The organism is Marinimicrobium sp. (assembly GCF_002695945.1).
GTDB lineage: Bacteria > Pseudomonadota > Gammaproteobacteria > Pseudomonadales > Cellvibrionaceae > Marinimicrobium > Marinimicrobium koreense.
Map to the genome: position 1 here is coordinate 1 of NZ_NZQP01000047.1, position 57,671 is coordinate 57,671.

47 protein-coding genes and 3 pseudogenes (1 of these 50 running past the window's edge) are annotated in these 57,671 nt (G+C 59.6%); 4 read left to right on the top strand and 46 right to left on the bottom strand.

Features of this window, described 5'->3' with window-relative positions; all coding sequences use genetic code 11:
- Positions 1 to 214 precede the first annotated feature (214 nt).
- From CMG77_RS10520 to gyrA, 13 genes are all read right to left on the bottom strand, one after another.
- On the bottom strand, positions 215 to 2,209 hold the full coding sequence (locus CMG77_RS10520) for a hypothetical protein (RefSeq protein WP_286875063.1): 1,995 nt from the start codon (positions 2,207 to 2,209) through the stop codon (positions 215 to 217).
- Positions 2,210 to 3,797: 1,588 nt separating this feature from the next.
- On the bottom strand, positions 3,798 to 5,477 hold the full coding sequence (rpsA, locus tag CMG77_RS10530; RefSeq protein WP_286904391.1) for a 30S ribosomal protein S1: 1,680 nt from the start codon (positions 5,475 to 5,477) through the stop codon (positions 3,798 to 3,800).
- Positions 5,478 to 6,254: 777 nt separating this feature from the next.
- Positions 6,255 to 7,661: a mannose-1-phosphate guanylyltransferase/mannose-6-phosphate isomerase gene (locus CMG77_RS10535; RefSeq protein ID WP_286804680.1), complete on the bottom strand. Its 1,407-nt coding sequence runs from the start codon at positions 7,659 to 7,661 to the stop codon at positions 6,255 to 6,257.
- 3 nt (positions 7,662 to 7,664) lie between these two features.
- Positions 7,665 to 8,555 carry a UTP--glucose-1-phosphate uridylyltransferase GalU gene (galU, locus tag CMG77_RS10540; protein ID WP_024460009.1) on the bottom strand — a complete coding sequence of 297 codons (891 nt, stop codon included), beginning with the start codon at positions 8,553 to 8,555 and terminating at the stop codon, positions 7,665 to 7,667.
- Positions 8,556 to 8,778: 223 nt separating this feature from the next.
- Complete coding sequence (locus CMG77_RS10545) at positions 8,779 to 10,134, bottom strand: phosphohexomutase domain-containing protein (RefSeq protein WP_286804682.1); 1,356 nt, start codon at positions 10,132 to 10,134, stop codon at positions 8,779 to 8,781.
- Positions 10,135 to 10,204: 70 nt separating this feature from the next.
- Positions 10,205 to 10,876, bottom strand: coding sequence for a (d)CMP kinase (cmk, locus tag CMG77_RS10550; protein WP_286804683.1), 672 nt, complete (start codon positions 10,874 to 10,876; stop codon positions 10,205 to 10,207).
- A 90-nt stretch (positions 10,877 to 10,966) separates the two neighbouring features.
- Positions 10,967 to 11,674, bottom strand: coding sequence for an orotidine-5'-phosphate decarboxylase (pyrF, locus tag CMG77_RS10555; protein WP_123637238.1), 708 nt, complete (start codon positions 11,672 to 11,674; stop codon positions 10,967 to 10,969).
- A 135-nt stretch (positions 11,675 to 11,809) separates the two neighbouring features.
- Complete coding sequence (locus CMG77_RS10560; protein ID WP_123637237.1) at positions 11,810 to 12,076, bottom strand: ComEA family DNA-binding protein; 267 nt, start codon at positions 12,074 to 12,076, stop codon at positions 11,810 to 11,812.
- A 686-nt stretch (positions 12,077 to 12,762) separates the two neighbouring features.
- Positions 12,763 to 14,175: a sulfate adenylyltransferase subunit CysN gene (gene cysN, locus CMG77_RS10565; RefSeq protein ID WP_123637236.1), complete on the bottom strand. Its 1,413-nt coding sequence runs from the start codon at positions 14,173 to 14,175 to the stop codon at positions 12,763 to 12,765.
- 219 nt (positions 14,176 to 14,394) lie between these two features.
- Entirely contained in the window at positions 14,395 to 15,306 is a 912-nt protein-coding gene (gene cysD, locus CMG77_RS10570; RefSeq protein ID WP_024460003.1) for a sulfate adenylyltransferase subunit CysD, read from the bottom strand.
- 103 nt (positions 15,307 to 15,409) lie between these two features.
- A complete protein-coding gene (locus CMG77_RS10575) occupies positions 15,410 to 17,668 on the bottom strand; it encodes a bifunctional prephenate dehydrogenase/3-phosphoshikimate 1-carboxyvinyltransferase (RefSeq protein WP_286904393.1) in 2,259 nt (752 codons plus the stop codon).
- Between the two features lie 8 nt (positions 17,669 to 17,676).
- Positions 17,677 to 18,774 (bottom strand): prephenate dehydratase, encoded by a 1,098-nt coding sequence (pheA, locus tag CMG77_RS10580; protein ID WP_286904395.1) that lies wholly within the window; start codon positions 18,772 to 18,774, stop codon positions 17,677 to 17,679.
- A 135-nt stretch (positions 18,775 to 18,909) separates the two neighbouring features.
- A complete protein-coding gene (gene gyrA, locus CMG77_RS10585) occupies positions 18,910 to 21,480 on the bottom strand; it encodes a DNA gyrase subunit A (protein ID WP_286904396.1) in 2,571 nt (856 codons plus the stop codon).
- 266 nt (positions 21,481 to 21,746) lie between these two features.
- Here gyrA and CMG77_RS10590 point away from each other — a divergent pair, with 266 nt between their 5' ends.
- The 4 genes from CMG77_RS10590 to CMG77_RS10605 all read left to right on the top strand — a co-directional run bounded on the left by CMG77_RS10590 (position 21,747) and on the right by CMG77_RS10605 (position 25,311).
- On the top strand, positions 21,747 to 23,075 hold the full coding sequence (locus CMG77_RS10590) for a TRZ/ATZ family hydrolase (protein ID WP_286904398.1): 1,329 nt from the start codon (positions 21,747 to 21,749) through the stop codon (positions 23,073 to 23,075).
- A 13-nt stretch (positions 23,076 to 23,088) separates the two neighbouring features.
- Positions 23,089 to 23,790, top strand: a complete 702-nt coding sequence (gene ubiG / locus CMG77_RS10595; protein WP_286904400.1) for a bifunctional 2-polyprenyl-6-hydroxyphenol methylase/3-demethylubiquinol 3-O-methyltransferase UbiG — start codon at positions 23,089 to 23,091, stop codon at positions 23,788 to 23,790.
- 60 nt (positions 23,791 to 23,850) lie between these two features.
- A complete protein-coding gene (locus tag CMG77_RS10600; protein WP_502691858.1) occupies positions 23,851 to 24,498 on the top strand; it encodes an HAD-IA family hydrolase in 648 nt (215 codons plus the stop codon).
- A gap of 66 nt (positions 24,499 to 24,564) precedes the next feature.
- Positions 24,565 to 25,311 (top strand): YciK family oxidoreductase, encoded by a 747-nt coding sequence (locus CMG77_RS10605; RefSeq protein ID WP_286904404.1) that lies wholly within the window; start codon positions 24,565 to 24,567, stop codon positions 25,309 to 25,311.
- A gap of 105 nt (positions 25,312 to 25,416) precedes the next feature.
- Here the strand turns inward: CMG77_RS10605 and CMG77_RS10610 are convergent, their stop codons facing one another.
- The 33 genes and pseudogenes from CMG77_RS10610 to CMG77_RS10765 all read right to left on the bottom strand — a co-directional run.
- Positions 25,417 to 25,782: a DUF2802 domain-containing protein gene (locus tag CMG77_RS10610; RefSeq protein ID WP_286904406.1), complete on the bottom strand. Its 366-nt coding sequence runs from the start codon at positions 25,780 to 25,782 to the stop codon at positions 25,417 to 25,419.
- 3 nt (positions 25,783 to 25,785) lie between these two features.
- The gene (locus tag CMG77_RS10615; protein ID WP_286904408.1) at positions 25,786 to 26,283 is read right to left on the bottom strand and encodes a chemotaxis protein CheW; all 498 of its coding nucleotides are present in this window, start codon (positions 26,281 to 26,283) and stop codon (positions 25,786 to 25,788) included.
- Between the two features lie 108 nt (positions 26,284 to 26,391).
- The gene (locus CMG77_RS15910) at positions 26,392 to 27,303 is read right to left on the bottom strand and encodes a chemotaxis protein CheW (RefSeq protein ID WP_353743478.1); all 912 of its coding nucleotides are present in this window, start codon (positions 27,301 to 27,303) and stop codon (positions 26,392 to 26,394) included.
- Positions 27,300 to 28,109, bottom strand: coding sequence for a ParA family protein (locus tag CMG77_RS10620; RefSeq protein WP_286904410.1), 810 nt, complete (start codon positions 28,107 to 28,109; stop codon positions 27,300 to 27,302). Before CMG77_RS10620 ends, CMG77_RS15910 begins: the two co-directional genes overlap by 4 nt.
- Before the next feature lie 146 nt (positions 28,110 to 28,255).
- The gene (gene motD / locus CMG77_RS10625; RefSeq protein WP_286904411.1) at positions 28,256 to 29,239 is read right to left on the bottom strand and encodes a flagellar motor protein MotD; all 984 of its coding nucleotides are present in this window, start codon (positions 29,237 to 29,239) and stop codon (positions 28,256 to 28,258) included.
- Positions 29,240 to 29,248: 9 nt separating this feature from the next.
- On the bottom strand, positions 29,249 to 29,992 hold the full coding sequence (locus CMG77_RS10630; protein WP_286904413.1) for a flagellar motor protein: 744 nt from the start codon (positions 29,990 to 29,992) through the stop codon (positions 29,249 to 29,251).
- A gap of 1 nt (position 29,993) precedes the next feature.
- Entirely contained in the window at positions 29,994 to 31,067 is a 1,074-nt protein-coding gene (locus tag CMG77_RS10635) for a protein-glutamate methylesterase/protein-glutamine glutaminase (protein ID WP_286904415.1), read from the bottom strand.
- 68 nt (positions 31,068 to 31,135) lie between these two features.
- Positions 31,136 to 33,439, bottom strand: a complete 2,304-nt coding sequence (locus CMG77_RS10640; RefSeq protein ID WP_286904417.1) for a chemotaxis protein CheA — start codon at positions 33,437 to 33,439, stop codon at positions 31,136 to 31,138.
- A gap of 111 nt (positions 33,440 to 33,550) precedes the next feature.
- A pseudogene (locus CMG77_RS10645) lies at positions 33,551 to 34,351 on the bottom strand (protein phosphatase CheZ).
- Between the two features lie 56 nt (positions 34,352 to 34,407).
- Positions 34,408 to 34,791 carry a chemotaxis response regulator CheY gene (cheY, locus tag CMG77_RS10650; RefSeq protein WP_286904419.1) on the bottom strand — a complete coding sequence of 128 codons (384 nt, stop codon included), beginning with the start codon at positions 34,789 to 34,791 and terminating at the stop codon, positions 34,408 to 34,410.
- A gap of 134 nt (positions 34,792 to 34,925) precedes the next feature.
- Positions 34,926 to 35,648 carry an RNA polymerase sigma factor FliA gene (locus CMG77_RS10655; RefSeq protein ID WP_286876047.1) on the bottom strand — a complete coding sequence of 241 codons (723 nt, stop codon included), beginning with the start codon at positions 35,646 to 35,648 and terminating at the stop codon, positions 34,926 to 34,928.
- Positions 35,649 to 35,692: 44 nt separating this feature from the next.
- Complete coding sequence (locus CMG77_RS10660; RefSeq protein ID WP_024459984.1) at positions 35,693 to 36,517, bottom strand: MinD/ParA family protein; 825 nt, start codon at positions 36,515 to 36,517, stop codon at positions 35,693 to 35,695.
- Positions 36,518 to 36,564: 47 nt separating this feature from the next.
- On the bottom strand, positions 36,565 to 38,013 hold the full coding sequence (gene flhF / locus CMG77_RS10665) for a flagellar biosynthesis GTPase FlhF (RefSeq protein ID WP_286804707.1): 1,449 nt from the start codon (positions 38,011 to 38,013) through the stop codon (positions 36,565 to 36,567).
- Positions 38,014 to 38,094: 81 nt separating this feature from the next.
- Positions 38,095 to 40,317, bottom strand: coding sequence for a flagellar biosynthesis protein FlhA (gene flhA / locus CMG77_RS10670; protein ID WP_286904421.1), 2,223 nt, complete (start codon positions 40,315 to 40,317; stop codon positions 38,095 to 38,097).
- A 406-nt stretch (positions 40,318 to 40,723) separates the two neighbouring features.
- Entirely contained in the window at positions 40,724 to 41,860 is a 1,137-nt protein-coding gene (gene flhB / locus CMG77_RS10675; RefSeq protein WP_286904423.1) for a flagellar biosynthesis protein FlhB, read from the bottom strand.
- Positions 41,860 to 42,732 (bottom strand): flagellar biosynthetic protein FliR, encoded by an 873-nt coding sequence (fliR, locus tag CMG77_RS10680; protein ID WP_502691855.1) that lies wholly within the window; start codon positions 42,730 to 42,732, stop codon positions 41,860 to 41,862. Before fliR ends, flhB begins: the two co-directional genes overlap by 1 nt.
- A 104-nt stretch (positions 42,733 to 42,836) precedes the next feature.
- Positions 42,837 to 43,106 carry a flagellar biosynthetic protein FliQ gene (locus tag CMG77_RS10685; RefSeq protein ID WP_286904427.1) on the bottom strand — a complete coding sequence of 90 codons (270 nt, stop codon included), beginning with the start codon at positions 43,104 to 43,106 and terminating at the stop codon, positions 42,837 to 42,839.
- Between the two features lie 9 nt (positions 43,107 to 43,115).
- Positions 43,116 to 43,886 (bottom strand): flagellar type III secretion system pore protein FliP, encoded by a 771-nt coding sequence (gene fliP, locus CMG77_RS10690; protein WP_502691859.1) that lies wholly within the window; start codon positions 43,884 to 43,886, stop codon positions 43,116 to 43,118.
- Positions 43,887 to 43,946: 60 nt separating this feature from the next.
- Positions 43,947 to 44,285, bottom strand: a complete 339-nt coding sequence (gene fliO / locus CMG77_RS10695) for a flagellar biosynthetic protein FliO (protein ID WP_286904429.1) — start codon at positions 44,283 to 44,285, stop codon at positions 43,947 to 43,949.
- On the bottom strand, positions 44,285 to 44,707 hold the full coding sequence (fliN, locus tag CMG77_RS10700) for a flagellar motor switch protein FliN (protein ID WP_286904446.1): 423 nt from the start codon (positions 44,705 to 44,707) through the stop codon (positions 44,285 to 44,287). Before fliN ends, fliO begins: the two co-directional genes overlap by 1 nt.
- Positions 44,708 to 44,738: 31 nt before the next feature.
- Positions 44,739 to 45,752, bottom strand: a complete 1,014-nt coding sequence (gene fliM, locus CMG77_RS10705; RefSeq protein ID WP_286904431.1) for a flagellar motor switch protein FliM — start codon at positions 45,750 to 45,752, stop codon at positions 44,739 to 44,741.
- A 20-nt stretch (positions 45,753 to 45,772) separates the two neighbouring features.
- On the bottom strand, positions 45,773 to 46,318 hold the full coding sequence (locus CMG77_RS10710; protein WP_286904433.1) for a flagellar basal body-associated FliL family protein: 546 nt from the start codon (positions 46,316 to 46,318) through the stop codon (positions 45,773 to 45,775).
- Between the two features lie 214 nt (positions 46,319 to 46,532).
- A complete protein-coding gene (locus CMG77_RS15915; RefSeq protein WP_353743479.1) occupies positions 46,533 to 47,957 on the bottom strand; it encodes a flagellar hook-length control protein FliK in 1,425 nt (474 codons plus the stop codon).
- Between the two features lie 107 nt (positions 47,958 to 48,064).
- Positions 48,065 to 48,409, bottom strand: coding sequence for an Hpt domain-containing protein (locus CMG77_RS10720; RefSeq protein WP_286904435.1), 345 nt, complete (start codon positions 48,407 to 48,409; stop codon positions 48,065 to 48,067).
- Between the two features lie 48 nt (positions 48,410 to 48,457).
- Positions 48,458 to 50,203 (bottom strand): annotated as a pseudogene (locus CMG77_RS10725) (PP2C family protein-serine/threonine phosphatase).
- Between the two features lie 77 nt (positions 50,204 to 50,280).
- Positions 50,281 to 50,586, bottom strand: coding sequence for an STAS domain-containing protein (locus CMG77_RS10730; protein ID WP_286904437.1), 306 nt, complete (start codon positions 50,584 to 50,586; stop codon positions 50,281 to 50,283).
- Between the two features lie 106 nt (positions 50,587 to 50,692).
- A complete protein-coding gene (fliJ, locus tag CMG77_RS10735) occupies positions 50,693 to 51,151 on the bottom strand; it encodes a flagellar export protein FliJ (protein ID WP_286904439.1) in 459 nt (152 codons plus the stop codon).
- Between the two features lie 3 nt (positions 51,152 to 51,154).
- Positions 51,155 to 52,573 (bottom strand): FliI/YscN family ATPase, encoded by a 1,419-nt coding sequence (locus CMG77_RS10740; RefSeq protein WP_502691856.1) that lies wholly within the window; start codon positions 52,571 to 52,573, stop codon positions 51,155 to 51,157.
- A gap of 47 nt (positions 52,574 to 52,620) precedes the next feature.
- Positions 52,621 to 53,475: pseudogene (locus CMG77_RS10745) on the bottom strand (FliH/SctL family protein).
- A 57-nt stretch (positions 53,476 to 53,532) separates the two neighbouring features.
- Positions 53,533 to 54,486, bottom strand: coding sequence for a flagellar motor switch protein FliG (gene fliG / locus CMG77_RS10750; RefSeq protein WP_502691857.1), 954 nt, complete (start codon positions 54,484 to 54,486; stop codon positions 53,533 to 53,535).
- A gap of 141 nt (positions 54,487 to 54,627) precedes the next feature.
- A complete protein-coding gene (gene fliF / locus CMG77_RS10755; RefSeq protein ID WP_286805514.1) occupies positions 54,628 to 56,313 on the bottom strand; it encodes a flagellar basal-body MS-ring/collar protein FliF in 1,686 nt (561 codons plus the stop codon).
- A 70-nt stretch (positions 56,314 to 56,383) separates the two neighbouring features.
- Positions 56,384 to 56,749, bottom strand: a complete 366-nt coding sequence (gene fliE, locus CMG77_RS10760; RefSeq protein ID WP_123637210.1) for a flagellar hook-basal body complex protein FliE — start codon at positions 56,747 to 56,749, stop codon at positions 56,384 to 56,386.
- Positions 56,750 to 56,899: 150 nt separating this feature from the next.
- A protein-coding gene (locus CMG77_RS10765) for an EAL domain-containing protein (protein WP_286805511.1) crosses the window boundary here: on the bottom strand, positions 56,900 to 57,671 show its 3' portion. The gene runs 857 nt beyond the window's last position; only the last 772 of its 1,629 coding nucleotides appear in the window; its start codon lies beyond the right edge, outside the window; it ends in the stop codon at positions 56,900 to 56,902.

A 57,671-nucleotide genomic window follows, 5' to 3' on the forward strand; every position in this document is an offset into this window, starting at 1 on the left:
ACTCAACCCGGATATAACATGGGCCTACCTTTCGTAACAGGCCAAGCCTGTCACTCATGACCACGTCCTAAGGACGTGGGTTTTCACGTCAAACTAAAGCTCCGATGCGTCGGGCCGATCTGTCATACGATTACCACGGGTGGGGAACGGCGGATGCGCGCCAGAGGCGCTTATCCGCCCTACACAAACTGCTGTGGCCCGGGCAATGTGAACTTTATGAAGGCCGTCGGTCGGCGCCCCAACTGCGGTGGATGCGGTCTTTGACGCGGCTGAGCTCTTCGTCGGTAATATTGGCGAGTTCGCCCCGTTCGAGCGGGTCGTAATGAAAAATGTACAGGCGCGACGCGAACTGCTCAAACGGCAATGAGGACTCGCCAAAGCGCTCGCCATTGCCCGCGGTGCTGACCAATACATCATCTCCCCAATGCTGACCACTGTCATTGTTGGGGTTGAAGAAGTACACCCGCATCACCTCTTTCGGGTCGAGCGCTACCCGCAAAATGGTGATCGCATGCCACCCCACAAACCGTGCAGCGCTGTCAGTGACGGCAATGCCCGCCGGCTGCGGATGGATCAGCGGTTGATTGCCGTTGTAGTATGGATGGTAGCTCGCGTAGAAGTGACGCAGAAAATCATCCAGCTCCCAGAGGTTTCCTGTAGCGACATCCACGTTGATGCGGAACCCTCGACCGGACCACCAGCCGTGAAACTCGGGGTTCACCCAACGGTGTGGATCACCTTCACGCCCGATACAACGGCGCCCCATTTCGGCGTAGATACGGTCCAGGTGTGGCACCACCAGAAGTGAGACCGGATCAAGATCCATGGGGATATCGGCGGCAACCCCGGCTTCACTTTCTCTTGAGGAAATCGGTTGGCCCTCAAAATGAATGATGATTTCATCATCACGCGCCGCCCAGACCACCATCTGCAACAGATAATCCGGATCGTTATAAGCCCACATGGACAGCGCCCGGGCCGACTGACAGGTGGGGTTATTGCCCTGCCCCACGCCCAGCGGTTGCCCCAGCATGCACAACACGCCCTGCATCAGCCAGGCGGTGGCCGACGGCTGTGCGCCGAAAATCATTTCCAGCCGTTGGGTACAATAGGGCGAGACGGGCAGCGCCAGCTGCCGCCAGAGTGCCGGTGCGACCGCCGGTTGGTAGAGAATGCCCCGTTCGAGCATCAAAGCCAGGCCATAGACGCCCTGAGCGGTTTCAGGATGGATGGCTTGGGCGATGATCGCCCGAGCCAGCTCACCGTAACACAGCAAACAATCCCGACCGGTACTGGAGAGCCCCAAAGCTTCGGAAAGCAAGTGGTCCCCGTGCTCCAACAGATGACGTAACAACACCGGGTGATAGGGAGAAACCAGACCGGTATCGTGCATGGCTCGGGCAAAACCCGTCGCCTCGTATTGCAATGCGCCGGCGTCCATCGCCTGAAGGCGCTCCTGATACACCTCCAGGCCCGGATCCTCGCGGCAGGCCTGGGTGGGACCAAACAGGCTGCTGATCAATCGGTCGGCGCCCTGCCCGCTGATACCCAACTCGATGGTCGGATTGACCTGACAGACCGCAATCTGGGTGATCATGCGCTTGACGCTGTCCACCTGAATGGGCCGCTGTTGCAAAATCCGCCAGATTTCCTCAATCAGCTTGTCGATGACGTGTTCGTAGCCAATCCGCTCCGCCAGGTGTCGGTACAGAGATCGGGTAATCAGCGCGAGACGCCCTTGCTGCTCTCTCTCCGCCTCGCTGGGCGTCCCAAAGAGCAGCTCCAGGTTAATGGCCAACACCTGGGTCAGATAATGATGGGCCTGCTCAGAGGACATACCCGGGTGCTGATAATCGCCCAGGGCAATGGCGAGCAGACGCAGCTCGCTGATAGCTTCAATCACCACCGTCGAGGCATCCGGACTTTTCAGCGAGTACGTAGTCAGTGACGGAATCAGGATCTGCGGCTGCGCCCAATCCGACCCCTCAAAGACCCCCGCCTCTTCCAGCCGCTGAGCGCGGGCTTCCAGAAAGGCACAACCACCGTCAAGCAATAGCACTCGCCGGGCAATATCCAGCAGGCGCTGGAGCTTGGTGATCTTGGCAAACTCACGGCTGTCGGCCAGTTGTTCAATCGCTTCGTCCAGCTGGTTTCCCAGGCGGACCAATTTGTCCGCCTCGGCACTGTGGTTCGTTTCCGTTAGGCTCAAGCCGGCCTCCTCAACTCATGCAATGGAGTTGATTATACATAGAAATCCAGCTCTTCCTGGTGTTTGAGCAAATCCCGCATGGTGTAGGGGTCTTCACCAAAAAAGTAAACCAGGCCCCAATGGGTGCCAAAGGCGGTACGTTTGGTGACCGTCTCCTCAACCGGCGGGGTAAGCTCATGGAAATCAAAGTAAGGGTGATCTTCCGTCTCCGCGGGAATTTCCAGTTTGCTGACGACCCGACGGCGCGGGTACACACCGAAACAGCCAGCATGCCCCTTTGCATCAACCACTTCTTTGGGAAAGAATGCCTTGATCTCCTCGTCAGTGGTTTTGGGATCGAACGAAAGAATCAGACCCTGGTAAGCATTGAACCCGTAAGCACGCTCCAACAACTCGAACACTTTGAAACCGGGCGGACGATAGGCCACCTCACCAAAGTACATTTCACCATCGCTGGTGACGAAATATTCAGGATGCACAAATCCGAAATCAATATCAAAGGTTTTGATCAGTTTTTCGATTTGTTGAGTAATCTGGGGCCGGTATTTCTCGAGCTCGGGCGTCGCCGGCACGAACACGGAGTAGCCGAGCGTGACATACTCGGAAATGTTCAGAAAGCAAATCTTTCCGTTGTGAATCCAGGCCTCGACGGCGAATTCCCAGCCATCAAGATGGGACTCCATCAACACGGGAAATTCCTCGTCGGGAATGGTGTCCACTTCATCCGGCGTTCGGATGACCCGATGCCCCAGACAACCGGCTTTATCAAAAGCCTTCAGGTGAATGGGGTCATTGGGGTCCCCGTCCAGTTTCAACAAGGTCTGATTGACCCGTTTCAAAAAGCGCACGACGTCTTCCTTGTCGTGTGCTTCTTCGAAAATTCCCACGCGNATGCCGCCNAGCTGGGCACGACGCTTCATCANCGCCTTGTCCCGCAACAGCATGGCCTGACCAAACAGGCGNGGGTTATCCAGNAGGACCGAGTTGATTGCACCGGCCCACTCCACGGTTTCTTCAAACAGNGGAATCGCCACATCCACGCCCATNTCCTTCAGNGTCTGGGCAATTTCCATGGAACGATCGTTCAGCCGCTCAAAGTTCCAGGGCACGTAGGGGATATCNTGCTCTTTNCAGTANNCTTCGGCCCACTCNGGAGCCACCACCACGTAGCGNCGATCGAATTTGTCGGCCGCNTCAATGGCACCCAGGGCCCAGCCCAACAATGCGACGTAACCTTTTTCAGGANTGAAAGTGTGCTTGGAACTCATGGTGGGACTCTCCAGACGTGGCANTGGTACAACCCCGAGCGCNATCGCACGGGCCCATCTATAAACATAGACAAGAGGCNTGCACTGTACCAGCCATAAGGTCCGGGACACGTATGGTATCGATAGACTTTATAGTTATATGGAGGGAGGGCTGATTTCCGAGTTTGGTGANGGCGGATGCGCNCNNGNNGCGNTTATGGCGGANGCNCTNCGCTNANCNGNNNTACGTATCNGTNACCCGNGATGCCGATGCCNGACGCACCAGCCNATAAAAAAGGCCGGCAAATGCCGGCCTTTTTCAGAACAACCTGACTGACGAATCAGTCCTGGTTCTTCATCTGCGCCTTGATCAGGTCACCNAGAGTGGTGGGNGAAGCCTGCTCGGCGGTTTTGGCGCTGTGCTCTTTNACAGCGGCCTTCTCGTCNGCGACGTCTTTGGACTTCACAGACAAGTTGATGGTGCGNTTTTTNCGGTCAACGCTGATGATCTTGGCTTCAACTTCTTCGCCTTCTTTCAGCACGTTGCGCGCATCTTCCACTTTCTCGCGNCTCAGTTCAGAGGCCTTCAGGTAGGCTTCAACGTCTTCCGCCAGAGTCACGGTCGCACCCTTGGCTTCAACTTCCTTCACAGTACCCTTGATGACGGAACCTTTGTCGTTCTCGGCCAGGTACTCAGAGAAGGGGTCGGTCTCCAGCTGCTTGATGCCCAGAGAAATACGCTCGCGCTCCGGGTCNATGGCCAGAACCACAGTTTCCAGCTCGTCGCCCTTCTTGTACTTGCGNACCGCTTCTTCGCCGGCTTCGTGCCAGGAGATGTCGGACAGGTGAACCAGACCGTCGATACCACCGTCCAGACCGATGAAGATACCGAAATCGGTGATGGACTTGATCTTGCCGCTGATCTTGTCGCCCTTGGCGTAAGTACGAGCGAAGACGTCCCAGGGGTTTTCCTGGCACTGCTTCATGCCCAGGGAGATACGACGACGCTCTTCGTCGATGTCCAGGATCATGACTTCCACTTCGTCGCCCACATTCACGACTTTAGACGGGTGGATGTTCTTGTTGGTCCAATCCATTTCGGAGACGTGAACCAGACCTTCCACACCNTCTTCCAGCTCGGCAAAGCAGCCGTANTCGGTCAGGTTGGTAACCACAGCCTTGACCTTGACGCCTTCCGGGTAGCGACCGGTGATGTTGACCCAGGGATCTTCACCCAGTTGCTTCAGACCCAGAGANACGCGGTTGCGCTCGCGGTCGAATTTCAGNACTTTNACTTCAATATCGTCGCCGACATTGACGATTTCGCTCGGATGCTTGATGCGCTTCCAGGCCATATCGGTAATGTGCAGCAGGCCGTCAACACCGCCCAGATCTACGAAAGCACCGTAGTCGGTCAGGTTCTTGACGATACCTTTGATGGTCATACCCTCTTGCAGGGTAGCCAGCAGCTCTTCGCGCTCTTCGGAGTTGGCTTGCTCCAGAACGGCACGACGAGACACCACAACGTTGTTGCGACGCTGGTCCAGCTTGATGACCTTGAATTCCAGCTCTTTACCTTCGAGGTGGGTGGTGTCGCGCACGGGGCGAACGTCTACCAGAGAGCCCGGCAGGAAGGCACGGATGCTGGATACATCCACGGTGAAGCCACCTTTGACCTTACCGTTNATAACGCCTTTGACCACTTCGTCAGCAGAGTGAGCGGCTTCCAGCACTTTCCAGGCTTCAGCGCGCTTGGCTTTTTCGCGAGACAGGCGGGTTTCACCGAAACCGTCTTCTACGGTTTCCAGTGCGACCTGTACTTCGTCGCCGATTTGCAGTTCCAGCTCGCCGTCTTCGTTCAGGAATTGGCTGGCCGGGATTACGCCTTCAGACTTGAGGCCGGCGTGTACCGTTACCCAGTCTTTGTCGACGTCGATGACAACACCGGTCACGATGGTACCCGGCTGCATATCGACGGATTTCAGGCTCTCTTCAAACAGTTCAGCAAAACTTTCGCTCATGGACATTCATGCTACCTTTTAGTACCCGATCGATCCGCTTGTCTGTGGTGCGGTGTCACGGGTTTACCGTACTGCCAGTGGTACGGGTCAGTTTATGAAAGAGACAGGATCCGGCTTTCAAAGCTGGCGCCAGCCGGGCTGCCCATGCCAGGGTCTGTACACATTGGTCTGGATACACGCTCTAGCAAGCGCGGCAGGCTAGCAGATTGAAAGGCAATTGGCAAGGATAGGGACTCATTCGAGCCTTTTTACCTTAATACTCGAATTCGATGGAGGGGCGAGTCCGGGCCAAGAAGGGGAACACCCTCCCAAGACACGCCGTGAACCCATCCCTGGGGGCTCGCCTCGCGGAGTCCCTCCGCTTACGGTCTTGGGAGGGTGTTCCCCTTCTCAGCCCTCAGTGCCATATTCAACCTATCAGTAACGGCGGATGCGGGCGTTGCCCTTATCCGCCCTACGCACAGCACGGAGGTGGCGTAGGGCGGATAAGCGAAGCGCATCCGCCGTTTCCCGGGGTAAAAAAAGAAAAGGTGCTAGTTCCCGGAACGTTACGCTGGCAGCGCGGAGGTTGGGTATACCGTTGCGAGACCGTCACCCGCCTTGGACGCCCCACAGGGATGTGGGAAGTGTCCCGAAGCGCCGGGAGCGCGAAGGGGGCCGGCGGGTGCAGAGCCTACAGGGATGTATTCATGGCGTGTCTCGCAACGGTATACCCAACCGGAGCACTACACGACAAAGCACCCGAATGTTCTACGAGATGCTTCTACACCCCTTCTATTAAGTCCGCCCGTAATTGTCGTCGAAGCGCTGGATGTCATCTTCGCCCAGATAGGGGCCGGACTGGACTTCGATGATTTCAAGGGGGATTTTGCCCGGGTTGCTCAAGCGGTGGCGGGTGCCGACCGGTATATAGGTCGACTCATTCTCGGACAGCAGCAGCGTCTGGTCGTCCAATTCCACCTGAGCGGTGCCCTTGACTACCACCCAGTGCTCGGCGCGGTGATAATGCATCTGTAAGGACAGGCTGGCGCCGGGTTTTACCCGAATGCGCTTTACCTGGTAGCGGGTGCCCTGATCTACCGAATCGTAGCAACCCCAGGGACGATAGACCTCCCGGTGCTGGAGATGCTCGGTGCGGTTACCCTGCTCGATCCGGGCAATCACCTTCTTCACCTGCTGAGCCTGACTCTTGTCTGCCACCAGAACCGCGTCCGGGGTATTGATGATCATCAGGTTATTGACGCCGATGGTCGCCACCAGCTTGTCTTGAGTGAAGACCAGCGTGTCGTGTGAATCCACATCAATGGCATCGCCCACAAAGCTGTTGCCATTGGCGTCTTTCTCGGACAGCTCCCAAAAGGACTGCCAGCAACCCACATCGCTCCAGCCCGCATCCAGCGGGACGCAAACCACCGCCTGGCTTTTCTCCATGACCGCATAATCAATGGAGATATCCGGCGCCTCGGCAAAGGCGTCCCGGTCGATGCGAACAAAATCCAGGTCTGTGCTGGCTCTGTCGTAGGCCCGTTGGGCGGCACTGAGTACCTCCGGGGAGCAGCGCTCCAGCTCGGACAAGAATGCACTGGCACGGAACACGAACATGCCGCTGTTCCAGTAATAATCGCCCTCAGCGAGATACTGCTCAGCGGTGGCCAGGTCCGGCTTTTCCACGAACCGCTCGACGGGATGGCTACCCTGCCCTTCCCGGCGGGTTTTGATATAACCGTAGCCGGTTTCGGGGCGGGTTGGCTGGATGCCAAAGGTCACCAGTTTGTCACTGTCTGCCGCGTCGGCCGCCTGGGCGATAGCCTTCTGAAAGGCCTCAATCCCCTGGATCATATGGTCAGCGGCAAGCACGAGCAACGTCGGATCATCCTCCTGGGTCAGCGCTTTAACCGCCGCCAACGCCAAGGCTGGCGCGGTATTACGCGCCAGCGGCTCAAGCAGGATCGACGCGCGGCTCTGACCGATTTCCTGGAGCTGCTCGGCCACCATGAAGCGGTGCTCTTCATTGCACACCACAATCGGGTCACCCAAGTCGGGCACCCCGTCCAGACGCAGCAGAGTCTGCTGTAACATGGTGGTTTCACCAAACAGCTTGAGCAGCTGTTTCGGGTAGTGTTTGCGCGACAGCGGCCACAAGCGTGACCCGGAGCCGCCCGCCAGGATAACGGGAACAATCATCGATCAGCCCTGCCGGCTTTTGAGAAATTCATCGAACTGTGCGCCAATTTCGTGGTGACGCACGCCGTATTCGATGTTCGCCATCATGTAGCCCAGCTTGGAGCCGCAGTCGTGACTCTTGCCGGCCAGGCGATAGGCTTCGACGGTCTCGTCAGTCACCAGGGCGTCCAGCGAGTCGGTCAGCTGGATTTCACCACCGGCGCCCGGTTGGGTTTTGGCCAGCAGATCCCAGGTGGACTTGGACAGGACGTAGCGCCCGACAATAGCCATGTTGGACGGAGCCGCGTCGCGCTCGGGTTTTTCCACCATGCCTTTAACGGCGGCGCACTCGCCCTCTTCCACTTGGGCACCGTCGCAGTCGACCACGCCGTATTTGTGCACCTGCTCCCAGGGCACCTCTTCCACCAGAATCTGGCTGCTGCCGGTTTCGTCAAAGCGGCGAGTCATGGCCGCCAGATTGTCTTTGCGTAGGTTGCAGTGGTGCTTGTCGATCAGCACGTCGGGCAGCATTACCGCAAAAGGCTCTTCTCCCACCACCGGGCGGGCGCACAAAATGGCGTGGCCCAGGCCTTTGGCTTCGGCCTGACGCACGGAGATGACCGTCAGTCCCGGCGGCGTGATGGACCGGACTTCTTCCAGCAGTGAGCGCTTGAGACGCGCTTCGAGCTGGGCTTCCAGCTCGAAGCTGGTATCGAAGTGGTTTTCGATGGAGTTTTTACTGGCGTGAGTGACCAGGACGATTTCCTTGATGCCGGCCGCTGCCGCTTCCTCAATTACGTATTGGATGAGGGGCCGGTCGACCACGGGCAGCATCTCTTTGGGGATGGCTTTGGTGGCGGGCAGCATACGGGTGCCCAGACCGGCGACGGGGATGACGGCTTTTTTGATCTGCATGTGTGGTCTCCTTGAGTGTTGGGGGTCGTTCCCAGAGTGTTGTGTCCGGTTGATTTTTAGAGTGGAGGGTTAGAGTTGTCCGGTCGCGGCATCGGGTGAACCCTTTTCAAAACGCGATAAATACATCCCTGTAGCTCCCTCTCTTCTTCCCTGAAGAGAGGGTTTGAAAAGAGTTCACCCGACACCGCGCCCTCAGAGGGAACCCCACCCTTTCACTCGTAACTTACTGATTCAGCAGCGCCAACACTTCGTCGGTTTTTTCCTGTACCAGTTTCTTGTCGCCGCGGCTCTCGGCGTTCAGGCGTACCACCGGCTCGGTGTTGGACATGCGCAGGTTGAAGCGCCAGTCGTCAAATTCCATGGTGATACCGTCGGCACGGTCGATGGCTTTGGCCTGGTCCTTGTAGTGCTCGAATACCCGGTCAATGGCTGCGGCGGCATCGTCCACTTTGCTGTTGATTTCGCCCGGGGACGGGAAGCGATCGATGCAATCCTGTAGCAACTCGGACAGGGGCTGGCCCTTGCGACCGATCAGCTCCGCTACCAGCAGCCAGGGGATCATTCCGCTGTCACAGTAGGCGAAGTCACGGAAGTAGTGGTGGGCGCTCATTTCACCGCCGTAGATGGCATCTTCGCTGCGCATCCGCTCCTTGATGAAGGAGTGGCCGGTTTTGGATTGAATGGCGGTGCCGCCGTGCTTTTCGCAGATGTCGATGGTGTTCCAGGTCAGGCGTGGGTCATGAATGATCTTACTGCCCGGCACCTTGAGCAGGAAGGCTTCGGCCAACAGGCCGACGATGTAGTAACCCTCGGTGAACTCGCCCTTCTCATCGAACAGGAAGCAGCGATCGAAGTCGCCGTCCCAGGCAATGCCCATGTCCGCGCCGTGCTTGATCACCGCCTCGCTGGTGGAGGCCCGATTTTCACGCAGCAGCGGGTTAGGAATACCGTTTGGGAAGGTCGGGTCCGGCTCGTGGTGGACCTTGATAAATTCGATCATGGGCAGGTGCGGTTCGATCGCATCGATGACGTGGCCTGCGGCCCCGTTACCGGCGTTGACCACAAGCTTCATGGGCTTGAGTTTGTCCTTATCGACGTAGCTCAGCAGGTGCTGGATGTAGTCCTCCAGCACTGAACCCTTTCGGTAGGCACCTCTCTTAGATTCGTCCACGGCCGGGAAATCATTGGCTTCGGCCATGGCCTGAATATCGTTCAGCCCGGTATCACCACTGATGGGACGAGAACCCTCACGCACCATCTTCATGCCGTTATAGTCAATCGGGTTGTGACTGGCGGTGATCACGATGCCGCCATCGGTTTTCAGATGGCTGGTAGCGAAGTAGATCTCTTCAGTGCCGCACAGACCGATATCGATCACGTCCGCACCGCCGTCCTGCAGGCCGCGGGCGCAGGCAAGCTTCAAGGACTCACTGGTCTCTCGCACGTCGCCACCCACCACGACGGTTTTGGGCTTGAGGTATTCCGCAAAGGCGCGGCCGATGCGGTAGACGATGTCTTCATTGAGTTCTTCACCCAACTTGCCGCGAATATCGTAGGCTTTAAAACAGGTCAGTTTCATCTTCGTTCCGTCCGGTTTGTGTTATTTGTCATCGTTGCTCCGGCACCCCATGGGTGCCAGCCCCACCCGGCTAGCGGGTATAGCTTAAAATTCTCTCGAGCACCTGCTCGATGGTCAGCTCGGTACTGTCCACCAGGTGGGCGTCATCGGCGGGCTTAAGGGGTGACACGGCGCGTTCGCTGTCCCGCTTGTCCCGCTCGCGGATATCCGCCACCAAGGCGTCCATATCCACTTTCTCGCCTTTTTCCAATAACTGCAAGTAGCGGCGTTCGGCACGCGCCTCTGGACTGGCGGTCAAGAAGATTTTGACGCCAGCATCGGGAAATACGGTGGTTCCCATATCGCGCCCGTCGGCGACCAGGCCCGGTGCCTGCCGGAAGTCCCGCTGGCGCTGCAACAGAGCCTCTCGGACCGGCGGATAAGCCGCCACCCGAGAGGCGTTCATGCTGACGGCCTCGGTACGAATTTCCCGGGACACATCCTGCTCTTGCAGCAAAATGCGCGTGTCCTCACCGGCCGCGTCAAACCGCACCGCCAGATGCCGGGCCACCGCGGCCACCGCATCGGGATTATCCAGGTCAGCGCCGGCGTTCATGGCGGCCAGCGCGGTCAGCCGGTAGAGGGCACCACTGTCGAGCAGATGATACCCGAGACGATTGGCCACCAGCCGACTCAGCGTGCCCTTGCCCGCCCCACTGGGGCCGTCAATCGCAATTACCGGGATGGGACTGTTTTCGGTCACAGGGGTTCCTTAGCGGTCTTGAACATTCAGATTTGGGGTTACTCGCCGACCCGGATCTCAAAGCTCGGGGCGGCGCGCTCGAGCCGTGCCTCAGGGGGCAATGCTCTGGGCGATCTCCCGACAGCGGGCAATGGGATCGGCGGCCCGGGTAATCGGTCGACCAATCACCAGGTAATGGCTCCCGGCGGCAATGGCTTCCTGCGGCGTCAGGGTCCGACGCTGATCATCCGCCGCACTGTCGGCGGGACGAATGCCGGGGGTGACCAGACAAAAATCCGGACCATGCCGCTCGCTTAATGCCCGAGCTTCCTGAGCCGAGCATACCACACCATCCAGACCACTTTTATGACTCAGGTCCGCGAGATGCAGGACCTGTTCCATCGGAGTCCGGGCGACGCCGGTAGAGCGCAGATCCGCTTCGGTCATGCTGGTCAGTACCGTGACCCCAATCAGCAGGGGGCGGCGACCGGAGACTTTGTCCAGAGCCTCGCGGGCGGCGCTCATCATGCGCTCTCCACCACTGGCGTGAACATTGACCATCCATACGCCGAGGTCGGCCGCCGCACGCACCGCGCCCGCCGTCGTGTTGGGTATGTCGTGGAATTTCAGATCCAGAAAAATATCGAACCCGAGCCCCTGGAGTTGCTCGATCACGGCGGGACCGCTACGGGTAAAAAGTTCCTTGCCGACCTTGAGCCGACAGTTCTCCGGTGAGAGCCGACGCGCCATGGTCAGGCAGTCGTCAGCGTTGTCGTAATCCATGGCAACGACAATGCGTGGAGCCTCGGGATTGGGCATGTTTTCCCCCTATGCACAAAAAAAGCCCGAATTCAGTGAATCCGGGCTGCCATTAAAGCAAATTTGGCATCAAATTGCAGCGTCTAATCGTTGCTGAGGGAGGTGCCTGGGTGACCGTCGCAGGTCATCCCGTGGTCAGTTCAGGGTCATATGGTCGCGATTGGACTCAATGGTCGCTTCGCCAATGCCCCGCACTTCCACCAACTGGTCCAGGCTGACAAACTCGCCGTTGGCGTCGCGCCAGGCGACGATGGCCTCGGCTTTTTTGGGGCCGATGCCATCGAGCTGCGCTAGGGTTTCCACATCGGCGGTATTGATGTTGACGGGCGCCTCGGGTGCAGCATAAGCCGCAACGCTGAACAGCAGGGCGATGGAACACAGGAAGGATGAGATCAGTTTCATGATGAACTCCTTTTGCTTGGTTTGTTGAGTAAACAGTAAACGTCGTCCGACGACGTGGGAGCCAGATTATTCAGCGAGGAGCATGGCGCGTAGGGGAAATGTGCGCGGCGTTTTGTAGGAAATTGCCGACAAAATTCTGAGATTTGATCGGGATCACACTATGGGTGTGATTGGATTTTGGGTGTTGATGGGCTTCGTAGCTAAAGCTACGGCTGGGTGTACGGTTGTGAGACACGCCGTAAATACATCCATGTAGGCTCGACGCGCGGAGTCCCTCCGCTTACGGTCTCACAACCGTACACCCAGCCTTCGCTGTGCCAGATTCACGTTTCGGGAAATAATTGCGTAGGTCGGATTAGCGGAGCGTAATCCGACGTTGACTTTGGCAAAAGATGTCGGATTACGCGCTACGCGCTAATCCGACCTACGGGACTATAACGGCAACTGTAAAATGGTGGATGACAGGGCTGCGCCCTTTATCCACCCTACGAAACACTCTTCTGCTCCGTAAACATCTTGTAGGTGCTATTTCCCGAAACGTGAATCTGGCACTGCGGAGACAGGGTGTATTGTTGCGAGACCGTCACCCGCCTGGACGGCGGGTGATGAGCCCCCATGGATGGGTTCACGGCGTGTCTCGCAACAATACACCCTGTCGCAGCACCCCTGTTCGAAGTAACGAATTCCTACAATTTACTCAAATCCTTGGCATCCCAGTGAGGGAAGTGCTTGCGGACCAGGGCGTTCAGCTCCAGTTCGAATTCGCTGAACTGGTGGTGGCTGGTTTTGGTGCGGCGCAGGCCTTCGATGACCATGCCGGCACCGACGGTGAGGTTGGTCAGTCGGTCAATCACGATGAACGAGCCGCTCATCCGATGATTCGGATAGGCATCCACGACCACCGGCTGACTGAAAGACAGCTCGGATACAGCAATGTCGTTTAATTGCAGCTTGTCCGCCGGCTTGTGCTCCTGAGTGTTCACATCGACCCGGTATTCCAGGTTATCGATATGCCCCGAGACCAGTTTGCTGGCAAATTTGAACAGATACTCTTTGCCCGGCTCGCCCGCGTCTTCGTTCATCCAGACCAGGTGTGCCTTGAGGTGATTGGTCTGCTCCACCTTGTCCGCCGAGTGGACAATCATATCGCCACGGCTGACATCGATCTCGTCTTCCAGGGTGATGGTCACGGCCTGCCCGACAAAGGCTTCCTGCAAATCACCATCGAAAGTGACAATGGATTTGATCTTGCTCTTCTTGCCCGACGGCAACACTTTGACTTCATCACCCACCTTCACGATTCCTGAAACGATGGTGCCGCAGAAACCGCGGAAGTTCAGGTGGGGACGATTCACGTACTGGACCGGGAAGCGGAAGTCCTCGAAGTTGCGCTCGGCCATGACTGGCGCGTTTTCCAGGATTTCCATCAATGTCGGGCCGGTGTACCAGTCGCAACGTTCGCTGCGATTGACCACATTGTCGCCCTCGAGGGCGGACATGGGCACAAACTGAACGTCGGTCATTCCCAACTTTTCGGCAAAGTTGAGGTAATCCGATTTGATGTGGTTGTAGACCTCTTCGCTGAAGCCTTCGAGATCCATCTTGTTCACGGCCACCACGATGTGTTTGATGCCCAGGAGCGACGCAATGTAGCTGTGGCGACGGGTCTGGGTCATGACACCGTGGCGCGCGTCGATCAGAATCACCGCCAGGTCACAGGTGGAGGCACCGGTGGCCATGTTCCGGGTGTACTGTTCGTGCCCCGGGGTGTCGGCGATGATGAATTTACGTTTGGCGGTGGAGAAATAGCGGTAGGCAACATCAATTGTGATGCCCTGTTCGCGTTCGGCCTGCAGGCCGTCCACCAGCAGTGCCAGGTCCACTTTCTCACCGGTGGTGCCGTACTTGCTGCTGTCCGAGCTGATGGATTCCAGCTGATCTTCGTAGATCATTTTGGAGTCGTGCAGCAGGCGGCCAATCAGGGTGCTTTTGCCGTCGTCGACGCTACCGCAGGTGAGAAAACGCAACAGCTCTTTGTTTTCGTGCTGTTCGAGATAGGCGTCGATATCAGTTTCGATCAATTCGCTTTGGTGACTCATGGTGTTCAGTTACCTTGGTCTTGAATTCGTTTTTTCGGGGCCGTCCAGTTGGGCTACGGCGAAGATTTTACGTACGGTAACGGCGGATGCGCTTCGCTTATCCGCCCTACGCAACCTCCTTAGGACGGACAAAACTGAAGGCCGCAACCCCGCAGCCCAACGTAGGGCGGATCGGTCCGACGCTTCGGAGGCCGAAGGCCGCATCCGCCGTAACCCAGCCTAGAAGTACCCTTCCTGCTTTTTCTTTTCCATGGAGCCGGAGCTGTCGTGATCGATCACGCGGCCCTGGCGCTCGGAGGTCTTGGTCAGCAGCATTTCCTGAATGATTTCCGGTAGCGTGGTCGCTTCGGATTCCACCGCGCCGGTCAGGGGGTAGCAACCCAGGGTGCGGAAGCGCACCATTTTCATTTCCGGCTCTTCGCCCGGCTCCAACGGCATGCGTTCATCGTCCACCATGATCCAGGTGCCGTCACGTTCGACCACCGGACGCTTGGCTGCGAAATACAGGGGCACCAGCGGTATGTTCTCAAGGTGGATGTACTGCCAGATGTCCAGCTCGGTCCAGTTCGACAGCGGAAACACGCGAATGCTCTCGCCCTTGTCCACCCGACCGTTGTAGATGTTCCACAACTCCGGACGCTGGTTCTTGGGATCCCAGCGATGGTGCTTGTCGCGGAAGGAGTAAACGCGCTCTTTTGCCCGGGACTTTTCTTCATCGCGACGGGCGCCGCCAAAGGCGGCATCAAACTTGTACTTGTCCAGCGCCTGCTTGAGCGACTGGGTTTTCATGATGTCGGTGTGCTTGGCGCTGCCGTGAGTAAAGGGGCCCACGCCCATCTTCACCCCTTCCTCGTTGATGTGCACAATCAGATCCCAACCGAGTTCCTTCACGCGCTTTTCGCGGAACTCGATCATTTCCTTGAACTTCCAGGTAGTGTCGACGTGCATCAGCGGGAACGGCGGCTTGCCCGGGTAGAACGCCTTCTGGGCCAAGTGCATCATGACCGCCGAGTCCTTGCCGATGGAGTACAGCATCACGGGGTTATCAAACTCCGCCGCCACTTCGCGAATGATATGGATGCTTTCCGCTTCCAGTTGTTTCAGGTGGGTAAGATTGTATTTGTCTGACATTCCGCTCAACACTGTTTGGGGGCGGGACAAGCAGGAGACTCACCCGCCCTTGGGTGACTGGGATTCGAAGTAAGGCGCATTATAGAGTAATGCGCCCCCTCCTTTAATGATCGATTACTTCTAAGGATATTCCGGTCTGTTTGGCCAGTTCCACGAAGGTCGGGAATGAGGTGGCCACATTGGTAGCGTCCTTGACCCGGATTGGCTGGGTGGCCCGCAGCGCCGCGATGGCAAAAGACATCGCAATGCGGTGGTCGTGGTGGGTCTCCACCTCACCGCCGCCCATGGTGCCGCCCTGAATCACAATGCCATCGGGGGTGGGTTTGGCATCGATACCGAAGGTGGTCAGACCGTCCGCCATCGCCTGGATGCGGTCGCTCTCTTTCACCCGCAGCTCTTCCGCGCCGGTCAATACCGTCTCACCCTCCGCACAGGCGGCGGCGATAAACAGCGCCGGAAACTCATCAATCGCCAGCGGCACCTGATCTTCCGGAATGTGGATACCTTTCAGCGGCGCATAGCGAACGCGGATATCGGCTACGGGCTCACCGCCGACGATGCGCTCGTTGCTCAAGGTCAGGTCCGCCCCCATGGCCTTCAGAATATTGATCACGCCCACCCGCGTGGGGTTGATGCCGACGTGGGTCAGCGTCAGGTCGGACCCGGGAGCAATGCTCGCCGCCACCATGAAAAAGGTGGCCGAAGAAATGTCCGCCGGTACTTCAATTTTGGTGGCGGTGAGATGACCGCCGCCGGTGAGCTCAGCCACCGCGCCGTCTTTTTTCACCTCGTAGCCGAAACCGGTCAACATGCGCTCGGTGTGATCACGAGTCGGCGCCGGTTCGGTTACCCGGGTGGTGCCCTGGGCGTACAGCCCGGCCAGCAGAACGCAGGATTTCACCTGAGCGCTGGCCATGGGCAGTTCGTAATCAATACCTTTCAACGCCTGCCCACCCTTGATCTTGAGCGGCGGACGACCGCCTTCAGCGGTATCAACCACGGCCCCCATCTCACGCAGCGGGTTGGCAACGCGATCCATAGGCCGCTTGGCCAGAGATTCATCGCCACTGATTTCGCTGTCAAACGCCTGCCCGGCGAGAATGCCCGACATCAGGCGAATGGTGGTGCCGGAGTTACCGATATACAGCGGCTTCTTGGGCGCTTTCAGGCCATGCAGGCCCACGCCGTGGATTTTGACCCGACCTTCGCTCGGCCCTTCAATCACCACACCCATATCGCGAAACGCCTGTAGCGTCGCCAGAGCATCCTCCCCTTCCAGGAAGCCTTCCACTTCGGTCACGCCATCGGCCAGCGAGCCGAGCATGATCGAACGGTGGGAAATCGACTTGTCGCCCGGCACCCGAATGGTACCGGTCACGGCGCCGCCGGGTTGCAATAGGTAATCTATTTTTCCTGTGGTCATGGCTGGTATGAACGCTCTCTTGGCCAGAATATTGGTGAAATGGTCCCGGGCGGCTTTGGCTCGGGTGAAGACGCCCAGCAGATACTCGCTGTCTTCACGGTCGATGGCCGCGCGCAACCGGGTCAGGTTGTCGATAAACAGATCCAGCGAATCCAGAACCGCGCCCCGGTTCGCTTTCATGATGTCGTGCCACATCACCGGGTCACTGGAAGCGATGCGGGTAAAGTCCCGAAAACCGCCGGCGGCATAGCGGAAGATATTCGGGTTACCGATATCCTCTGCCAGGGTATCAACCAGTGAGTAGGCGATGGCATGAGGTAAATGGCTGGTGGCGCCGAGCACCTGGTCGTGCTCTTCGACGGACATATCCAGCACTTCGGCACCGACGGCCTGCCACAGGGCCCGTACCCGCTCCAGATGCACGGCGCCGGTCTCGGGCAGCGGCGTCAGGATGACGCGGTGGTTTTCATACAGATCCGGGTTGGATGCGGTCACGCCGCTGCGCTCGGAGCCAGCAATGGGATGGCCGAGCACCAGTTGGGCGGGGCTTTGCCCGTAAACCGATTCTGCGGCGGAGCGCACACTGCCTTTGACACTGGCGCCATCGGTAATGGTCACCGCCGGCGATACCTGATCGCGAATGGCGGCCAGTACCGATTCTACCGCCAGGGTCGGCACGGCGATAAAAATGACATCGCCCTCGCCCAATTCGGGTGCGACAGCACTGAGATCATCTACCACCCGATCCACTACGCCCAGCTCAATGGCTTTGCGGCCCGCGTCCGGGCGGCGAACCACNNCGATGGCCTCTCGACAGGCGTGNCGCTGGCGCAATCCCATGGCAAGACTGCCGCCGATCAATCCCAGACCGACCACCACCAGNTTGCCGATGACCGGCNTCGNATCAGNCGCTGTGTGTNCCTCAGAAGTGACCGCCATGACNGCCCTTAAAGAACCGCTTTCGGNTAGGAACCGAGCAACTTCAGGTCCGCCGCCCGNGACGACACTTCGTTGAGCACCTTGCTCACNTCCGCNTCCTGGGCNTGACCACTGAAGTCGATGAAGAANACGTAGGTCCAGGCACCGGTNCGCGCCGGGCGGGANTCNACCCGNGTCAGATCGATATNNTGNCGGTGGAANGGCTCGAGCAGGTTGTGCAGTGCGCCCGGCTCATTNCGCATNGCCACCACCAGGGANGTTTTGTCNTCNCCNCTGGCNGGNACNGANTCGGTNCCGATNATNANNAANCGNGTGGAGTTNTCCGGCTCNTCTTCNATNTTCTCGGCCAACACTTTNANNCCGTACAGCTCGGCGGCCATGCTGCCCGCAATGGCGGCGGCATTCCACTCNCCTTTCAGACGCTTGGCCGCTTCCGCGTTGCTGCTGACCGCAATGCGTTCGGCGTTCGGGTAATGCGCATCCANCCATTTNCGGCACTGGGCNANCGACTGGGAGTGGGAGTAAATACGGCTGATNTTTTTCACGTGAGTGACATCGGATATCAACAGNTTCTGATGAATCCGCAGCTCCACTTCCCCACANATTTTCAGGTTGGAGGTCATGAAATTATCCAGGGTGTGATTGACCACACCCTCGGTGGAGTTCTCNACCGGNACCACNCCGTAATTGACCGCNCCGGCTTCCACTTCACGGAACACTTCATCAATGGCCGAGAACGGCATGGCAATGGCGGANTGACCGAAATGCTTGAGNGCNGCCTGCTGGGTAAAGGTGCCCTCGGGCCCCAGAAACGCCACTTTGATCGGCTGCTCCAACGCCAGGCAGGCNGACATGATTTCCCGAAACAGGCGNGCCATNTCCTCGTTGCTCAAAGGCCCCTGATTGCGCTCCATGGCTTTGCGCAGCACCTGNGCTTCACGCTCGGGGCGATAAAAACTTTTCGCCGCCTCTTCCGGGTTTGCGCTNTTNTTGACNTCCGCCACATCNTGGGCGCACTGAGCCCGCTCGGAAATCAGTTTGCCGATCTGATCGTCGATCGAATCAATGCGATCGCGCAGCNCCTTCAGTTGTTCAGATTCGTTCATAGAAGCATCGTTTACCATTGAGAAGGCACCCGTTGGGTGCCTNTCGTCGTGTTTGTGCATTGTCNCNTGGANNCNGGNGTNANGGCGGGTGCGGCCTTTGGCCTTACCCGCCCTACNCNNACCNTNANNGNTGCATCAGTTTTCGGCGTCGTCCTCTACCAGGGACTCGCCGCTTTCTTCNTCTTCNTCGATGCGCTCCACGCCTTTGACGTGCTCACCTTCTTTCAGGCGAATCAGACGNACACCCTGGGTGTTTCGGCTCAATACCGAAACTTCGTCCACTCGCGTGCGCACCAGCGTGCCCATGTCGGTGATCATCATGATCTCTTCGCCGTCGAGCACCTGCACGGCGCCCACTACCGAGCCGTTACGATCGGTGGTCTGCATGCCGATCACGCCCTGGGCACCGCGCCCTTTGGTGGGGAACTCTTCCACCGGGGTGCGCTTACCATAGCCGTGTTCACTGACCGTCAGCACNTTACCGCCCTCCTGCGGAATCACCATGCCAACNACCTGATACTCGTCNTCCATACGAATACCGCGCACACCACGTGACACACGGCCCATGGAGCGTACGGTGGACTCTTTGAAGCGCACAGTTTTACCGCTACTGGAGAACAGCATCACATCGCAGTCACCATTGGTAATGGCGGTAAACGCCAGCGAATCACCTTCATCCAGCTCGATGGCNTTCAGGCCGACNCTGCGCTGACGGGAGAACTGATCCAGCGGCGTTTTCTTGACCGTNCCGCGACGGGTNGCCATGAAGATGAAATGNTCCGCGTCGTAATTCTTGACNGGCAGAATCGAGGTGATCCGCTCGTCACTTTCCANCGGCAACAGGTTCACCACCGGACGCCCNCGGGANTGACGCCCTGCCACNGGAATCATNTACACCTTGAGCCANTAGACTTTACCGGCATTGGTGAAACACAAAATNGTGTCGTGGGTNCTGGCNATCAGCAGGTGTTCAACAAAGTCCTCATCCTTCACCGCCGTGGCCGATTTGCCCATACCACCTCGACGCTGGGATTGGTAATCGTCCAGCGGNTGGGTTTTGGCNTAACCATTNTGGGANATGGTCACCACCCGGTTTTCCTCGGCAATCAGGTCTTCGGTGGTCAGATCCANCGTAGAGGCGGTAATTTCNGTCAGACGGTCGTCGCCGTANTCGGTCATCACCTGCTCAAGCTCTTCNCGGATGACTTCCAGCAGACGCTCNGGACGNTTCAGAATATCCAGGAAGCCGGCGATCTGCTCGAGCTTCTCTTCGTATTCGGACANCAGCTTGTCGTGCTCCATGCCGGTCAGNCGGTGCANNCGCAGATCCAGAATCGCTTGCGCCTGGGCGGCCGACAGGTAATAGGCGCCGTCGTGCACNCCAAATTCTTTGCCCAGATCTTCCGGCTTNCAGGCGTCGTCGCCCGCNCGTTCCAGGAAGGCNGACATCTGACTGATNTCCCAACCCCGGGCCATCAGCCCTTCTTTCGCTTCGGCCGGTGACGGCGAGGCTTTGATCAACTCNATCACCGGGTCGATGTTGGCGATGGCCATCGCCAGACCTTCGAGAATATGCCCCCGCTCGCGCGCCTTGCGCAGCAGGTANACGGTCCGNCGGGTCACCACTTCACGGCGGTGACGGACGAAGGCTTCGAGCAGTTGCTTGAGGTTCAACAGNTTCGGNTGGCCATCCACCAGCGCCACCATGTTGATNCCGAACACGGTCTGCANCTGGGTCTGGGCGTAGAGGTTGTTGAGCAGGACNTCGCCGGACTCGTTGCGCTTGACCTCGATCACGATGCGCAGGCCNTCNTTGTCCGACTCATCGCGCAATTCGCTGATGCCGTCGATCTTTTTGTCCTTGACCAGCTCGGCGATCTTCTCGATCAGACGCGCCTTGTTCACCTGGTAGGGAATCTCGTGCACCACNATGGTCTCGCGACCGGTTTTCGGATCTTCTTCCACTTCCGCTTTGGCGCGCACGTANATNCGNCCNCGNCCGGTGCGGTANGCCTGNACGATACCNGCGCGGCCNTTGATGATCGCNCCCGTNGGGAAGTCCGGCCCNGGNATGTGCTCCATCAGNTCATCNATNCTGATGTCTTCNTCGTCNATCAGCGCCAGNCANCCNCGNACCACTTCTTTCAGGTTGTGGGGCGGNATATTGGTGGCCATNCCCACNGCAATNCCGGAGGAGCCGTTGACCAACAGGTTGGGAATACGGGTNGGCAGCACATCGGGGATGCGCTCGGTGCCGTCGTAGTTGTCGACGTAATCGACGGTTTCCTTGTCCAGGTCCGCCAGCAGGTCGTGGGCGATTTTGGCCATGCGCACTTCGGTNTAACGCATGGCGGCGGCGNNGTCGCCGTCGATGGAACCGAAGTTGCCCTGCCCGTCCACCAGCATATAGCGCAGGGAGAACGGCTGAGCCATACGCACCACGGTGTCGTACACCGCCGAGTCGCCGTGCGGGTGGTATTTACCGATGACGTCACCGACCACACGGGCCGACTTGAGGTAGGGCTTGTTCCAGTCGTTCTTGAGNTCGCTCATGGCGAACAGAACGCGCCGGTGCACNGGCTTGAGGCCATCGCGCACATCCGGCAGGGCCCGCCCCACAATTACGCTCATNGCGTAGTCGAGATAGGACTGTTTGAGTTCGTCTTCGATGTTGACGGGTGAAACTTCTTTCGCTAATTCGCCCATGGACTCGCTGAGTTCCTTATTATCAAACGTCGGAGAAGCAACCCTTACCAGAGAGGCCGATAAAGCCCCCTGAGCCGTGCCCAACGGGCCCTCTGGGGCCTGTCGGGGCAGTATCCAGGCTGCCGCACAAAGGGCGGAATACTACCATAAAAACCGGCTAAGGGGGTGATTTCAGGGCGTTTTTCGAGCGAAGAGGGCCTGCATGCCANGGGCCAATAAGAGTATACTGGCGGCCTTTGGACAAAGTTGTATTCAGGATTCCTTTTATGTCAGCCCCGCAAACCGTCAGCCTGATCATCAAAGCCCGCTGGATTGCGCCCGTGGTGCCGGAAAACCGGGTGTTTGAGCACTGTGCCCTGGTCGTCGANAAAGGCGTCATTCAGGCNCTGGTACCCCAGGAAGAAGCCGACAAACGCTACGACGCCCAACAGGAAATCTTCCTGGGCAACCANCTCCTGATCCCCGGCCTGGTCAATGCCCACGGNCACGCGGCCATGAGCCTGNTGCGGGGCTATGCCGACGANCNGCCCCTGAANCAGTGGCTGGAGGGCCATATCTGGCCCGCCGAGGACCAGTGGCTCAGCGAGGATATGGTGCGCGACGGCACGGAACTGGCCATGGCCGANATGATCCGCTCCGGCACCACCTGCTTCAGCGACATGTACTTTTTCCCCGANCAGGTGGCGCANGCNGCCCANCAGGCCCACATGCGNGCCCAGGTCAATTTTCCGGTGTTTGACGCCCCCAGCGCCTGGGGCCAGGGCCCGGAAGATTATTTCCGCAAGGGGTTGGCCCTGCACGACGATTTTCGCGCCAGCGAACTGGTCCGGATCGGTTTTGGGCCCCACGCNCCCTACACCCTCTCGGACGAACCNCTGACCCGCATCGCCACTCTGGCCCAGGAGCTGGACGCCCCGATCCATATNCATCTGCACGAAACCGCCCAGGAAGTCAGTGACTCCATTGAGCAGTATGGTAAGCGCCCCATCCAACGACTGGCCGAGCTCGGGCTCTTGTCGCCNCTGACCCAGTGCGTGCACATGACCCAGGTGGACGAGGGCGATATCGAACTGATCCGGGACAGCGGCGCACAGGTGGTTCACTGCCCCGAGTCCAACCTCAAGCTGGCCAGCGGCTTCTGCCCCGCACAGCNTTTGCTGGACGAGGGCATCAACGTCGCCCTGGGCACCGACGGCGCCGCCAGCAACAATGACCTGGACCTGCTGAGCGAAATGAAGACCGCCGCCCTGCTGGCCAAAGCGGTGGCCGGTCGGGCCGACGCNCTGGATGCCCACAGCGCNCTGCGTATGGCCACNCTCAANGGCGCGCGCGCCCTNGGNCTGGACGAGCACATNGGCAGCCTGGAGGTGGGCAAGTCGGCGGATATCACCGCNATCGAGTTGAGCGATTTGCCNTCGCAACCCGTATATCACCCGGTATCGCAACTGGTATACACCAACTGCGGCCACAAGGTCAGCCACGTCTGGGTGGCCGGCAAGGCCCTGCTNCTCAGTCGCCAGNTGCAGACCCTGAATGAACGCGAATTGATCGGNAAGGCCCGCTGGTGGGCCAAGCAGATCAAGGGACAACATTAAGCGGAGATCAAACATGAGCAATGTCGACGCGGCTGAAGTCGCCAAATTTGAGGCCCTGGCCAGCCGCTGGTGGGATCGNGAGAGCGAATTCAAACCTNTNCACGACATCAATCCGCTGCGCGCCAACTTTATCGACGAACACTCTCCGGTCGCCGGCCGCAAGGTGCTGGACGTGGGCTGCGGTGGNGGCATNNTNAGCGAAGCCCTGGCCCANCGCGGNGCCNANGTNACCGGNATNGATATGGGCGAAGCNCCCCTNGGNGTNGCCCGGCTGCATGCCCNGGANTCGGGANTGACCATCGANTACCGCCAGANCACCGCCGAGGCTCTCGCCGAACAGGANGCNGGTCAATACGATATCGTCACCTGCCTGGAGATGCTCGAGCATGTGCCGGACCCGGCCTCGGTGATCCGCGCCTGCGCCACTCTGGTCAAGCCTGGTGGCCACGTCTATTTCTCGACCATCAACCGCAACCCCAAAGCCTATGTGTTTGCCATTGTGGGCGCCGAGTACCTGCTCAAGCTGCTGCCGAAAGGCACCCACGACTACCGAAAGTTCATCCGCCCGTCCGAGCTGTCGCGCTGGATGCGGGCAGCCAGCCTCGAGTTGAAAACCCTGACCGGGATGACGTACAACCCGCTGANCAAGACCTACAAGCTGGACCCGAACGATGTCAGCGTCAACTACCTGCTGCACGCCCGNCAGGTGGGCTGACCGATGACCNANAAGTCCGAGAAAAGCTCAACGATTGAGCACCTTCCNATTCGCGCCGTGATGTTCGATCTGGATGGNACTTTACTGGATACNGCGCCCGACTTTGTGGTTGTCGTAAACCGGCTNCTGGCTGAGTACGANCNCCCGCCCCTGGCCGACGCNACCATCCGGCGCAGCGTNTCCAANGGCGCCCGGGCCCTGGTTGAACTCGCCTTTGGCGTCGAGCCGGGCCACCCGGATTTCGAGACCCTNCGGACCCGGCTTCTGGCGCTTTACAGCGATCACCTGGCGGTGCACACCGCGCTGTTCCCCGGCCTGCAAACCCTGTTGCANGNNCTCGGCGAACGGCAGATTCCNTGGGGCGTAGCGACCAACAAACCGGCGGCCTACACCCTGCCCCTCATGGAGCAGTTGGATCTACAGCCCGCCCCCCAGAGCATCATCTGCCCGGACCACGTCACCGAGCGCAAACCACACCCGGAGTCACTGTTTCTGGCCGCCAAGCATCTGGGNTGTGAACCCGAGCATATTCTGTATGTTGGCGATCATCGGCGCGATATCGAATGCGGCCGACAGGCCGGCGCCATCACCATNGCCGCCGCCTATGGCTACATNGANGACGGGGACGATGTCGACGCCTGGGGCGCGGACTACCGCGTGGACCACGGCCGGGAGATTCTGCCCATTCTGGACACGCTGCTCCGATAAGCATTGGCGCTATCGNTCAACACCCAACCGATCAACACCGAGCGTTACACCGAAAAGAGTTGAACTATGACACTACCGGACAATTACCAACCNGCCCCCAGCCTGCTCAAGGATAAAATCATTCTGGTCACCGGCGCCGGGGACGGTATAGGACGGGTCGCGGCGAAAACCTTCGCCGAACATCGGGCCACGGTGGTATTACTCGGGCGCACCATGGCCAAGCTGGAAAAAGTCTACGATGAAATTGAACAGGCCGGTGGTCCCCAGCCCGCGATTTACCCCATGAACCTCGAAGGTGCCACCGAAAAAGACTATCGCGATCTGTCCGACACCCTGTATCAGGAGTTCGGCAAGCTCGACGGGATTCTGCACAACGCNAGCGACCTGGGTGAGCGAACGCCCATNGCCAATTACGCCNCCGACACCTGGCTGCGGGTGATGCAGATCAATGTCAACGCGCCTTTCATGCTGACNCAGGCGCTATTGCCNCTGCTGGAGCAATCCGGAAACGCCAGNATTGTGTTTACCAGTTCCGGCGTCGCNCGGAAAGGCCGCGCNTACTGGGGNGNCTANGCGGCNTCCAAGGCGGCNCAGGACAANCTGATGCAGACCCTGTCGGAAGAGCTGGACGGTGCCNTGCCNATCCGGGCCAACAGCATCAACCCCGGNGCCACCCGCACCCGGATGCGGGCGGCGGCCTACCCGGCNGAAGATCCGCGNACCCTGCCGACGCCCGAGTCGCATATGCCGTTGTATCTGTATCTGATGGGGGAAGATTCNGTGGGCGTGAATGGGGAGATTTTTACGCCGTAGGTGNAGCGAAGGGGTGTTACGGCGGATGCGGCCTGCGGCCTTATCCGCCCTACGGACGCTCCGAAGCGTCGGACCGATCCGCCCTACAGATAGCGCGCGACAGCTTTATCGGTGTTCCTGCATGGCTTGCAGGAGCGAGGCTTCGGCNCGGGACAGNCCNCAGCGGCGNGCCACTTCTTCGACGCTGACACCCATGCGGAACAATTGATTGGCTTCGGTGTAGGGCTGCTCCGTTGGTGCGTCGGGCGNTCCGCCNGCGCCCTGGGCCAGGCGCTTTTCCATGGCGATCAGGCGATTGCCCATGCCAATGGCGGCGCTNTTGGACACCGCCANCTCACTTTCCAGNCGACGATGACTGGAGCGNACCTGATCCAACTGGCGNTGGCTGGCCCGCAGCGCCACCAGGGCGACCNCNATCGCCACAACGCTCAACACCAGACTCAANCCAANGGCCAGCAGCATCCAGTTCATCCGTTAAATCTCGTCCAGCTCGGCCCACTCTTCGTTGGTGAGCAGCTTGTTCAGGTCAATCAGGATCAACAGCTCGTCGTTCTTGTGGCACACGCCCTGAATAAACTTGGCACTCTCTTCATTGCCNACNTTGGGCGCGGTTTCAATCTCGGACTGATTCAGATACACCACTTCCGCCACACTATCGACCATGATGCCGATCACNTGGTTNTCCGTTTCGATAATCACAATGCGGGTATTGTCCGTGACTTCCCCGTCGGCCAGACCGAACCGNTGACGGGTATCGATCACCGTGACCACGTTGCCGCGCAAATTGATGATGCCAAGCACATAGGGNGGCGCACCNGGCACCGGCGCAATTTCGGAATAGCGGAGCACTTCCTGCACCTGCATGACGTTAATACCGTACGTCTCGCCNTCCAACCGNAAGGTCACCCACTGCAGAACCTGATCNTCCNCATCTTTGTTCTTTTGCNTNCTGNTTTTNGTNTCAGTCGCCATACATCAAATCCTCAATCNNTCTTNCTNTTCGTCATTATGCATTGANACGCACTATAGCTGATATCACGNCGGTTCGCTGCGCGTTTCCGNNNCNNCGCNACNNNNACCTCANGCCCGTTTGCGATCCGCCTCCATCAGCAACTGGCCGATNCGCGGAATATCCAGTAGCGCGCACATGTGTTCTTTNACCGTTCCCGCCAACCAGGGACGCCGNCTGCGTTCGGTGCGCCACTTNACATCCTCNGGGTCNAGNCTGATGGGCTGGTTGACCGANTCCACNGCCANNCCCCANGGCACNCCGTCGATNGANATCACATANTCGGCGGTTTCAANAAACCGCTCGTCATAGCGCTCCGGCATGACAAACCGCGCCGTNTTGACCGTGCGTATTTTGCCGGTCGGAGTCGGCAGCAGCCCCATAAACCAGTCCGCCTGTCCGAACAGCGGTGTCAGNTCATCGGTCAGCGGCTGAATCTGTCCCAGGGCGATCAGCGGCACNGCCAGGGTCAAACCCGACACTTTGAACAACAGCACATCGAANCGCTCCTGNGCCCAGGCGGGACGTCCGTTGGCCAGCCATTCGACGTCTTTCAAGCGGAATTGTCCGACTTCCGGCTCGGGCATCAAGTCCGGTGCTGCAGAGGATGGCACCGTTTCAGCAGTATCAGCTTNGGGNNCCAGNGGTTCGGCCAACTTGACCCGNGGNTCTGGCGTCNTCCTCGCCTCTGGNGCGTCGGTTGTNGGNNCGATGGTCGGCGCNGACACCTCGGGNTTGNGTTTGTGCTTGGGCTCGACCACGACCGGCTGCGCAATACTGTGCGATTGAGCGGGCCGGGTCGGCGTTTGCACAGAGGCTGTGCTGCTGGCTTTCAGGGGCGTGGCAGCGCTGTATAGCAACTTCTGCAGCCGCTCGCGCTGCTCCTCCACCGGATCNGCNTAGGGAGGCTCTTCCGGCACCGTCAGCAGATCNTCTAAATAGGCCTGCAAAAGCCCCTGCGGATCCTTTGACATCCGGCTCATGTCGCACTCCCTGCGGCAACACTGGCCGTCGAGGGCTCTTTCTTCAACAACCACTTGTACAGNGACCGATAAGCGTCCACACCCCGACTGTCCGGCTCGAACAGGTGNGGCGGCACGCCCGCCTTNCTGGCGTCCCGAAACTTGGTNTCGACCGGAATCATTCCGGGCCAGACCTGNGTCGGGTANGTATTGCGGATGGTCANCAGNCTGCTGACCGANGCCTGNGTNCGGCGATCGAACATCACGCCGNCGACNACATGGTATTCCAGCGGCCGCTTTCGAGACCGACTCATCATCTCCAGGGTATTCACCATCCGCTCCAACCCTTTCAGCGCCAGAAACTCGGTCTGCACCGGCATTACCAGGCGGTGGGCAGCGGCGAGCGCATTGATCATCAGCACCCCGAGCAAGGGCGGGGTGTCCACCAGCACCAGATCATAGTCGTCATACACCTGAGCCAGGGCGCGGGTCAGCACCAGCCCCATACCCTCCTGTCCAACCGCATGGCGCTCCAGTGTCGCCAGTGCCGTAGCCGAGGGCAACAGGTCCAGGTTATCGAAATCGGTTTTCTGGATCAGCTGTTTGACCCGCTCGGGATACAGCTGTTTGCGCTCTTCAAACAACGTAAATACGCTGCTGCGCGCCGTGTCAGGATCTTGACGGAAATAGGTGCTCAGAGAACCGTGCGGATCCAGGTCCAGCAGCAATACGCGCCGACCCTGCTCGGCGGCAAGGCCGCCCAGGGCCACGGTGGTGGTGGTCTTGCCGACCCCGCCTTTCTGATTGGCAATGCTCCAGACGCGCAACAGATGCGATCCTCGTTATCGATGGCCTGATCGGTTAACAGCGCAAAGCGCCAAAATTCCGCAGGCCAATCCGGTTTACGTTACGTTGAACCAGGATTAAGCAACAGACATACCATTCGAGCGGGTACTATCCATTCAAACTGGGGCTATCGCTGCCGTGGCAAATCCGGGTCACTACTGAAGAGCAGACCCCCGCCCTCCAACTGCACCGGCTCGACCGGTGCGGCGGATTCCCCACTGTCGCCCGAAGAGCTATCGGCCTCCGGAGCGGATTCTTGAGGTGCACCCTCCGGGCCGGCCTCGCGCGGCGGCAGGATTCCGCTTTCCGCCCCGTTTCCATCCAGCGCTGCACTCGGGCGCGGCATCGCTTCGCGGGCAATCATCAAGGCAACCCGGCGGTTCTGGGCTCGCCCCTGCGGTGTGTCGTTGTCCGCACTGGGCTGNTGCTCNCCGTACCCCACNGCCGACAAACGCTGCGCCGAGACACCGGNTCCAGACAGCAATTTGACAATGGCACTGGCCCGCGCGGCGGACAACTCCCAGTTACTGGGNTAGCGAAGATTGCGGATGGGCTGGTTGTCCGTATGTCCCTCCACCTGAATCGGGTTGTCNTACTCNGCCAACAGNCGGGCCATTTCNGCNAAAATATCCCGNGCCTGGCCACTNANNTCNGCGCTGCCCGACTCAAACAGAATACTGTCTCGCAGCTCNACCTGCAGCCAGTANTCNTTNGCATACACTTCCAGCAGGTCATCGCCAATCAGNTCGGAAAANCGCTCGCTGATACGTTCCGCCAGNTCTCCCAGCTCACCCAGGCCCTCTTCGCCCGCAAGGCCNCCGGATTCGCCCANCATTGGGTGNTNGGTATCTCCNCGATCNTCGCCCCGAATATCGATNGCACTGGCNGANGGTGAGCGCGAAGGCTGNCCNACCTGAATGGGCTGNACCGCNCGGGCCGGCTCAAAGGCCTCCATCAGGGTATCNGACAGCACCCGGTATTTGCTCTCATTGACCTGNGAGATGGAGTACATCACCACAAAAAACGCAAACAGCAGNGTAATGAAATCCGCGTAGGACACCAGCCAGCGCTCGTGATTCACGTGCAGTTCTGTGGGGCGACGGCGCGGCATGGGCAACCTCTACTTGTGCAGGTAGCCGTTGAGTTTCATTTCAATGGAGCGCGGGTTCTCNCCATCNGCAATGGCAATGATGCCCTCGATCATCANNTCCCGGTAATGGGAGCGCTCATTGATACACATCTTGAGTTTGTTGGCGATGGGCAACAAAAACAGATTGGCGAGCGCGACCCCGTAGATGGTCGCCACAAACGCCACGGCGATACCCGGACCGAGCTGTTCGGGATCGGCNAGGTTGCGCATCACNTGGATCANCCCCATGACCGCGCCGATGATGCCNATCGTGGGCGAATAGCCACCCATACTTTCATAGAAGCGCACGGCGTCCTGATCNCGCTGCTCGCTGAGCACCAGTTCGTTTTCCATGACCCGGCGGATCACGTCCGGCTCGCTGCCATCGACCATCAGTTGCAGGCCCTTGCGCGCAAAGGGATCTTTTTCGNGGTCGGCGATTTCCTCCAGNCCGAGCAGGCCCTGTTTGCGAGCNGTNANCGACCAGCGCACAATCTGNTCAATACCACCGCGNAACGCATTGACCGGAGGNCGAAAAATCCANGGGAAAATCTGCAGNGCACGCTTGAGGTGGACCTTGGGGGTCTGGAGCATGGCCGCCCCCAGNGTGCCNCCNATCACGATCACGGCAGCGGGGCCATTGAGNAGAGAAGAGAGGCTGCCGCCCTCAGCAAAGTTGCCGCCAATCANCGCNGCGAAGCCNATGATGACACCGAGTATGCTGAGGATATCCATGTCAGCAGACCTCNCGCACGAGTCTGGGGCCNATGTCTTTCAGGCTGAGNACTTTATCCGACAATCCNGCTTTGGCNACNGCCATGGGCATACCGTAAATCACGCAACTGGCTTCNTCCTGTGACCAGATGCTCGAGCCGGCATTTTTGAGCATGCGNGCNCCNTCCCGACCATCNGCCCCCATNCCGGTCAGGACCACGCCCAGCACTTTGTTCCCGTAGTGCTTGGCGGCCGANCCGAAGGTNATATCCAGTGAGGGTTTGTAGGTCATGCGCTCGTCNTCGACGATGCGNAGCCCGCCCCGGGCATCCAGCATCATCTGCTTTCCTCCGGGNGCNAGNAACGCNACCCCCGGTTGCAAGGTATCCCCTTCTTGCGCCTCGCGCACCTGAATCTGACATTGGCGATTCAGCCGTTCGGCGAANGCGCGGGTAAAGTTCTCCGGCATATGCTGCACCAGAACAATGGGCAGCGGGAAAGTGGCGGGCAGGTTGACNAATACNTCNGTGAGCGCCACCGGCCCACCGGTNGAGGCGCCGATAACCAACANCTTATAGCTACCACGAGGGCGCGCCGGCGTCTGCGGCTCCCGGGCAACCGGTTTTTCCGNGGGTTTTTCCNCCGNTCTGGCGGGTTGCAGGCGAGTNGCCTCGCGCGAGGCNGANGCGGAGGCGCGGGCCTGCCGACCGAGGGTCAGCAGGCGTTCGTGCAGTTTATCCCGCAGCCCCTGAGCATTGCGGGANACTTCCCCAAAATCCTTGGGCATAAAGTCCATGGCNCCGGCCGCCAGNGCGTCCAGGGTNATGCGNGCNCCCTCNTAGGTGAGGGACGAGAACATCAGAATCGGGACGGGNCGNTCNGCCATGATATGGCGCACGGCGGTAATGCCGTCCATCTCCGGCATTTCGAAATCCATAGTGACCAGGTCCGGGCGCAGGGAGCGGGCCNGCTCCACCGCCTCACGGCCGTTGGTCGCGGTTCCCACGACCGAGAGATCCGGGTGTTGATCGATCATTTNTTTCAGTCGCTGACGAAAGAAGTTCGAATCATCTACGATTAACACCCTCAATGGCATTNTTGCTTACTCCAGCCTGTTCAGTACGTCCGCTCCTCTTCGTCGGGGAGCACAGAGTTCAATCGGGATTATACGCCGCCCGCGTAGCGCTTGAGCAACCCCGGAATATCGAGGATNAATGCCATGGTGCCNTCGCCNGTNATGGTGGCACCGGCCATTCCGGGGGTGCCCTGAAGCATTTTGCCCAGGGGTTTGATCACCACCTCTTCCTGCCCGATCAGTTGATCGACCACAAAGCCCACCATGCGGGTACCAATNGCNACTATGACCACATGNGCCTCNCGCTCCCGGGCCTTNCGCGGTCCGGTGATCAGCCAGTCTTTCAGGTAGAAAACCGGAATGGCCCGATCGCGGATGGTCACGCACTCCTGGCNGTCCACGGTGTGGGTTTTGGACATATCCATGTGAAAAATTTCCTGCACGCTGGCCAGCGGTAAAGCGAAGGCCTGCTCTGCCAGCATCACCATCAGCGTCGGCATGATCGCCAGGGTCAGCGGCACTTTGATGTTCAGCCGGGTGCCCTCACCCTTGGTGGACTGGATTTCGATGGTGCCGTTNAGCTGGGTGATCTTGGTCTTGACCACATCCATCCCCACACCCCGACCGGACACATCGGAAATTTCTTTCTTGGTAGAGAACCCGGGGGCAAAAATGAGGTTGAATGCTTCGGTGTCCGAGAGGCGATTGGCGCTGTCCCGATCCATGACTCCCTTCTCCACGGCGATGTCCCGCAGTTTGTCAGGGTCCATGCCCGCGCCGTCGTCGGTGATCGACAGCAGGATGTGATCGCCCTCCTGCTCAGCCGCCAGAACGACTTTACCAGTGCGTGGTTTTCCATTCGCCTCGCGCAGGTCGGGCAATTCGATACCGTGGTCCACTGAGTTGCGCACCAGGTGAACCAGAGGATCGGACAGCGCCTCAACCAGGTTTTTATCCAGGTCGGTGTCCTCCCCCACCAGCTCCAGATTCACTTCTTTTTTCAGGTTGCGCGCCAGATCCCGCACTACCCGAGGGAAGCGGCCGAACACTTTTTTGATCGGCTGCATCCGGGTTTTCATCACGGAGGTCTGCAGGTCGGCGGTTACCACGTCGAGATTGGAGACCGCTTTGGCCAGGGATTCGTTTTCAATATCGTCACCCAGCCGCACCAGGCGATTGCGCACCAATACCAGCTCGCCCACCATGTTCATGATTTCGTCGAGACGCTGGGTATCGACCCTCACGGTAGTTTCGGCCGGCGCCGGACCACCGTCCCGATCGGCCGGCTTGCCGGAGGGTCGANNCGCCGGCGGCTTCTTGCCATCGCCCGCGCCACCTCCGGCCGGTGCGGCNGGAGCGGGTGAAGCGNCTTTTGGAGCCGANGGNNNGCTATCGGGTTTTGCCGCAGCACTGGTATCCGGCTTTCCGGAGGCGTCAGGTTGCTTGCGGGTTGGCCCCTGCCCTTTGCCATGGAGCTCATCGAGCAGCGACTCGAACTCATCGTCACTGATCAGATCATTGTTGGACGAATTGCCCGATGCGGATTTACCACTTTCTGCGGGCGCTTGGGCTGGTTCAGACGGCTCTGGCGCCGCAGACTTTGCCGTTGTGCCGGTCCCCGGGCCCTTGCCCTTACCGTGTAACTGATCCAACAGCGCTTCGAATTCATCGTCATCGATTTCATCGCTGTCTGAAGCGGGGGCTTCGGAGGATGGTTTGGCCGGCTGACTCGCNCCCGGGCCTTTGCCTTTACCGTGCAGCTCATCCAGCAAGGCTTCAAACTCGTCTTCCTGAATGACATCANCCTGCTCTGGCGACGGCTTCGAGTCGGATCCGCTTTTGGCGGGCGCGGCACCGGGCTCATCGGCAATGGCATCCAGCAGCTGCTCAAACTCGTCGTCGGTAATATCACCCTGGGCTTTGGGTGTGTCGTTACCNACCGGCTCANCGGNCCCGTGGCTCTGATCACTTTCNGANGTGGTATCNGCGCCACCGNCAATCGGCTCGCCGTTNACCAGCCGCTGCAGGGTGTCGATCAACTGNGGNTCGGCCGACGACNTNTCNTCNCGNTGCGACACTTCCGNAAACTGCTGGTTGATGGTATCGAGCGACTGCAGCACCACGTCCATCAACTCGGANNTCACCTGGCGNTGGCCNTTGCGCAACACATCNAACAGGTTCTCGGTCACATGGCAACANTCCACCATGGGNTCGAGCTNGAGAAACCCNGCCCCACCCTTGACGGTNTGAAAACCACGGAAAATNGCGTTGAGNAAATCAGCGTCGTCGGGGCGCTGNTCCANCTCGACCANNTGCTCGGAGAGCTTCTCCAGTATTTCNCCTGCTTCGACCAGGAAGTCCTGGAGNATTTCTTCGTCGTCACCGAACCCCATTCAGCGCTCCTATCAAACCTNTCTCNCCGGTTATTGTCATCGGNNNGNCNCCCTCNGGCTGNCCANCCTGGCGCGCANTGCGCCTGCGGGTGAACCCTGTTNCGNCCCAGGTCAGAANCCCAGGCTCGACAGCAAATCGTCCACTTCGTCCTGACTGGATACCACGTCAGCCCGTTCGCTGGCGTTCATCTGCGGCCCCTCTCCGGAGCTNTGTTNACGTTTTTTCACTGCCGCTTCTTCACTATCGGCCTCGGGCACAAAACCTGTAACATCTTCCACCTGGGCGGCAATCCGGACCAGNCTGACNAGNTCCTGCTCCACATCNTTGATCANNCCGATCACCCGCTTGAGCACCTGNCCGGTNANGTCCTGAAANCCCTGNTCNAGNACAATNNCCTGNANGTTACNNCCNATNGTCTCGGTGCCGGTCACCATCTGCCCNAGAAANTCNTCCATCCGGTGGTACAGCTCGCGAAACTCNTCCGGACTCATTTCNCGNCGNTTNAGCCGGGCCCACTCNTCNNTCANNGAGCCGGCNTCCTGCCCGAGATTGGTGGCGATGGGCGCCGACTCNTCCACCATATCCATGGTTTTTTCGGCNGCNTGCTGNGTCAGGTCNATGACGTAGNTCAGACGGTTGGANGCGTCCCGNATTTCGGAGTTTTTGATATCGGGCGGTTCGGANCTGAGGTCACCATCAACGTTGAAGTTGACGATNGCATCGTGCAGCCCGCGCGTCAGNCGCCCNACGGACTGGAAAATATGCCGGTCGCGCACTTCGGTGATCGCGTGAATCAGCTGGGANGCCTCTTCATACTGGTCTCCCTGAAGCTTGTCGACCAGCAGCTTGGCGCACTCTTTCAGCTCGGAGATGAACTCNTCGTTTTCATGCAACTGGGATGTTGAAGCCATGAATAAGCCTTATTGTCGCTATGGGCCGGCGCCCCAAGANACCGACGGCGCGCGGTTTAACCGACGCGTTCAAAAATTTTCTCGATCTTTTCCTTGAGCGCCGCNGCGGTAAACGGTTTNACCACGTANCCGTTCACNCCGGCCTGNGCGGCTTCAATAATCTGATCGCGCTTGGCTTCAGCGGTCACCATCANNACCGGCAANGCATGCAGCTTCTCGTCCTCGCGCACCGCGCGCAGCAGATCGATGCCGGTCATACCNGGCATGTTCCANTCGGTCACCAGGAAGTCAAAGTCGCCGCTGCGCAGCATNGGCAAGGCGGTTACCCCGTCGTCAGCCTCGTGGGTATTGCTGAACCCCAGGTCTCTGAGCAGGTTCTTAATAATCCGTCGCATTGTCGAGAAATCGTCGACAATCAGGATCTTCATGTTTTTATCCAATGCAACCTCCGTCTACTCTGGCGGGAGTCTGGTTTCAAGAATGGGAAGTAGCGCCACAGGGCGCCCACCACACCGGTGAAATTGGTATTCTAGCAAGGCCGTGCCCGGCAAAGTACCCACAAACCTCTGGCGCGTCAATCATTACCCTGCCAGTCGGCCAGCCGGGTTCTCAGGCGCAGGGCGGCCTGGCTGTGGATCTGGCTGACCCGGGATTCGCTGACCCCGAGGACCTGCCCGATCTCCTTCAGGTTAAGCTCTTCATCGTAATAGAGCGCCAACACCAGCTTTTCCCGCTCCGGTAGTTGGGTTATCGCCTGCGCAAGGGATTGCTTTAGCGCCGTGCGCTGAATTCCGTCCAGGGGGCTGGCGTGCTCGGAGCCTGGGCCCGCCATATGCTGACTGGTGTCGTCATCGCCGAAGGTCTCTTCGTAGCTGAACAACCGGCTGGCACTGGCATCCCGCAGCATATCGAAATACTCATCCAGCTCAATACCCAGCTCGTCGGCCACTTCGGCATCCTGGGCATCCCGACCAGTACGCCCTTCCACAGTACCAATAGCCTCGCTAATCCGCCGGGCGTTCCGGTGCACCGAGCGCGGCGCCCAGTCGCCCCGGCGCATTTCGTCCACGATGGCACCGCGAATGCGGATACCGGCGTAGGTTTCAAAGCTGGCCCCCTTGGAAGCATCATACTTCTGAGAGGCTTCAATCAGGCCGATCATGCCGGCCTGGATCAGGTCGTCAACCTGCACACAGGCAGGCATGCGCAACATCATGTGATGGGCAATGCGCTTTACCAGGGACGCATAGTCCTCCACCCGTATCTGGTTGCCAAGTTGTCGGGTTTTATCGTACATGGCTAATCCATCGGCTGCGGCCATTGTCAGCTACCTCACACCATCTAGCGACTGTTGGCGACCTGGAGCAGACGCTCGACAAAAAATTCCAGCCGCCCCGTGGGCGCGCTGGGCAGAGGCCACTGATCCACTTCTTTGGCGAGCGTACGAATCGCTTGCGCCGCCTTGCTCTGAGGGGCGAACTCCAGCAGTGACTTTTGTTTCTGTACGGCTTTGCGCACATTTTCGTCAAAGGGAACATGGCCCACATACTGAAGGGTGACATCCAGAAACCGCTCGCACACGCTGTTCAGCTTGTTGAACATCATCTGCCCTTCGCGGGTGGTGCGGGTCATATTCGCCACTACTCGGAAACGTTGCAGACCGTGATCCCGGTTGAGCACCTTGATCAGGGCGTAGGCATCGGTAATGGACGACGGCTCGTCGCACACCACCACCAGTACTTCATTGGCGGCCCGAACGAAGCTCACCACGGTATCGGAGATACCGGCGGCGGTATCCACCACGAGAATATCCACCTGATCACTCAGCTCACTGAAGGCATTGATCAGGCCCGCATGCTCACGGGGCCCGAGCATGGTCATGCGCTGGACGCCCGAGGCGGCGGGGACAATTTTCAGACCGGAGGGGCCGTTAACCAGCACATCCCGAAGCCCCATTTCGCCGTTGAGCACATCGGACAGGGTATGTTTGGCCTTGAGACCGAGCAGCACATCGACATTCGCGAGGCCCAGGTCCGCATCCAGCAGCACCACACGGCGGCGAAGTTCGGCCAAAGCGATACTCAGGTTGACGGAAATATTACTCTTTCCCACACCGCCCTTGCCGCCGGACACTGCTATGACTTGAACCGGACGCATTTGACTCATCTGCCGTTCTACTCCTCACGTTCTTCGACTGACCCTAACAAGGTCGATTATAGGGCCCGGCGGGCGACGGTGGCCGTGGCACCCTGGGGGCGGCGCGCGGCGTCATCGCGCCGACCAACCAGGCTGGCCGCTCGGGTCACCAACTGGTGCGGGCGAGCCACCTGAATATCCCGGGGAATATCCTGACCGTCGGTAGTATAGACGATTGGCACCCCGGCCTGCATGACTACACCCAGTGCCTCACCCAGACTCGCGCTCTCATCGAGCTTACTGAGAATGCAGCCGGTCAGACCCTGACCGCCGTAGGCGTGCACTGAGGCCTTTAACATCGCCGCCTGACTGGTGCTGGGCAGCACCATCAGTGGTTTGACCTGAGGCAGGCGACGGAGTGTGTCGAGCTGCTCGGTCAGCCGGGGATCGCCCTGGCGGAATCCCGCGGTATCAATCAGCACCAGTGCGTGACGGCGCAGACTGTAGAGCACCGACTCCAGGCTGGACTGATCGTCTACCACCCGCAGAGTCACACCGAGGATACGCGCCAGGGAGCGAAGCTGATCATGGCCGCCGATCCGGTGGGTATCCAGGGTCACCAGGGCCACATCCCGGGCACCGTGTTCCATGACATAGCGGGCCGCGAGCTTGCCGATGGTGGTGGTTTTGCCGGCCCCGGTGGGGCCGACCAGTGCGTAGACGCCACCCCGGGAGACCGGGTCGGCGCCGTCAGCCGGCAACTTGCGCGCCAGCTGCGCCAGCGCACCCGTCCAGGCTTGCGCGAGTGGCTGACCGGCCGGGGTGTCGTTGAGAATGGCTTCCGCGGCCTCCGGGGACAACCCCATCCGCTCCAGGCGCCGGCCAATGCTCGCCAGGCCCGGTGCGCGAGCCGCCGGCTTCGGGCCGAGCATCTGTGAGAGCTGCTCTTCGAGCAGATAGCGCATTTCAGCCAATTCCGCCTGCAGGCTATCCAACCGCGGATCGGTGGTTTCCGTGCCCGCCGTACTCACCGGACCCGCGGGCGGCTCATCGTCCCGCAGCGGGTAACGCTCGGCGGCACTGACAAAGCCGGCCGCCCGAGACGTATTCCGTTCAGGCTTGCTCACGCTGACCGGGTCCCGGTCAGTCCCGGCGGATTCAAGCAGAGAGCGCTCCACCCGAATACCCGCATTGACGCGCTGATTCGGTTGAAGAAACTCGCGCGCCGAAGCATCCAGCTCGCGCTGAGCCAGTTGCCGCTGGCGGGCACGCTCGATCGCATCGGCCCGCTGCTGCCCGGTTTCCGACGCGGGTCCGGTCGAGAGTGGCTCGCCTGATTCGGCATTTGCAGCCGGCACAGACCTCTCGGCCGCCTCCGGGAGGGACACCGAGGCCTGAGTGGTCAACAGCTCCACCCCGTCTTTCGTGCGGTTGCTGGAGAGGATGACCGCATCGGGACCCAACTCCTGACGAACCATTTCCAGGGCGCGTCGCATATCCGCCGCGAGAAATCGTTTGACCTGCATCGTTGTACTCCTCGTCAAAAAACGGGCCTGTTAGTTGTTGGACTCGGGCCAGAATCATCAGGGCCCTGAGTCTTGTCCGGGTTACCGGTTGTTGGTCTGACCGGCGCCCACCGTGGCATCAATGGAAATCTGCTTGTTTTCCGGCACTTCGGTGTAGGCCAGAACGTTCATATCCGGCACGCTGTTGCGCGCGAACCGGGCCAGCATATTGCGCAGCGGCGCGGCGACCAGCAGGATCAGCGGTTTACCGGCCACTTCCTGCTTCTGAGCCACCTCCATGAGCGAGCGCTGCAGTCGCTCCGCCAGGCTCGGCTCAATAAAGGCACTGTCGTCCGCGCCAGATTTTTGTGCCTGCTGAAGGGTGTTTAGCAACAACTGTTCCAACTCTGGCTCCAGGGTGATAACCGGCAGCTCCGGCTCTGAACCCACGATGTTCTGGACGATCTGGCGCGAGAGTGCGACCCGGGCGACATTGGTCAAAGCGGCGGGATCTTGACTCTTGCTGCCATTGGCCGCCAATGCTTCGGCAATCGAGCGCATATCCCGGATCGGCACCCGCTCGCGCAGCAGGTTCTGTAGCACCTTGAGCAGCACATTCAGGCTGATGGTGTTGGGGACCAATTCCTCAACCAGCTTGGGCGAGTTTTTCGCCAGCATATCCAGCAGCTTTTGCACATCTTCATGACCGAGTAGCTCCCAGGTATGTTTCTGCAGAATCTGATTCAGGTGGGTGGCGACGACGGTACTGGCATCCACGACGGTGTACCCCAGGGTCTGGGCCTTCTCTTTCTGACTGGCATCAATCCAGACGGCGTCCAGCCCAAAAGCCGGATCCTTGGTTTTGGTGCCGTCGAGCTCGCCAAAAACCTGACCGGGGTTGATCGCCATTTCCCGATCCGGATAGACCTCGGCTTCGGCCAGAGAAACGCCCATCAGGCTGATCCGGTATTTGTTCGGCAGCAGATCCAGGTTGTCCCGAATGTGTACCGAGGGAATCAGAAAACCCATTTCCTGGGAGAGTTTGCGACGCACCCCCTTGATCCGACCGAGCAGCTCGCCGCCCTGCCCCCGATCCACCAATGGGATCAGGCGGTAGCCCACCTCCAGCCCGATAATATCGACAGGCTGCACATCATCCCAGTCCAGCTCCGCCGATTCTTTGGCGGGCGGCAGAGAAGCCTGTCCGGGGTTTGGCGCCGACGGCGTGACGGTCGGCCCGCCACCACCGCCACCGGAAGGACCTCCACCGCCGGGTCGATAGTCATCTTCTTCTACCGCCTCGGGCTGCTGACTGCGCCAGTGAATAAAGTAGGCCAGGCCACCACAGAGAAGGCCCAGGCCGAGAAACGCCACATGAGGCATACCGGGAATAGAGCCCATGAGCAGCAGAACGCCTGAGGCAATAGCCAGCGCTTTTGGGGTCGCGAACATCTGCCCCATGATTTGCTCACGCATGTCCTCGGAGCTGTTGACCCGGGTCACCAAAATCGCCGCCGAGGTCGACAGCAGCAGCGAGGGAATCTGGGCAACCAGACCATCACCAATGGTCAACAGAATGTAATTCTCCAGCGCCGTCGAGAAATCCAACCCGTGCTGAATCATCCCGATGCCGAGCCCGCCAATAATGTTGATCACCAGAATCAGAATGCCGGCGATGGCATCGCCGCGCACGAACTTGCTGGCACCGTCCATGGCCCCGTAGAAATCCGCTTCGCTCGCGACGTCTTTCCGGCGGGTGCGCGCTTCGTCCTGATCGATCAGTCCGGCGTTCAGATCGGCGTCAATCGCCATCTGTTTGCCGGGCATGGCATCCAGGGTAAACCGGGCACTCACTTCCGAAATCCGCCCCGCCCCTTTAGTCACTACGACGAAGTTGATGATCATCAGAATCAGAAACACCACCAGACCCACGGCGTAGTTGCCGCCGATGACCACTTCGCCGAACGCCTCGATCACTTTACCGGCGGCGTCGCCACCCTCGTGGCCGTTGAGCAGCACCACCCGGGTGGAGGCGACATTCAGGGCCAGGCGTAAGAGCGTCGCAACCAGCAGGATGGTGGGAAACACCGCGAAGTCCAGTGGGCGCATGGCGTACACGCCCACCAGCAGCACGACGATGGACAGGGCAATGTTGAAGGAGAAGAAGGCGTCGAGCAGTATCGGCGGCACGGGCAGGATCATCATGCCCAGCAGCATGAGCAGCAGCACGGGTATGCCGATGTTGCCACGACCGAGTCCGCGAATATGGTTGAAGGCGGCGCGGCGGTCAATGTTGTTCAGTTGGCTGAAACTGGGAAGTGCCATGTAGGTCGCTTTTTTGACGGTTTCGTTAGTTGACCGTCTTATCGCAAGAAGCGTACCAATTGGTGAAGGATAGTCGGTGGAGAGATTGGTGGTTATCTGAGAGTCCGGCGGCTACGGGGTGAAGCCTTCCGGGACACGCCGTAAACCCATCCCTGGGGGCTCGCATCGCGGGTCCCCCGCTCCACGGTCCCGGAAGGCTTCACCCCGCATCCGCCTCCGAGTGAAATTCGACCGACCATGGTATTCGGCTGGCACTGAGGCGGATGCGGGGTATAGCCATTGGAGACTCTCGGAGACATGGATGTCGACGAGAAGCCCCCATGGATGGGTTCACGGCGGGTCTCCAAACGCTATACCCCGTAGCCGCCGGGCTCTCCAATAACCACAGCCCCCGGTTGAACCGACCTCAGTCGAAGCGCATATCGCGGGGGACCTGGATGTTTCTTGGGTAGGCGGGTTTTTCGCCGCGGCCCTTGCGGAAATTGCGTAGCTGGAAGACGTAGGCCAATACCTGGGCAACGGCCATGTACAGATCCGCCGGGACTTCCTGATCGATTTCCGTAGTGTGGTAAATCGCCCGGGTCAGGGCGGGAGATTCCATGATGTCGATATTGTGGGCGCGGGCGATTTCACGGATCTTCATCGCTGTCTGATCCGCCCCCTTGGCCACCAGAATCGGCGTCGCCATGGTATCCGGGTCGTATTTCAAGGCCACCGAATAGTGCGTGGGGTTGGTGATGACCACGTCCGCTTTCGGGACTTTCGACATCATCCGACGCTGAGCCATTTCTCTCTGCAACTGGCGGATTTTGCTTTTGACCTCCGGCTTGCCTTCGGTGTCCTTCATCTCATCCTTGACTTCCTGCCGGGACATTTTCAGTTTCTTGTTGTTCTCAAAAATCTGGAACGGAATATCAATCGCTGCAATGGCAATGGTGACCGCGGCCAAAGCGATAGCGGCAACGCCACTGAGCCACACCGAATTCTTGATCGCTGTCAGCGGTTCCTGGTCTGATAGCCGCAACATATCCTGCTGCTGCACAACCAGCAGGCCAACCGCAACCGCCATGATGAGCATTACCTTCCCCAACGCTTTNGCGAGCTCCATCAACGCCTTTAGNGCGAACATGCGCTTGAGACCGGCNAGCGGGTTCATNCGGCTGGCCTTGGGGGCCATGGATTTGCTGCTGAACAGCCANCCGCCCAGGCCAATNGGGCCGGCGATGGAAGCCACCAGCAACANNGCGAACACNGGCATCATGCTNANGGTNCCNTGATACAGCGACGCGGTCAGGTGTTCGANCATGGCATCGGTGTTGAACACCACTTCCCGCTCCAGCGAGAAATTGAATTTCAGGATNCCGGCGAGTTTGCCCGCCATAAAGGGACCGAACANCATCAGCCCTATGGTACCGGCNAGCAATATGAAGGTGGTGGTCAGTTCCCGGGATCGGGGGATCTGCCCTTCCTCGCGCGCTTTTTCCTGTTTTCGCGCCGTGGGTTCTTCTGTCTTTTCCTGACTGCTGTCGTTNTCTTCGGCCATCAGGGCAGTCCTATTACCANTCGAACCAGTTCAAAGGCTTCNTGGGTGAAGACTTCGAACACGGGAAGCAGTGCNGGCAAAGCNAACCACATGACCAGGATNCCNAAGATGAGGGTCATGGGAAAGCCGACGGTGAATACGTTCATCTGCGGTGCGGAGCGNTTCATGGCACCNAAGGCCATGTTGATGANCATGACGGCGGTNAACACCGGCAAGGTGATNACCAGGGCGGCGCTGAACAGCCAGGTGCCCATGCCGGCNATGGTGGCGAAGGCGCCGGAGCCGAGGCCGCNGCCNCCNATNGGCAGGCTCTGGAAGCTGTCCACGAGCATGCCGATGATGATGAGATGGCCGTTATAGCTGAGNAACANCANGGTCGCGAGCAGCAGGTAGAATTGGGACAGTACGGTGGTGGAGACNCCGGTGGATGGGTCGTTCATGGCGGCGAAGCCGAGGCCCATTTTCATGGCCATGAGTTCGCCGGCCAATATGAAGATGTGCAGNAAGACCTGGAGCATGAAGCCCATGGCGATGCCGATGAGCAGTTCTCTGGCGACGATGGCCATGGCTTGTATGGAGACGAGATCGATGTCGGGTGGTGGCGGNAGCAGTGGTGCTACCAGTAGGGTGACGAAGGCGGTGAGGACGATGCGNACTCTTGCNGTGACGGTCTGGGCGCCGATGACGGGCATGGCGAGGAAGAGGCCACCAATGCGNAGCATCGGCCAGAGGTATTGACCGATAAATTGCATCAGTTGTTGTTCGCTCAATACCAGTTCGTTCATTGGTTCAATCAATCGCCCTTCGAGGGTGCCGTTCTGAAAGTCCGCCTCCGGGGCCAAGGGTGTCCTTTTCAAAACACATGAACCCATCCATGGGGCTCCATCGCTTCATCCATGAAGCGACGGTTTGAAAAGGACACCCTTGGCCCCGGAGGCTCATTGGTTGCTTCGGCGTTTTGTGTGTTCTTTCTGCTCTACCCTATTAAGTTTGGGACGTTGGTGTATAAACGGGTGAACAGGTCCATGAACTCTCTGAGTAGCCAGGGGCCGGCNATCATGACTGAGGCCAGGGTGACNAGCAGGCGTGGCAGGAAGCTCAGGGTCTGTTCGTTGATCTGGGTGGCGGCCTGGAACATGCTCACCACCAGGCCNACCANTAGGCCGGGGCCGACGATGACGACCAGCATCAGGATGACGAGGTAGAGGGCGTCGGCGAAGATGTCCATGACNACTTCCGGGGTCATAGGGCCTCCTTATACACCGAAGCTGGCGGCGAGTGTGCCGATGATCATGGCCCAGCCGTCGACNAGGACGAAGAGCATGATTTTGAACGGCAGTGAGATGATCAGGGGCGAGAGCATCATCATGCCCATGGCCATGAGCACGCTGGCAACGACGATGTCGATGACCAGGAACGGGATGAAGATGATGAACCCGATCTGNAAGGCGGTTTTGAGTTCGCTGGTGACGAANGCCGGGACCAGGATGCTGAAGGGGGTGTCCTGGGGTGTCTGGATGTCCGGGTTGTCGGCGATGCCGACGAACAGTTCGATGTCNGATTCNCGGGTCTGGGCCAGCATGAACGCGTGGAAGGGTTCGGTGGTTCTNGCCAGNGCNGTCTGNGCGTTGATTTCTTCGTTGATGTAGGGNTGCAGGGCTTCGGCGTTTACGCGTTCGAACACGGGCTGCATGATGAACAGGGTCAGAAACAACGANAGGCCGATCAGTACCTGGTTGGACGGCGATTGCTGTAGGCCCAGGGCCTGANGCAGGATGGCGAAGACGATGATGATCCGGGTGAAGGAGGTCATCATCAGCAGGATCGCTGGCAGGAAGGTGAACGCGGTCATGATCGCGAGGATCTGGAGCGTGACCGAGTATTCTTCCGAGCCGTCCGGGTTGGTGGTGACNGTCAGGGCCGGTAAGCCGGGAATGGCGGGCAGNGAGCCGCCGACGCCNTGCTCNGCTGGCGGNTGGGTTTCCGGCGNTTCCTGGGCNAGGGCCGGTCCCGCNCCGAAGCNCANCAGGANCAACAGCAGCAGCGAGCNGANAAANCGGTAGTGAACTNAGTGGGTAAGGCTTCATCAGGGCTTGGTGTTCTTGTTCATGATGTTCATCAACCGCTGTTTGAAGTCGCTGCTTCTGACGCCTTGTGCGTCGATCACCGGTTCTTCAAACACGTGCAGTGTNCGGATTTGTTGGGCNGTNACGCCGAGCAGCAGNTGCTGACCGCCCACTTCCACCANCANCAANCGCTCACGGGTNCCCANNGGCAAGGTNGCGACCACTTTCATGGCCGANGAGTTCGTGAAGGCNCCNTGNCCAAAGCGGCGCAGCAACCAGGCAAGGGCGAAGATCAGTGCGATGATCAGCAGCAGGCTGAACAGCACACTNATCAACTGNGTNGCGGCACTTCCTTCCATCAGCGCAGCTTCTTGATCCGTTCGGANGGACTGATGACGTCGGTCATCCGAATGCCGAATTTTTCGTTCACCACCACCACTTCACCGTGGGCGATCAGGGTGCCGTTGACNAGCACGTCCAGNGGNTCGCCNGCCAGCCGGTCCAGNTCAATCACCGAGCCCTGGTTGAGNTGCAGCAGGTTGCGAATGGTNATGGAGGTGCGNCCCACTTCCATGGAAATGGACACCGGGATGTCCAGAATCACATCCAGATCCGGGTTGGTGTTGGGCTGCTCGTCTTCGGTCAGCTCATCCAGGGCAACNCGGTCGACNTCGCGACCANAGTCCTGTTCCTGCCCGGCGCTGTCCGAACCTGCATCGGCAGTGTCATCGTCGCCNTCNTCACCCTGCTCCATCATGGCCGCTTCCCACTCGGCCGCCATGGCATCCTGNTCTTTNTCGTCGTCGTGGGTATCATTTTCGTTTGCCACTGGAGCCCCCTTCGTTTGCCGTAATGTTATAGGCTGAACTGTGATCAATTAAACCGTGAATTTTCAAAGCCAGNTTGCCGCGAATCTGTCCCAATCGNGTGCGGAACATGGGCACACCGTTGGCGGTGACGACATGGTATTCCGGAAACTCCACCGGAATCACATCNCCCGCCTTCAGNTTGATGATNTCCCGCAGGGTAATTTCGCGNTGAACAATNTCGCACTCAAGATCGACCTGAGCGGCGAGNACATCCTCNCGCAGCGCNTTGACCCAGCGTTCATCTTTNTCGTCNCTGTCACTCTGCAGACCGGAATCCAGCACCTCCCGGATCGGTTCGATCATGGAGTACGGGACCGTGATNTGCAGATCGCCACCGCCGCCATCNAGCTCNACGTGGAAGGTGCTGACCACCACCACTTCGCTCGGGCTGACAATATTGGCCAGGGACGGGTTGACCTCTGAGTTCATGTATTCAAAGGTAATGGGCATGACCGCTTTCCAGGCCTCGCCGAGATCGATGAACACCTGATCGAGCACCATCTGCACCACACGCAGCTCGGTCGGAGTAAATTCCCGGCCCTCAATTTTGGCGTGCCGGCCATCGCCGCCGAAAAAGTTGTCCACCAGCTTGAATACCANGCGCGCATCCAGAATGATCAGGGCATTGCCGCGCAGCGGGCGGAACTTCACCATATTCAGACTGGTCGGCACATAGAGGGTGTGCACATATTCGCCAAACTTCTGGATCTGGATGCCGCCGACGGATACATCCGCCGTGCGCCGCAGCAAATTGAACATGCTGATGCGGGTGTAGCGGGCGAAGCGCTCATTGATCATTTCCAGCGTGGGCATGCGCCCGCGGACGATGCGGTCNTGGGTGGTCANGTCGTAGGCTTTGACCGGGTCCATCTCCAGATCGTCATCGGTATCGATATCGCCTTCATCGACCCCGTGAAGCAGCGCATCAATTTCGTCTTGTGAAAGTAAGTCTTGCACGAGCGGCTACCTTATGGTTTTTACTGCATCACAAAGCTGGTAAACAGAACCTGTTCGACACCGGGCTGCCCCATCTCCTGNTCGAGAATGGCCTGAACCCGACGCAGCGCGTCCTGACGCAGCAACTCCCGACCTTCCGGTGTCTGCAGGTCTTCAAACTCCTGGCCNCTGAACAGCATGATCAGATCATTGCGAACCCGGGGNAGATGTTGCTCCAGNACTTTGACCACCTCATTGTCGCGCAGCATCAGATTGACTTCGGTCTGAAGAAAGCGCTGCCGGCCACGCACATTGTAGTTGATGACAAACTTTTCCTTCAGTGGAAAGTAGATAGCCTGCTGGCGCGCGGGCTCCAGGGGTTCCACCGGTTCGGCTTCAGCGGTTTCACCCTCGGGCGCCGGCTCATCCGGAGCCAGGAAGTGCAACAGTCCAAGGGTTACCCCTACCGACAAAACCACCAGCAACAGCGCCAGTACAGCCAGTTTGATTTTCTGCTTNCGTTGGGTCTTGCGGTCGACTTCCGCCTGTTCTTCTTCGGTCAGCTCGCGCTCATCTTCTTCGGCCATGCCAAAATTCCGTCATTCACAGTGCTTGAAGGGGATAGAGCAAGCCCCGTGCCAAGTCAGGCACGGGGCTTGCGCGGATACTTTGGCACAGGGAAGGCGTCCGGGCAAGAAACAACGAAGGTTGGGTGAAGGTTAGGGGGGAAATGAGCACGGCGCTTCGGGGCGAAGCGCCGTGCGTCCGGCACGTTTCAGCTCAAGGTTAGAGGTGNTCAACTCAAGCGTAGTGGTCCACCAGTCGATCACTGATACGCTGCTCGATCATTTCACCCTCTGGATCATCGGCATCGGAACCCAGGCCTCGACCCGCCGTCCGGCCATCGCTCTCCTCACCCGCCTGCTCCTGGCCTGACTGATCCGAGACATTCACATCCACCAGATCCAACCCCTGCTCCGCGAACATTTCCCGCAGACGGTTGGCGTTCTGGTCCAGTGCTTCCCTGACNGCGACCTGTGGGCTGGNNAAGGTGACACTGATTTGATCCTGGTTGGCNCTGACTCGAACCTGCATGGGTCCCAGGTCCGGTGGATCCAGACGCAACTCCGCNGTGGAAAGCTTCTGAGCGGCCATCCACAGCACTTTNTGGCCCACCGCCTGCCCCCACTGNCCCTGCCCCACCGGGACCCGCACATCNGTCTGCACGGTAAATCCCCGCTCGGTCGGAGAGAGCGNCTGGCNGCGGTTGGCCCCATCCAGTTGCGCCAGCGCATTGGCCGGGGACTGGGTCCCATCAAANGACGTGCTGGCCTTNGAACTCGANTGTGTCGAGATATCGGCAATCGCCTGCAGGGNCTGGGCAAAGGCCTCTTTACCGTTNTTGCCNGCCGCGACACTCAANTCCAGCAGCCCCTTCAACTCAAGCCCNTCNCCCCCCTTGTCCGCGGANGCCGTCGCAACCAACCCGGGCAGCANTCCNGTNTCGNGNGNGGCCCCCTGTCGTTGGGTGGCCAGNGCACTCAGTTGNGACAGATAAGCGGCGCCATTGCGCCCAATGGCATCGCGNAGGTGGTTGGCATCCGGAAACCGGGTCATCAGCTCGGGCANCGCCGTCATGGGAATGGCTTCCAGGCTCTCNGCCACNTGATCCAGGNGCGCGCCGTCNTTCANGTCCGACAGCAATTGGCGCAGCGCNTTTTCCAGNTCCGGTGANAGGCTGCCTTCATCCAACTGGACNTTGAGTTGCTCCAGTATGGCGGTCACATCCTCGGAGAGCGCCGCCCAATCCTCTTTNCTCAGATTGGCCAACAGCGCTTTGTCGTCTTTCGTCAGGGTGGTGCTCACATCAGTGCCGNCNGCCGNNCTGGCATCATCGGCCGNTGCGGTCGGCTCTNGGGAGGCNCCCTTTTGCGGANCGTCGTTTGCCTCGGGGCGCCGGGAAGTGGTTGGCCCATCGCTCCGGACGTCACGGTCTTCTGGCCCTCTCTGAGCATTGGCGGGTTCCCGCTGCGCCGCTTCGCGGGGCTCAGTTCGGCGGCTTGGGGCGGTCTCCTCCCGCGAGGACCCCGAGCCGGTGCGAGCACGGTCCGTCGTGCCGTCAAAAACCTGCCGAAATCCATCGCCCTCCGGCGCCGAACGGCGCNGGAGCGACGATGGTTCTGAATTGAAAGACAACAGATTGCTGATTTGCGATTGACCTGGCATCGACACCACTCCGGCAAGGTTNGCGGCAAAGGTTTGCCGCTAACCGGTTAAACTGGGGCAAACGCCCGTTTCTGGGAGGGAAAATGCAAGGTTAGTGCCAGCCGCGTTCAGCCGGCGAAACTGTTCAANGTGACTTTGAGTTTGGCGAATTCTTCCTGCACGGATACCAGCTGTTGTTCGAGCCCATCGATGTCACTGGCGCGCCCACGCGATTCCATCTCCTGGCANAGATCCGCCAACCGCTCAGCGCCCAGGTTATTGCAGCTGCCTTTGAAGCTGTGCGCCTGACGCCAGACGGTGTCGCTATCCTGCGCNGCCAGGGCTCGCTGAAGCTGGCGAATACGCTCTTCCGAGTCGGTCAGAAAAGTATTGATCAACACCGGGAACTGNTCGTCCATCACCTCCTGCAGCGTCGTCAAAACNTCTCGATTGAGATGGGTTTCCGAACTCATGGGGCGCGCCTCTGGTTNGTCACTTNATTGGCCACTNGTCCGCTNGTATCANTCATCGGAACTCCANGAAAATACCGCTTCNACCCGGTTACCTTCACTGGGATACTGGACAGCATCGCACAGTTTTTCAACCAGNGCGAGNCCNCGACCGGCNTACCCCNGNGCCTCTCCCGGCNNGNCCNCGCNNGCCTCNTCCCGNCCATCAAANCCGGGNCCNCTGTCCTCNACCGCNATGCGTAACANNCCGCCCTCTTCGGTGGTGCTGTGNTGNAGNTGNATGCGAATCANCCCNTCGCTGACGTCGTCNAGGCGCTGCTGNCGGATNTCATAATAGTGGGCGAACCCNTCCGGCGTTCCCTTNAGCCCGGANTCCANNCCCAGAATGCCNTGCTCAAGGGCNTTGGAATACAGTTCGGANAGAATGGTGTACAGGGTGCCGCTGTGCTGACGCAGNCCGGGCACCTCNACCAGAATATTCAGCAACAGGGGCATGGGNTCAAACTGGCGGAAACTGGCCGGCAGNATATCAAAATTCATNNTCCATTCNGACAGGGTGGAGCGGTTGCGCCGCTCCGCTTCGGCGGCCACCGCATTGACNTTNTCCGGCCGGTCCATCCGGATTTCCACCANCGACAGGTCATCGTCNCGCTCCCCNTGNCCGACAAACTGCTGGACCCTGGCCAGGATNTCATCAAACAGNGNNTCNTCGTTTCTGGNGTCNGCGCCCCGGTGTTCCGCAAACACCGCCTTNAGNCGCTCCTCACCNAACATTTCGCCCTCGGGGCTGCGAGCCTCATGGATGCCATCGGACCANAGNTAGAGACGATCCCCCCAGGCCAACTCGTAGGTTTCCATGTCATCCTTGAAGGCGCTGTTNCCCANCACGCCCAAGGGNAANTGGGTNGAGGTAATCGGCTGCGGCGGNTNATTGCCCTGGCGGAGAATATAGCCNGGAGGCAGGCCACCACTCCAGACCCGTATACGCTGGCGNCGNAAATTGATNTCCGCCATGGTGGCGCAACAGAANATGCCGACCGGCAGAATGGTTTTCAGNTTGTGGTTGATNTCCCGCANGATATCGCTCATNGCGAACCCTTTGGACACCATCCCGTAAAANGTGGAGGCGAGCGGNATGGCNCCCACNGCCGCCGGCAGGCCATGNCCGGTAAAATCNCCCAGCAGNACCATCATGCTGCCCCCCGGNCGCATNCCGGCGACCAGAATGTCGCCNTTGAACACCGCNAGNGAGGACAGNTAGTAGCGGACATTGTTGGAGTCCAGACANCCNCTGTGGGCNATGTTGTCAAACACCTGTTTGGCGACCGTCTGCTCCTGNAGCAGGTGCTGGTTGTGACGGCTGATCTGATCGCGCTGATCNAGNATGGTGGNGTGCATGGCNCGCATGCGNTTGAACGNGCGNATTTTGGCCTGNATNATGACCCGGTTGTAGGGCTTGGACAGAAANTCNTCACCCCCGGCATCCAGGCACTGAACCAGGGATTCGGTATCGGTCAGAGAGGTCAGGAAAATGATCGGNACCAGNGCCTCNCCCGCGAGGGCNTTGATNCGNCGCGCGGCGCCAAAACCGTCCAGGTTGGGCATCAGGGCATCGAGCAGGACCAGGTCCGNTCGCTCNCGCTCGAACNCCGCTACCGCTTCCCGCCCNTCNCGGGCACTGATNACCCGATGGCCGTCNCGGGCGACAATGGCCTGNAGAATCTGGCGATCCGTNTCGGAGTCGTCAGCAATCAGGATGGTCAGCGGACTGTCGTCGGTCATGCGCAGCGTCTCCATTCGCGCCCCGGNGCGGCCNGTGGCCGCCCCGGNCGAAGCCGATCAGAACATCAGGGATCGNCCCNTTGGGTACCCGATTACTGGATATCGAATAGCTGTTCGAAGTTGGATATGGTCAGAATCTTNCTGACATCCGGGCTNCAGTTGCGGATTTCGATGCTCGCCCGATCGCCCCCGGCGTGATCCCGNAGCAGCAGCAACATGCCCAGGGCGGAGCTGTCNAGGTAGGTTGTTTCCTGAAGGTCCACCCGNTAGCGCTCCGGCGCCTTNTCCAGNCGCTCNTAGGAGCCCCGGAAATCCTGGTGCGAGCTGAAATCGAACCGCCCCTGNATGTAGATGGTGAGCAGGGTTCCGTCGGATGACAGGGTGGAGGTTATCGCCATAACTGTTTCACATCCTTTCTGACACGTTATTGTTCAGGCCAAAGCNTTCGAGCNAAAGCATTCCGGCACANAGCGACCCTAAGCATAGCGTAATTCCCNTGCCCCGTCAGCGTTTTCGGCCGGGACCCGTCCGGCCCATACGCTGGGCCGCNAGATCGTCCAGNTCGCGCTGCTGGCGCTGCTCAAGGACGGCATTTTCCTCGCTGCGCATGCGCGNAATCATNTCTTCCAGCGAGCGGCGGCGGTGGTATTTCTCCTGCCACNGNTGTCGNCACTGCTCCAGGTACTGACGCACCTGGGCCAATTTCTGCTCCTGCCCACCCAGCGCCTCGCCCAGGCGCTGCANAAAACCACTGTAGCTCATCAGCGACTGGGCATCGACGCCCCGGCGCTGCTCGCGATAATCCGCCAGNTACTGGGCCCGATAATCCTGCANCTGGGCCAGTTGCCCCTCNTCCTGCTCCAGTTGCTGCCGGGCTTCCCCGAGCCGGGCGGCGGCGGCCTGTTCTTCNCGCTCCGCCACCATCANAACCACCTTGAGTCGTTCCGAGCGCTGCTCCNCCATGATTTAGCGCTGTCCCCGGCCGCTGTGCTGCGCNGCNAGNGCNCCNCGGCGCGGGCCAGGNCCGNCGGGCCCATTGCCGGGCTGGCCGCGCCCNTGNGCCGCACCNGNNTGGCCCGACGGCTGCAGGGTNCGCTGCAGGTGATTGATGCTTTCATCNAGCTGCACCGCCTGCCCCAAGCCCTGCTGGATAAATGCCCNCAGGTGNGGNAANCGNTCAATGGCCGCATCGGTTTCGGGGTCNGCCCCNGGGGTATAGGCGCCGATGTTGATCAGGTCCCGGTTCTGTTGATAGCGGGACAACAANTGTTTNAAGCGTTGCATGGACTTCAGGTGGGGCTCAGCNACGATATTGGGCATTGCCCGGCTGATGGAGGCCTCCACATCAATGGCCGGATAGANGCCCTCCTCCGCCAGGCGGCGGGACAGGACAATGTGGCCATCNAGAATGGCNCGNGCGGCATCCGCAATCGGATCCTGCAGGTCGTCGCCNTCCGANAGCACCGTNTANAANGCGGTAATCGACCCNTCNCCNCTGGCCGCNTTNCCGGCNCGTTCGACCAGNTGGGGAATTTTGGCAAACACCGAGGGNGGNTANCCNTTGGTGGCNGGCGGNTCGCCGATGGCCAGNGAAATTTCCCGCTGCGCCTGGGCAAAGCGGGTCAGGGAATCCATCAACAACAGGACATTCCGCCCCTGGTCCCGATAGTACTCGGCAATCCGGCTGCACAACTGGGCCGCCCGAAGCCGCATCAGNGGCGCATCATCCGCCGGCGAAGCCACCACCACGGCGCGCGCCATCCCCTCGGGCCCGAGAATATGATCGATGAACTCNTTCACCTCACGGCCCCGCTCGCCGACCAGNCCGACCACCACNACATCGGCCGTGGTGTATTTGGTCATCATGCCCATCAGCACACTTTTACCNACGCCGCTGCCGGCGAACAGNCCGAGNCGTTGTCCGCGCCCNACNGTAATCAGGGCATTGATTGCGCGNATTCCNACATCCAGGGGTTCGCTGATCGGGTGGCGCTTGAGCGGATTGATGTCATGGGGNGCAAAGTCGAGAAANTCGTCNCCCCGCAGNGGACCGGCGTCNTCCAGNGGNTGNCCCAGGCCATTGACCACCCGGCCCAGCAAACGGGGGCCGACACGCATTCCCTGATGGGAGGAAATGGGAATCACCCGGGCGCCGGGCTGCAGACCTTCGACGCGCTTGACCGGCATCAGGTAGACAATGTCGTCGTCAAAGCCGACCACTTCCGCCTCGATNTTNCGNCCGTCCCGATTGATGACCTGGCACTGGCGACCGACGGANACGTTNAGGCCGACGGCCTCCAGNGTCATGCCCACCGANCGGGTCAGGCGNCCTTCGGCTTCCGGNTTGGGCGCCTCGGGTACGCCGNCGGGNCCGAAGCCGCGCAATCGNTCCAGCANCGNCGAGCGNNGCCCGGNCGGTGCAGGTGCATCGCTCACGGGGTTTCGTCTCCCGAGGACCGGCTGTCATATTCGTCGCCGTCGGGCTGCACAGCGTCGCTCATATCGTCTTCGTCGCTCATCGCGGAATCACTGCCCAACTGGCGATTCACAAAGGCGTCGAGTTGTTGCGCCAAACGGTGTTCAATGGAAAAATCGACNTGGCTNTCNTTGGTTTCCACCCGNCANCCNCCGGGCANCAGNNCNTCNTCNGNGTGAAANGTCCANTCCAGNCGGTGCTCTTCNGCGTANGCTTCCACCAGGGCGAGATCATCGGGGTTGAGGTAGATATGCANNTGTTCNGCNCCGGCGGGCAATGCGGCCACGGCGGCGCGCACCGGNTCCATGATATGACTGGAGTCCGTCAGCAGTTCCCGTTCTACCAGGCTGCGCGTTAACGCACATACCGTGTCGAGCAACCACTGTTCCAGGGCNTCNTCCTGCTCCGCCAGGGGCTCCCGAATGGCCTGTACCAGATGCTGAAAGCGCTGCTGCTCAGCGGCCAATTTCTGGCGCATCTCTTCCCAGCCTTTCTGCTGACCCGCCTCATAGCCTTCGGCNCGGCCCTGCTCAAAGCCGGCCTGGTACCCCTGCTCTCGCCCTTCCTGCTCGGCGGCGTCCACCAGGCGCTGCATTTCCTCGGCNCTCANGCCGCTGCTNCCGCCNTCGTAATCCACNTCTTCAATTTTTTCGCCCNTGCGCCGCTCTTCGTCNTCGGCGCGNTGGCGCGCTTCGCGCTCGGCGCTGGGCAGTACNCGGTCCTGNTCACCGTGAATCGGCGGNAGTACCCAGGCCTGATANTGCTCAAGCTCTTCGGCGGGAATCCGGTTGGCAAGTTTTTTGGTGGTCATGGTTACGCCGCCGTTGGTGATGCGTCAGGAACAGAATCGGAAACAGGCCCGGCGCGATTAAAGCATTTTTTCGCCACTGCTGCTGAGCACAATTTCGCCNGCATCGGCCATGCGCCGGGCAATGGTGAGGATNTCTTTCTGGGCGGTCTCCACTTCGGACAAGCGCACCGGCCCCTTCACNTCCAGNTCGTCNCGCAGCANTTCGGCNGCGCGCTTGGACATGTTNCNGAAAATCTTGTCCTGAAGNTCGTTGTCGGCCCCTTTGAGCGCCACAATCAGNACNTCGGANGACACCTCNCGCAGCAGCATCTGAATGCCCCGGTCGTCCACATCCTTGAGGTTGTCGAACACGAACATGAGGTCCTGAATCTGGTTGCCCATGTCCTCGTCCAGCTCCTTGATGGAATCCATCANGTCGGCCTCGATGGAGCCTTCCAGGTGGTTCATNATTTCCGCCGCGGTCTTGTAACCGCCCACCGCCTTGGTCTGGGAAGAGGCGCTGCCGGTGAACTGTTTTTCCAGAATGTCGTTCAGTTCCTGCAGAGCGCTGGGCTGNACNGTATCCAGGGAGGCGACCCGCATCATAATATCCAGGCGNATCTTTTCGCTCAGATAACTGAGCACTTCCGCCGCCTGGTCAGGGTCGAGGTAGGACACCACAATCGCCTGAATNTGCGGGTGNTCNTTGCGGATNACNTCNGCCACNGANCGNGGCTCCATCCANTTGAGNGTNTCCAGNCCGGTGGTNTTGCCGCCCAGCANAATNCGNTCGATCAGNCCNCTNGCCTTGTCTTCNCCGAGGGCGGTCACCANCATNTTGCGGATGTAGGCGTCGGAGTCGGTNCCCANNCCNGTGAGGGTGCGCACTTCTTCNAGAAANTTGNTCANNACGGCCTGGACATCACTCTGCTGGACGTTTTTCATCTGCGCCATNGCGCCGCCGATGCGCTGAACCTCCTTGGGGCCCATNTGNCGAAGCACNTCCGCCGCATCGGCCTCGCCGAGCGACATCAGGAGAATGGCCGCCTGNTCCACATGATTCAATTTCGATGNNGGNTTGGCGGGNGCGTTTTTTTCCGCTGCAGGCGCTTTTTCAGCCACGGGATTCCTCTCTCACTCAGTTGACGGGCTCACTCNGTCGACGGGTATCGATTAATCGTCCCGGTTGATCCAACTTTTCACCACTTGGGCAACCCGCCCCGGATCGTCGGCCACCAGCCCTTTTACCGCGTTCAATTGCTGCTCGTAGCTTTCTTCCGGCCCTGGCAACCCGAGTGCGCCGCCGGTCAGGGTAACGGTTTCGTCCGACAGGCCATCATACCCACCCAATCCGGACTGTTCCAGCGCGGCCAGCTCCCGGGCTTCCTCTTCTTCCGAGGCACGGCCCCCAGTCCGGGCCAGACTCTTGAGCACCGGACGCAAAAGGCCGAAGATCAACACGGCCAAGACCAACAGACCGGCGCCCTGCTTCAGGTAGGGAAACAACCAGGGTTGCTGCCACCAGGGCAGCTCCGGAGTCGTAAACTCTTCGAGACTGCGGGCCCGAAACGGTGAATTGAGCACATTCACGCTGTCACCCCGGGCGGCGGAGAAGCCCACCGCATCGCGCACCAACAGCTCCAGGCGCTGAAGTTCCGCATCGGTCCAGGCGACCCGGGTTTCATTACCCGCCTCATCCAGCTCAACCTTGTCATCAACGACCACTGCGACCGACAGGCGATCGACCTGGCCCTGTTGAAAACGGGTATAGCTGATAGTCCGGTCCAGCTCGTAGTTGCGAGTCGCGCGCTCGCGCACTTCGCGCGGAGAGTTTTCATTGACTGGCTCACCGGTTTCCGGATCGATCTGCTCCGGAGCTTCCGCGGCGCCGGGCGGCTGATTGGTCAGCGCGCCGGGAATGCCGCCCTGATCGCGCCCGGTAGTGGACTCGTTCATGATCTGTTCGCTGCGGATGGCCGGCATATCCGGATTGAAGGTTTCCGCCGCCTGCTCAGTCGCCGTAAAATCGACATCGGCACTGACTTCCGCCCGGAAGTTTTCGGTGCCCAGCACCGGCTCTAGTATCCGGTTGACCCGCTGTACCAGCCCTTCTTCCACCCGACGGGTGTACTCGCGCTGACGATCCGCCATCAACAACTCGGAATTTTCCTCTTTGGCGGACAGCAGTTCACCGTGCTGATCCACAATGGTCACCGCGTCGGCGTTAAGCTCGGACACACTGGAGGCCACCAGATTGGTAATGGCTTTGACCTGACTGGCGTCCAGAGTGCGTCCGGGATTCACATCCAGAAACACCGAGGCACGGGGCTCCCGCACATCACGGACAAACACCGAACGCTTCGGCACCGCCAGATGTACGCGGGCACTGCGCACGTTATTCATGCTGGAAATGGTACGCGCCAGCTCGCCTTCCATCGCGCGATGGTATCGGGTGCTCTCCACAAACTGGCTGGTACCCAAAGGCTGCTCTTGGTCCATCAACTCGAAGCCTGTGGTGTCATCCCGGGGGATACCTGCCTGGGCGAGTCGGATACGTGCTGCGGACAAGTCGTCCACCGCCACCAATAAACCGCCCGTGGCCGGGTCTATCCGAAAAGGGATCTGGGCCTGCTCGAGTACCGTGACGACTTCGGGGGATTCGCTCGGGTCCAGGGAGGGCAGCAAGGGGCGATACTCTTCTCCCTGGGTCCAGAGCACCACGGCAAAGCCGATGGCCACTGCCGCCGCCAGGCCCACCATCAGGCCGGCCTGACGCACCAGATTCAGGTTACTGAAGCCTTCGATCAGATCGTTCCCCGGACGCTTGCGACCGCCCCCGTTGGCGGCGTTATCGTCCATTGTTGAATCAGCTGCAGCCATGTCAGTGTGTCTCGTTATACGTTGTCAGAATCAGGGGTGGCACCGAGCATCAAATCGGCATGTTCATGATGTCGCGGTAGGCTTCAACCAGCTTGTTGCGTACCTGGAGCGTTGCCTGAAAGGCGACGCTGGATTTCTGGGAGGCGACCATGACGTCGGTAATGTCCACCCCCGGCTCGCCGCGTTCATAGGCCGCCTGTAGGGCGCCAGAGGCCTTCTGGGTGTCGTTGACTTTGTTGAGCGCCTGGGCCATGACCTCACCAAACCCGGGAACCTCCCGATTGGCTTCGGTCCGCAACCCGGGCTGCCCCTCACCCACGGGGTTAATGCCCTGGGGTTTCTGGAACGCCTGGGTCTGGGATTTGAGGGAGCGCATTTCCACCAGGAGGCGGTTGATGTCAACGCGATCGGTCATGGTGTTTCCCCTGCGACAAAAATTTGGCGAATCGGCCGGTTTTCGGCTTGCAAGGGATCATCTGCATAAAACGGGCCAATTTGGCTCAAAACCGGCCAAGTATTGCCGCTGAACACCGGGGCAGCTCCTGAAGGCGGTGCTCCCGGATTGTCAGGTCATGGACCGATTGACACGTTCGATGAGGGTTTCGCGGTTATAGGGTTTGACCATGAAGCCGGTAGCACCGGCGGACATACTGTCCTGCACCACCGTTTTGGTGTTGACCCCGGAAATCACCAACACCGGGGTGCGGGCGAAGACCCGAGTGCCGCGCAGCCGCCGCAGCAGATCCAGCCCGTTCATTCCGGGCATTTCAATGTCAATCAGAATCAGGCTGGGGCGCAGCTCCCGGAGGGCATCCAAGGCTTCCTGAGCGCTGGCCGCCAAATGGGGCTCAAAGCCCTCTTCCCGCATGATCCTCGCCTGGACCTTACGCTGAAAGTCGTTGTCCTCAACTATAAGTACCGGCCCCTTGGTGGCCGATGCCGCTTTGCCGGAGGTGGACTCCTTAATAGCACTGGCATTGAGGTGGGGAAACAGCTGCTGCCGGGCCTCCCCACGCCACAGGTTCAGCCAGTCACCGACCTTATCCGCGCCCAGAGGGCGGGCGATAAAGTAGCCTTGCGCCTTGTGACAATCGTGCTGGCGCAGAAAGTGCCAATCTTCTTCATCCTCGACACCCTCGGCGGTAATTTCCAGACCCAGTTCCTTGGCCAGGCCCATGGCGGATTCAAACATCACCCGAATGCGTCGGTCCTGACCGGCGGCATGGACGAAGCTACGATCCAGCTTGAACTGATCAAAGGGAATGTCCCGAATCTGGGCCAGGGAAGCGTGCCCGGTACCAAAATCATCAACGGCCAATTTGAATCCCTTCAGGCGG

Excerpts from the sequence above, each read along its gene's own strand:
- CMG77_RS10535 (WP_286804680.1), bottom strand. The coding sequence starts at position 7,661 with ATGATTGTTCCCGTTATCCTGGCGGGCGGCTCCGGGTCACGCTTGTGG.
- galU (WP_024460009.1), bottom strand. The coding sequence starts at position 8,555 with ATGCAGATCAAAAAAGCCGTCATCCCCGTCGCCGGTCTGGGCACCCGT.
- CMG77_RS10545 (WP_286804682.1), bottom strand. The coding sequence starts at position 10,134 with ATGAAACTGACCTGTTTTAAAGCCTACGATATTCGCGGCAAGTTGGGT.
- pyrF (WP_123637238.1), bottom strand. The coding sequence starts at position 11,674 with ATGCCCAATCCCGAGGCTCCACGCATTGTCGTTGCCATGGATTACGAC.
- CMG77_RS10560 (WP_123637237.1), bottom strand. The coding sequence starts at position 12,076 with ATGAAACTGATCTCATCCTTCCTGTGTTCCATCGCCCTGCTGTTCAGC.
- cysN (WP_123637236.1), bottom strand. The coding sequence starts at position 14,175 with ATGAGTCACCAAAGCGAATTGATCGAAACTGATATCGACGCCTATCTC.
- cysD (WP_024460003.1), bottom strand. The coding sequence starts at position 15,306 with ATGTCAGACAAATACAATCTTACCCACCTGAAACAACTGGAAGCGGAA.
- CMG77_RS10655 (WP_286876047.1), bottom strand. The coding sequence starts at position 35,648 with ATGTACGATAAAACCCGACAACTTGGCAACCAGATACGGGTGGAGGAC.
- CMG77_RS10660 (WP_024459984.1), bottom strand. The coding sequence starts at position 36,517 with ATGAGTCAAATGCGTCCGGTTCAAGTCATAGCAGTGTCCGGCGGCAAG.
- flhF (WP_286804707.1), bottom strand. The coding sequence starts at position 38,013 with ATGCAGGTCAAACGATTTCTCGCGGCGGATATGCGACGCGCCCTGGAA.
- flhA (WP_286904421.1), bottom strand. The coding sequence starts at position 40,317 with ATGGCACTTCCCAGTTTCAGCCAACTGAACAACATTGACCGCCGCGCC.
- fliF (WP_286805514.1), bottom strand. The coding sequence starts at position 56,313 with ATGGACGATAACGCCGCCAACGGGGGCGGTCGCAAGCGTCCGGGGAAC.
- fliE (WP_123637210.1), bottom strand. The coding sequence starts at position 56,749 with ATGACCGATCGCGTTGACATCAACCGCCTCCTGGTGGAAATGCGCTCC.